The sequence below is a fragment of the Rhodovulum sp. MB263 genome (assembly GCF_002073975.1).
In the GTDB taxonomy this organism is placed as follows: Bacteria; Pseudomonadota; Alphaproteobacteria; order Rhodobacterales; family Rhodobacteraceae; genus Rhodovulum.
The window spans coordinates 57,672-113,013 of the sequence record NZ_CP020384.1 but is presented as its reverse complement, the minus strand read 5'-3'; the positions used below and the strand labels follow the sequence as shown (position 1 = coordinate 113,013).

Below are 55,342 nucleotides of genomic sequence, written 5' to 3'. Positions count from 1 at the left end.
GCCATCGGCGAGGATCTCTCGACCGGCGCCCGGCTGGCGCTGGAGAACGAGCGCCGCTCCTTCGTGGCGGGCGAGGCGCTGTCGCGGCTGGCCGAGGCCGCGGTGACCGACGAGGCGGTCAAGGCCGCCTATAACGCCACCTATGGCGACGCCGATCCGATCAACGAATATCACGCCGCCCATATTCTCGTCGACACCGAGGACGAGGCCCAGGCGATCGAGGCCCAGCTCAAGGACGGCGCCGATTTCGCCGAACTCGCCAAGGAGAAATCCACCGGCCCCTCCGGCCCGAACGGCGGCGATCTGGGCTGGTTCTCGGAAGGCATGATGGTCCAGCCCTTCGAGGAGGCCGTGACCGTGCTCGAACCCGGCGAAGTCTCGGCCCCGGTCCAGACCCAGTTCGGCTGGCATGTGATCAAGCTCTACGAGACCCGGCTGAAGGATGCGCCGCGGCTTGCGGATGTGCGCGGCGAACTGGTGCAGCAGATCCAGCGCGACGCAATGGAAGCGGCGCTTGAGAAATATACCGAGGAGGCCGAGGTCTCCCGCACCGAAATCGAGGTCGACCCCGCGATCCTGAAGGACCAGTCGGTACTCGACCGGTAAGAGCCAAGCGAAGAGGGACAGATGGCCAAGGACAAGAAGAAGAAGGTCGAGACGGAAGAGCCCGGCAAGAAGAAAAAGAAGAAGGCCAGGATCAAGGCGCTCAAGCGCGAGGTCGACCGCATGCGCTCGCAGCTTGTGGCGCTTTCCCAGAAGGTCCCGGCCAAGACCCCGTTGATCTCTCCGCTTGCCCCCGCCGCCGGCTTCCCGGCGCTGCCGGTGATCGAGGGCGCCGAATTCGCGGCGGTGGAAGCGGGCGTGCGCTATCAGGGGCGCCTCGACGTGATGCTGGCCCGGCTTGCCCCCGGCACCGCGATTGCGGGGGTCTTCACCCGCTCGGCCACGCGCTCGGCGCCGGTTCTCGACTGCGAGGCAAAGCTTGCGGCGGCCGCCGACCCCGAAGCGGGTGCGGCGATCCTGGTCAATTCGGGCAATTCCAACGCCTTCACCGGGGCCGCCGGTGCCGAGGCCGTCAAGTCGATTGCGGCCGGCCTGGCCAAGGCTGCGGGCGTGCCCGAGGCGCGGATCTTCACCGCCTCGACCGGCGTCATCGGCGAGCCGCTGCCCCATGAGCGGATCACAGCCGCGCTCGGCGATCTGACCGAACGGCTCTCGCCCCAGGCGATGCCGCTGGCCGCGCGCGCGATCATGACCACCGACACCTTCCCCAAGGGCGCCACGGCGACCATCGAGGTCGAGGGCCAACCGATCCGGATCGCGGGCATCGCCAAGGGCTCGGGCATGATCGCGCCCGACATGGCGACGATGCTGGCCTATGTCTTCACCGATGCGAAGATCGCGCAGCCGCTTCTGCAGCGGATGCTGGGCAAGCTCTCTGACGAGACCTTCAACAGCATCACCGTCGACGGAGACACGTCAACCTCGGACACGCTGATCCTGGCCGCGACCGGCAAGTCGGAGGCCCCCGAGATCACCGATCTGCGCAGCGCCGCCGGACGCGCCTTCCAGGAGGCGCTGAGGGGCGTGATGCTGGATCTGGCGCATCAGGTGGTGAAGGATGGCGAGGGCGCGACCAAGTTCGTCGAGGTCGCGGTGACCGGCGCGGCCAGCCCTGCCGATGCCCGCAAGGTCGCCATGGCCATCGCCAATTCGCCGCTGGTCAAGACCGCCGTCGCGGGCGAGGACCCGAACTGGGGCCGGATCGTGATGGCGATCGGCAAGTCCGGCGCGCAGGCCGAACGCGACCTGATCTCGATCCGCTTCGGCGACATCCTCGTCGCCGAGAAGGGCTGGGCCGCCGAGAGCTATGCCGAAGAGGTCGGCGCGGCCTACATGAAGCGCGAAGAGCTGGTGATCAACGTCGATCTGGGCCTTGGCAAGGGCGCCTCGACGGTCTGGACCTGCGATTTCACCAAGCGCTACATCGAGATCAACGCGGATTACCGGTCGTGAAGATCGTTCTCGTGGCCGCCGTGGCCCTGATCGACGCGGATGGGCGGGTTCTTCTCGCCCAACGCCCCGCAGGCAAGTCGATGGCCGGTCTCTGGGAATTTCCCGGCGGCAAGATCGAGCCGGGCGAAACCCCCGAAGCCGCGCTGAAACGCGAGCTGAAGGAAGAGCTGGGCATCGACACCTGGGAAAGCTGCATGGCGCCGCTGACCTTCGCCAGTCACTCCTATGACGATTTCCACCTGCTGATGCCGCTTTTCGCCTGCCGCAAATGGCAGGGCCAGCCGCAGGCCCGCGAGGGACAGGTGCTGAAATGGTCTCATGCCAAGGATCTGCGCGATTTCCCGATGCCGCCCGCCGACATTCCGCTGATCCCGGTCCTGCAGGACTGGCTCTGATCCCTGCGACCGGCGGTGCGTGACGGCAGAGCCGCCGGTCAGATCGCTTTCTTAACGGCAAACGGAAGCCGCGGACTGGCCGCACCGGACATTCGCGGCCATGCGACCGGGTATCCGGCCACCGATCACACAGGACGAAACGAAAAGAGGCGCCCGCAGCAGCAGGCGCCTCTTTTCATGTTTCCGGTCGGGTCGGACCCGATCAGGCCAGGGTCCGGACGACTTCCTGACGCTCGAAGATCTCGATGACATCGCCGGCACGGATGTCGTCGTAATTCTCGAAGGCCATACCGCATTCCTGGCCCGACTGGACCTCGGCGACTTCGTCCTTGAAGCGCTTGAGCGTCTTCAGCGTGCCTTCGTGGACCACCACGTCGTCGCGCAGCAGACGCACCCCGGCCGACCGGCGGGCGACGCCCTCGGTGACCAGACAGCCCGCCACCTTGCCGACGCCCGAGACCTTGAAGACCTCCTTGATCTGGGCATAGCCGATGAAGTTCTCGCGGATCTCGTTCGACAGAAGGCCCGAGGCCGCCGCCTTCACGTCGTCCACGAGGTCGTAGATCACGCTGTAATAGCGGATCTCGACGCCCTTCTGGTTCGCGGCGCTCCGCGCCGGTGCATTGGCCCGGACGTTGAAGCCGATGATCGGCGCGCCCGATGCCTCGGCAAGGCCAACATCGGTTTCGGTGATGGCCCCGACACCGGCATGCAGAACGCGCACGCGCACCTCGTCGTTGCCGATCTTCTCCATCGCCTGGACGATGGCCTCGGCAGAGCCCTGCACGTCGGCCTTCATCAGGATCGGAAGCTCGGCCACATTGGCATCTTCCTTGGCCTTGGCCAGAAGCTGGTCAAGCGTGGTCGCGGCACCGGCGGCGGCGCGCTTGTCCTTGGCGCTGTGCTCGCGGTATTCGGCGATCTCGCGGGCCTGGGCCTCGGTATCGACCACGTTCAGAACGTCGCCTGCCTCGGGCGTGCCGTTCAGTCCGAGCACCTCGACCGGCACCGACGGACCGGCGGTCTTGACCCGCTCGCCCTTGTCGTTGACCAGCGCGCGGACCTTGCCCCATTGCTCGCCGACGACGAAGATGTCGCCCTGCTTCAGCGTGCCGTTCTGCACCAGAACCGTCGCGACCGGGCCGCGGCCCACATCCAGCTGCGCCTCGATCACGGCGCCCATGGCGGCGCGTTCGGGGTTGGCCTTCAGCTCCAGGATCTCGGCCTGCAGCGCGATGGCCTCGAGCAGCGTGTCGAGCCCCTGGCCGGTCTTGGCCGACACCTCGACATCCTGCACATCGCCCGACATCGCCTCGACGACCACCTCATGCTGAAGCAGTTCCGTGCGGACGCGCTGCGCGTCGGCGGCGGGCTTGTCGCATTTGTTGATCGCCACGATCATCGGAACGCCGGCGGCCTTGGCATGGTTGATGGCCTCTACCGTCTGCGGCATGACCGAGTCGTCGGCCGCGACCACCAGGACCACGATATCCGTCACCTGGGCGCCGCGCGCCCGCATCGAGGTGAAGGCCGCGTGACCGGGCGTGTCGAGGAAGCTCAGCACCGCCCCGCTATCGGTTTTCACCTGATAGGCGCCGATATGCTGGGTGATGCCGCCGGCCTCGCCCGCCACCACCTTGGCGTTGCGGATCGCGTCCAGCAGCGAGGTCTTGCCGTGGTCGACATGGCCCATGATGGTGATGACCGGCGGACGCGGCTTGAGATCTTCGGCCTTGTCCTCGACGGTGTCGATCACCTGTTCGACATCGGCATCGGACACGCGCACGACCTTGTGGCCGAATTCCTCGACGATCAGTTCGGCAGTATCGGCATCGATCGACTGGTTCTGCGTGACCATCATGCCCATCTGCATCAGCGACTTGACCACGTCGGCGGACCGCACCGCCATCCGGTTGGCCAGTTCCTGAACCAGGATGGTCTCTGGCACCTGCACGTCGCGCACGACCTTCTCGTGCTTGTCGGCGCCGCCCATCGCCTTCTGGCGCATCCGTTCCTGCTTGCGCTTCATCGCCGCCAGCGAGCGCTGACGTCCGCCCTCGCCACCGGTTAGCGCCTGGCTCACGGTCAGCTTGCCGGAGCGGCGGTCGCCCTTGCCCGGCGAGGTCTTGCCACGGTTCGGGCGGTCGGCGCCGCCCTCGCGTTCGCGGTCGACCTTGCGCGGAGACGCGGTCTTGGCAGGAGCGCGAGTCTCTTCGGGCCCGGCCGCAGGGATGGACTTTGCGGGCGCGACGGCTGCGCGTTCGGCATCCGCCGCCTTCTTCTTGGCGGCTTCCTCGTCCTCGCGCTTCTTGCGCTCTTCCTCTTCGGCCTTGCGGCGGGCGGCCTCTTCGATCTCGCGCTGCTCGCGCTCCTTCGCCTCGGCTTCCTCGCGGCGGCGCTGGCGCTCTTCCTCGCGCTGACGCTCGTCTTCCGCACGCTGCCGGGCCTCTTCGGCCTCACGCAGCTTGGCGGCCTGCAGCGCCTTCAGCCGACGCTCCATCTCGGCATCGGAAATCCCGGCCGGGCGCCTGGACGGATCGCCTCCGGCATGCCCGCCCCCAGCCCCGCCAGATTTCGCGGCTCCTGGCTTGGGCACGACAACGCGCTTGCGCTTGGTCTCGACGACCACGTTCTTGGTGCGGCCATGCGAAAAGCTCTGCTTCACCTGGCCAGACCGCGAACCACCGCGCAAACCCAAAGTCTTCTTGCCGTCAGTATCGTCCATAAGGTCTTCAACCCTTTCCGGGGGTCCCTCCCCCGTCCTTCTTGCGCACGCCCGAAAGCTTGGCGGCATCCTCTACTACACGTTCGGTGAGTCCGCCAGCCGCAAGCGCGCCATGTATCACATGTTCCCGGCCGAAAGCCAAACCCAATTCCAGGGCCGTCAGACAGCCGATGAATCCATCGTCTTCGCGGGGCGGCCGAAGCTTGGTCTTGCCCCGTTCCGACCCGTCGCTGGCCTGGATCAGGACCGACGCCTGCCCGCTGTCCAGCCAGCCTTTCACCTTCTCGTAGCCCGCCACCGCGCAGCCCGCCTTGCGGGCCAGTGACAGGCTGTCGACCAGCCGGCGCAACAGCCCCGCCTCGACCTGCGCCAGCAGGTCCTCGGGCACCGCCACCGGCCGTTTTGCCGCACGCGAGAACAGGCGCTTCTTCACCGCCATCTCCAACGCGTCGCGGTCGGCCGCGATCCACATGCCGCGGCCCGGCAGCTTGCCCAGCAAATCGGGCACCGCCGCATCGCCGGGACCGACCACGAACCGGATCAGCCCTGCCTTCGGCGTCACCTCACCCGTGGCGATGCACCGCCTCTGCGGCTCGTCGGCCGATCTGCCTGCACCTGCTCGGGCCATGGCCGCTCTCCGGGGCCGGGCCTCAGGCCCCGGCCTCCTCCTCGCCGCCCTCTTCTTCCTCGGGCCCGGCTTCCGGCTCGAGCTCGGAGGGATCGACCCAGCCAAGCAGGACACGCGCCGTCATCACGAGGGTCTGGGCTTCTTCCAGAGAGACGTCGAATTTTTCGAGAATACCCTCGTCCTTGACCCGCTCGCCATTGACCGTGGTCCAGCCACCGGCAAGCTCCCAGTCGGCACAGGTCGCGAAATCTTCCAGCGTCTTCACGCCATCCTCGGCCAGTGCCCCGATCATTTGGGGTGTCAGGCCCTCGAAGTCAACCAGGCTGTCCTCGACGCCAAGCTCGCGCGCATGTTCCAGGGCCTTGCGGTTCGCCTCTTCGATATGGTCGCGGGCCCGGGCCTGCAGCTCGCCGGCGGTATCCTCGTCGACCCCGTCGATCACCAGAAGCTCGTCGATGTCGACATAGGCGACCTCTTCGAGATTGGTGAATCCTTCCGAGACCAGAAGCTGGGCGAAGAACTCGTCGAGATCGAGCGTGTCCATGAACAGCCTGGTGCGTTCCTCGAACTCGGCCTGGCGGCGCTGGCTTTCCTCGGCCTCGGTCATGATGTCGATGTCGAGCGCGGTCAGCTGCGAGGCCAGCCGCACGTTCTGGCCGCGGCGCCCGATCGCGAGCGACAGCTGCTCGTCCGGCACCACCACCTCGATCTTGCCGGCCTCCTCGTCGATCACGACCTTCGAGACCTCGGCCGGCTGCAGCGCGTTCACGAGGAAGGTCGCCTGATCCTCATTCCACGGAATGATGTCGATCTTCTCACCCTGCAATTCGTTCACCACGGCCTGCACGCGCGAGCCGCGCATGCCGACGCAGGCCCCCACCGGGTCGATAGAGCTGTCATAGGAAATGACCGCGATCTTCGCGCGCGAGCCCGGATCGCGGGCCACTGCCTTGATCTCGATGATGCCGTCGTAGATTTCCGGCACTTCCATCTTGAACAGCTCGGCCATGAATTCCGGCGCGGTCCGGCTGAGGAAGATCTGCGGGCCGCGGGTCTCGCGGCGCACATCCTTGATATAACAGCGGATGCGGTCGTTCGGGCGATAGCTTTCGCGGCCGATCTTCTCGTTCCGGCGCAGGATGCCCTCGCCCCGGCCGATATCGACGATGACGTTGCCGTATTCCTCGCGCTTGACCTGACCGTTGATGATCGTGCCGGCGCGGTCCTTGAATTCCTCGTACTGGCGGTCGCGCTCGGCCTCGCGGACCTTCTGCAGGATGACCTGCTTGGCCGATTGCGCGGCGATCCGCCCCAGCTCGACCGGGGGCACCTCATCGACCACCGTGTCTCCGATCTGCGGATCTGTCAGGTATTGTTTCGCCTGCTTGACGGTCAGCTCGGCCTGATAGTTTTCCAGCGCCTCGTCCTCGACCACGGTGCGGACCCGGGTGAAGGTGGCGCGGCCGGTCTTGCGGTCGATCGACACGCGGATGTCCATCTCGGACCCGTAGCGCGACTTGGCGGCCCGGGCGAGCGACTCTTCCATCGCCTGCACGACCAGATCGGGGTCGATCATCTTCTCGCGCGCCACCGCCTCGGCGGTCTGCAACAGTTCGAGCTGGTTGGCAGAGGTAATCGCCATGTCTCAGTCCTCCTGCGGGACGGACCCGTCGTCCGTCTCGATCTCGTCAAAGTCGCTCTCGTCGATGAGGCCCGCATCCTTGCGCGCCTTCAGCATCTCGCGAATCAGCTCTTCGGTCAGCACCAGCTTGGCATCCGAAAGCCAGTCATATTGCAGCCCGATGATCACCGGCGTGCCTTCCGGGCCGTCGATCTCGATCAGAACCTCGCCATCCTCGACGCCCTGCAGCACGCCCTTGAAGCGGCGGCGGCCGTCGATCATCTCGGCGGTCTCGAGCTTGGCCTCGTAGCCTTCCCAGGTGCCGAAATCCTTCAGCCGGGTCAGCGGCCGGTCGATCCCGGGCGAGGAGACTTCCAGCGTATAGGCCTCGTCGACCGGGTCCTCGACATCGAGCAGCGCCGAGATCGCGGTCGAGATCTTCGCGCAGTCATCGACCTCGATCCCGCCATCGGGCCGTTCGGCCATCACCTGCAGGGTCTTGGTCTTGCCGCCCATCAGACGGACGCGCACCAGCTCGAAGCCCATCCCCTCGATGGCAGGGGTGAGGATCTCGGCCAGGCGCCGGTCGATGGCGGTCTTGGCGATGAGTTCGGACATGGGCAGCGTTCCAGAAACAAAAAAGCGGGCCAACGGCCCGCACATACCTATCCGGTGGAGGTTCGGGTTTGGACGCCGAACCACCGTTGTTGATCGGTCATATACGCCCGGATCGCGCGGAAGGCAAGGGATAGTCGCGCGGGCGCCGGCTCAGGACGGCTTGCGCGCAATCAGGAACAATACCGGCACCCGGCCGCCCTCGGGGCGCCAGTCCTCGATGACCCCGAAGCCCGCCGCCGCGATCTCGGCCCGGAGCCCGTCGGCCGTCAGCGGGTTGAAGAGCGGCAGAAGCCCAAGCGCATGTCCGGTCCGGATCGCCCCGCGAAACAGCCACGGCGCCCCGGCCGCGCAGGCGGTGGAGGACACGAACACGCCGCCCGGCTTCAGCATCCGCCGGACCCGGGCCAGCGCGCCCGCCCGGTCGGGCAGAAGATGCAGCACGTTATGCGCCATCACCATGTCGAAGGCGGCAGGGCTGTCGGGCATGTCCGACAGATCGCCGACCCGGAACTCGACATTGCCGATACCCGCCTCGGCCGCCTTCTGCCGCGCGATCCCGATCATCGTCGGGGCACAGTCGATGGCGGTGACATGGCCCGCATGGGGCGCGTGCCGCAGGGCCGTCGTGCCGGTGCCGCAGCCGAATTCGAAGACCTGCGCATCCGGCCCAAGAAAGGCCCGCGTCATCGCAAGCTTCTTCTCATAGGCGTCGGGATCGCGAACCGTCATCCGGGCATAGCGGGGCGCCAGCCGGTCCCAGAAGCGGGCGTTGACATGCATGGCTAGAACCCCAGCGCCACGGCGTGACGCTGGACGGTGCGCATGGTGCGCACCAGCTCGGCACTGATTCCCGGCTCGGACAGGGCATGCCCGGCCATCGGAACCATCTTCAGCTCGGCCCGGTCCCAGCGCTCGGCCAGCCGAAAGGCCGAGACCGGCGGGCAGACCATGTCATAGCGGCCCTGCACGATGGTCGCGGGCACATGCGAGATCCGCGACACATCGTCGATGAGCTGACCGTCGCGCTCGAGAAAACCGCGATTCATGAAATAGTGGTTCTCAAGCCGGGCGAAGGCGCGGGCGTAATCGGCGGGCGCCTCTCCGGCCGGGCCCTCATGCCCGATCGCGGCCAGCGCGTTCTCCCAGGCAGACCAGGCCCGGGCATGGCGGGTCTCGGTCAGCAGATCCCCGGAAAACAGTCGCCGGTGATAGGCCGCGATCATGTCGGACCGCTCGTCGGCCGGGATCGGCGCCGAGAAGCGGGCCCAGAGATCGGGCCAGAACTGCCCGGCACCGCCGCCATAGAACCAGTCGAGCTCGGCCCCGGTCATCAGGAAGACCCCGCGCAGCGCCATGTAGGCGACCCGTTCGGGATGGGTTTCGGCATAGGCCAGCGCCAGCGTCGCGCCCCAGCTTCCGCCGAACAGGACCCAGCGGTCGATGCCCAGCGTCTCGCGGATCTGCTCGATATCGGCGATCAGATGCCAGGTGGTGTTGTTCTCGACACAGGCATGGGGCCGCGACCGGCCGCAGCCGCGCTGGTCGAACAGCACGATCCGGTATTCCGTCGGGTCGAAATAGCGCCGCATCGCCGGGCTGCAGCCGCCGCCCGGCCCGCCATGCAGCACGATCACCGGAATGCCCTGCGGATGCCCGCATTGCTCGACATAGATCCGGTGGCCGTCGCCGACATCCAGCATGCGCTGATCGAACGGGTCGATCGGCGGATAAAGATGCTGCGATGCGCGCTTTTGGCCTGCGGATTTGTCCATGACCCGTCTATATAACTCTCGAAAACCGGCCCCCGAGGGGGGTGCAGACAGAAGACAGGAACGGAGCCCGCGATGCAAGCAGCAGAGACAACCGTCGACCCTTCCGAAGTCGCAAAATTCGAGGCCATGGCCGCCGAATGGTGGGACCCGACCGGCAAATTCAAGCCGCTGCACATGCTGAACCCCTGCCGGCTGGACTACATCACGCGCCAGATTGCAGCGGAATTCGACCGCGACCTGAGCGCCGAGGCGCCCTTCACGGGGCTCAGGCTGCTCGATATCGGCTGCGGCGGCGGGCTGCTGTCCGAGCCCATGGCGCGTCTCGGCGCCGAGGTCGTGGGCGCCGATGCTGCCGAGCGCAACATCCCGGTGGCGCGGATCCATGCCGAACAGTCGGGGCTCGAGATCGATTACCGCCACACCACCGCCGAGGCGCTGGCCGAGGCCGGCGAGCAGTTCGACGTGGTCCTGAACATGGAGGTGGTCGAGCATGTGGCCGATCCGCTGGCCTATCTGACCGCCTGCCGCACACTTCTGAAACCGGGCGGGCTGCATCTGTGCTCGACCATCAACCGCAACCCCAAGGCCTTCGTGATGACCATCCTGGGCGCCGAATACGTGATGCGCTGGCTGCCGAAGGGCACCCATGAATACCAGAAGTTCATCACCCCGGACGAGCTGTGCGGCCTGCTGGAGCAGTCCGGGCTGAAACTGCTGGACCGCAGCGGCTTCGTGTTCAATCCGCTGACCTGGGACTGGTCGATCTCGAGCCGCGACCTGTCGGTAAACTACGTTACCGCCGCCCGCAAACCGGCCTGACGCCTTTTTTTGGGGGGGACCGACCCGGCCCCCCCTAGCCTTCCAGCTTCTGGCGAAGCATACGCAAGACCGTCAGCGCCGCCTTCAGCCGGTCCTCGCCGATATCGGCCACCGCCTCGGCCAGGACCGGTGCAACCGCCTGGATCGCGGCCTCGCGCGCCGCACGTCCCGAGGGGCTGATCGAGACCATCTTGCGCCGCGCATCGTCCCAGTCGGGCCGGATATGCACATGCCCCGCCCATTCCAGCCGGCCCAGCGTGTTGGTCATCGCGCCCCGGGTGACATGGAAGGCGGCCGCGAGCTGCGCCGGGCTGCGCTCTTCGTTCAGCCGCGCCAGATGGTTCAGCACGGAAAAGTGACTGATCTCCATGCCCTTGGGCAGGGCCTTCGAAATCCGGTTCCGTGCCAGCTGATCGGCCATGAAGATCTCGCTGAAGAGCGTCACGACCAGGCTCTCGCTGATCTCGGTCACGGCCCCTCGAAATCCCGGTCGTGGAAGATCGAGGGCACCCGCGCCCGCGCCCGGGCGACCTCCTCGCGGTCAAGCTCGACATAGACGATGCCCGGTGCCTCGCCGCCATCGGCCAGAACCTCGCCCCAGGGCGCCACCGCCAGGCTGTGGCCATGGGTTCGCCGCGGCTGGCCTTCCGAGGCCGGATGCAGCCCGCATTGCGCCGGCGCCAGCACATAGCAGCCGGTCTCGATGGCACGGGCGCGCAGGAGCGGCTCCCAATGGGCAGCCCCCGTCACCGGCGAGAAGGCGGCGGGCACGGTCAGGATCTCGGCGCCCGCCTTGGCCATCGCCCGGAACAGATGCGCAAAGCGCAGGTCATAGCAGATCGCCATGCCGACCGCGCCGAACGGCGTCGGCGCCACGACCGCGCGCGTGCCCGGCCGGTAGCCGTCGGATTCGCGGAAGGTCTCGGTCTCGCTGATCTCGACATCGAACATGTGGATCTTGTCATAGCGGGCGACGATGCCGCCGCCCGGCTCGATCAGGACCGAGCGGTTGGCAAAGCGGCCATCCCCGTCCGTCGTCTTCAACCCGATCGAGCCGATCAGCAGCCAGATCCCGAGCGACGCGGCCTCGTGCCGCAACGCCGCCAGGGTCGGATCCGCGGCCTCTTCCGTCAGCACGTCCCGCTGCCAGTCCCGGCTGGTCGAGAGGCAGTTGGTCACCTCTGGGGTCAGGACGAAGCGGGCATCGCCCGCCGCCGCCTCGCGCACCAGCTCGCGCACCTGGCCGATATTCTCCTCCGGCAGGTCCGAGGAGGTCATCTGGATCAGCGCCGCGCGCATCGCCCTATCCCGCCAGCAGGCGGTCGAGGTCTCCCGCCCGGTCAAGGTCATAAAGATCGTCGCAGCCGCCGACATGGGTCCCGCCGATGAAGATCTGCGGCACGGTATGGCCGCCATCGGCCCGCTCCATCATCTGCTGGCGCAGGCCCGGATCGGCGGTCACGTCGATTTCGGCATAGGACACGCCCTTGCCGTCGAGCAGCCGCTTGGCGGCATGGCAGTAGCCGCAACTGGACGTCGTGTAGATTTCAACCGTTTGCATGAGGGCTCCTGAGGTTTTGGCGAGACTATAGGTTTTCAGTCGGCTTTCGCAACGCGGGCCAGAACCAGCACCCGCACCTCGGCGGCGCCGGAGGCCAGACAGGCCGCGGCCGCGGCACCAAGCGTCGCGCCCGAGGTCATCACGTCGTCGATCAGCAACACCGTCCGGCCATGAAGCCTGCCGCGATGGCGCGGCCCGACCGCGATCGCTCCGGCCTGATTGGCGGCACGGGCCTCGGCTGTCATGCCTTCCTGAGGGCGGGTGGCCCGCAGCCGGACCAGCAGGTCGGGGCAATGCTCGGCCCCGGCGCCCTCGGCCACGCCTTGCGACAGCAGCGCCGACTGGTTGTAGCGCCGCCGCAGAAGCCGCCAGCGATGCAGCGGCACCGGCGCGACCAGCATCCCCGGAACGAGGATCGGCCGCCCGGCGCGCAGCATCCAGCCCGCCGCCGCCCGCGCCAGATCGGTCCGGTCGCCATGCTTGAAGGCCAGCACCAGCCCGCGCGCCCGGCCGCGATACAACAATGCCGCCCGCCCCCGCGCCCAGGGCCGGGGCGCGGACAGGCAGTCATCGCACCAGACCGGCTCCTCCGCCTCCTCGCCGGGCAAAGGCAGCCCGCAGGCGTCGCAGACCAGCCCGGTCACGAAGTCGAGCTCGCCCCAGCAGCGGGCGCAAAGCGCGTGGTCGCGCTCGACCGGCTCGCCGCAGGCCACACAGCGCGGCGGGTAGATGAGTCGCATCGCGCTTTGCAACATCGTCCCGGTCCCCTACATAGCGCCGGGCAACCCGCCGGAGCCCAGATGACCCGACCGCCCGACCTGACCGACCGCCACGCCCTTGCGCTACACCGCGCCCGGGCCCTGAAGGCGGGGCCCGCCCTGTTCCTGCACGAGGCGGCGGCCGACGAGATCAAGGAGAGGCTGATCGAGGTTAACAGAACCTTTACGGCCCCTGCCGTGGTCACGCCTTTCGCCGAAGCCTGGCAGGGGCACCTGCCCGGGGCACGTGTCGTTCCGGCCGAAGAGACGCTCGATCTGGCCCCCGGCGCGCACGATCTCGTGATCCATGCCCTGGCCCTGCACTGGGCCAATGATCCGGTCGGCCAGCTGATCCAGTGCCGCCGTGCGCTGAAGCCCGACGGGTTGTTCCTCGGAGTTCTGTTCGGCGGCAACAGCCTGCAGGAGCTGCGCAGGGCCCTGGCCGAGGCCGAGTCGGCAACGCTGGGCGGGCTTTCGCCCCGGGTGCTGCCGATGGCCGAGATCCGCGATCTGGGCGCCCTTCTGCAACGCGCGGGCCTTGCCCTTCCCGTGGCGGATTGCGTAGAGATGTCAGTTACTTACAAAACCGCCTATCACCTGATGCGCGATCTTCGCGCGATGGGAGAGACCAATGCCCTGGCCGCGCGCCACCGTCGTGCCGCACCGCGCGCTCTGTTCGCAGAAGCCGCCCGGCGCTATGCGGAATTCCATACCATGCCGGATGGCCGCATCCCCGCGACCGTCGAAATGATCTACCTTACCGGGTGGGCGCCTGCCGAAACCCAACCGCAGGCATTGAAACCCGGCTCGGCGCGCATGCGCCTGGCCGATGCGCTGAACCGGACCGCACCCGCCACCGGCGAGCGCAACGGCGGTGGTTCCGATTGACCCGCGTTGGAATCCGTATATTTCCGGGAGGATTCAGAGTTTGAGGCTCGACAGAAGCGATACCGGGACCGAGAAAATGTTCGATTCCAAAGAGGGCGGCTCCAGCTCCGCGACCTCCGGCCTGACAGAGGCCCGGCCCCTGCACGGGCCCGAAGACCACCCGCCGGTTCCCCCCGCGCGGATCGGCGTTCTGCTGGCCAATCTCGGCACCCCGGACGGCTATGATTACTGGTCGATGCGGCGCTACCTGAACGAATTTCTCTCGGACAAGCGGGTGATCGACTATTCGCCCTGGATCTGGCAGCCGCTCCTGCAACTGGTGGTGCTGACCAAGCGTCCCTTCGCCTCGGGCGAGAACTACCAGTCGATCTGGAATCACGAGGCCGACGAAAGCCCGCTGATGACGATCACCAAGGCCCAGACCGCCAAGCTCGAGGCCGAGCTGAAAGCGGCCTATGGCGACCGCGTGGTGGTCGATTACTGCATGCGCTACGGCAATCCCTCGACTCGGGCCAAGGTCCGCTCGATGCTGAAGAAGGGCTGCCAGAAGATCCTGTTCTTCCCGCTTTACCCGCAATATTCCGGCACCACCTCGGCCACAGCCTGCGACAGCTTCTTCAAGGCGCTGATGGACGAGAAATGGCAGCCTGACGTGCGCACCGTCAGCACCTATTTCGACAACCCGCATTACATCTCGGCGCTGGCCGCCTCGGTCGAGCGGGCCTATGCCGAGGCCGAGCACGAACCCGACATCCTGGTCTGTTCCTATCACGGCGTGCCGCAGCGCTATCTGACCGAGGGCGACCCCTATCACTGCCATTGCCTGAAGACGACGCGGCTGCTGAAGGAGCGACTCGGCTGGGATGACAGCCGCATCACCACCACCTTCCAGTCACGCTTCGGCCCCGAGGAATGGCTGCAGCCCTATACCGTTGAGGAAGTGGCGCGGCTGGCAAAATCCGGCAAGAAGCGGATCGCGGTGATCGCGCCTGCCTTCTCGGCCGACTGCATCGAAACGCTTGAAGAGATCAACGAGGAGATCTGCGAGAGCTTCGAAGAGGCGGGCGGCGAGAAATTCACCTATATTCCCTGCCTGAACGATGACGACGCCCATATCCGGGCGCTGAGCGAGATCGTGAAGGTCAATCTGCGCGGCTGGGCCGACTGAGGCCCGCGCGACCCGGCATCCGGGTCAGGACGCGAATGCCCGGCGACCGAACAGGGACGGCGGGCAAGGACAGGAACAACGGAATCGGCAAAGAAAAAAGGCGGTGGCACGCGGCCACCGCCTTTTCCCGTCCTTTCGGACCGATCGATCTCAGTTCGACGCGACAGCGGCGACGAGGATCAGGGCCAGAAGCGGCACGAGCACGCCTTGGGCCGAGGACGAGGTGTCTTGGACGATCACTTCCGGCTCGATCACGGGCTTGGAATAGCCGCCGGCGAAGGCGGTCGAGGCGGTCGCGGCAAAGGCGGCGGCGAGGGCGAGTTTCTTCATCTGTCTCTCCTGTAACAGCAGCGCAGTGGTTTTTCTCTGCGCGGCATCCTACACATGTAATTACTCTTTAAGGGATGGGCCCGGATTTTAGCAATCGGCCGGAACGGCTTGGCCGCAAGACATCGGCGGATGTCGTCAAATTAGCAACACCTGAGTGCCCACCTTGGCGAGACCGAAAAGCTCGGCGATGTCCTCGTTGAAAAGACCGATGCAACCATTCGACGAACGCCGCCCGATCTTGCGGGTGTCATGGGTGCCGTGGATCCGGTAATAGGTCCAGCTCAGATAGAGCGCATGCGTTCCCAGAGGGTTTTCCGGGCCCGGCGGCACGAAGTCCGGCCATTCCGGATTGCGCTGCTTCATCGCCGGGGTCGGCCGCCAGCTGGGGCCCTCGACTTTGCGCACGACGCTGGTGCGCCCGAGCCGGGTCAGGTCCTCGGACAGCGGCACCGAGGTCGGGTACAGCTTGTAGATCGTGCCGTCCTCGGACCAGAAATGCAGCGCCCGCGACTTGATGTCGACCAGGATCGCGCCGTTGTTCAGGCTCGAGAAATAAGGGCGCCAGTCGAGGGCCCTGAAGCTCGAGATGTTGCGGCGCACCATGTCGGTGAGCTCGGGTTCCATCTCGGTGGTATTGGCCAGGGCCGGTCCGGCAGTTACGGCCAGGGCCGTCCCGGCAAGGAAGTTGCGGCGGGTGAGGCCGCGGATCGAACGGGTCGTCATCTTGCGCTCCGCATGTCGCGTCATTTCTGGCAGTCCGGTGCGACCATAAGGTCACGCTCCGGTCTGGGCAATTCAATCCGGCGTCAAGACCGGCGGATCGTCGCGCGAAGCGTTTGAACAGACACCCCTAAGCCGCTAAAGACCGAAGGAACGTCTCTTGGGGTTTTTCTTATGATACGATCGGCTCTGGGCCTTGTGGCCGTTCTCTTAGCGCTCTCTGCCTGCACGACCGGAAACGAGGTCCGGATCGGACCGGATGGAAAGCCTCTGCCGCAGGTCTACCGGATCTCGCGCACCGACCAGGGCAAGATCCAGTACCGGATGCTCGACTCGATCAACGCGCTGCGCCAGGCGCGCGGGATCGCGCCGCTTGAACTCGATTCCCGGCTGAACGCGGCCGCGGCCACCCATTCGCGCGACATGTCGGTGCAGAACCGGCCCTGGCATTTCGGCTCGGACGGGTCCTCGCCGCTCGAACGCGTGGCGCGGGCGGGCTATCCGGGCCAGCTGCGTGGCGAGGACATCTCGGAAACCTACGAGACCGAGCTCGAGACGCTGGCCGCCTGGATGGAGGAATCCGATACCCGGAACATCATCCTCGATCCGCAGGCGACCGATCTGGGCTTCGCCTTCTATCAGGAAATGAACGGCAAGATCTGGTGGACGCTGGTCACCGGCAAGCGCGAGGCAGCCGGGTCCGACGCCTGATCGCGGCGTCCCGAGGCGGGGCGGAGACGGCCCCGCCGCCTTCATCCCGCCGTCCCGGCGCCGCGATCACGGGAAGATGTCGATCACCGTCCCGTCGCGCACCATCGCATAGATGTCTTCCATCTCGCTGTCGCTCACGGCGATGCAGCCCGCCGTCCAGTCATCCTTGCGGCGGCGGTTTTCCTTCGCCCGGCCATGGATGAAGATATCGCCGCCGGGTTTCATGCCCAGCGCCTTCGCGGTCTCGATATCGGCCTCGTTCGGGTAGTCGATCCCGACCGACAGGTGATACCGGCTGTTGGGGTTCCGGCGGTCGATGTGATAGCGCCCCTCGGGCGTCTTGCCGTCTCCCTCGACCTGTTTCGGTCCCGCGGGCGCATATCCCAGCGAAATCGGATAGGCCTTGAGCACCTGATCGTGATGCAGCAGGTACATCATCCGCTGGCCCTTCATCACCACGACACGGGTGACCTCGGGGCCGTCATAGGTCTTGAATTTCGAACTGCAGCCCGCAAGGGCCGCCATGGCGGTCAGCGTCAGAAACGCGCGTCGGTCGATCATGTGGGTCTGCTCGCGCCCTTGGTGTTTTGGCATAGTCTAGCCGATACGTCCGCGCTCAGAAAGCCGGTTCAGCGCGAGAACTGCGCCACCAGCTCGACATGGCCCGACCAGCGGAACTGATCGACCGGCTGCACCCAGTCGATCCGGAATCCGCTGGAACAGAGCCTTTTCGCATCGCGGGCGAAAGTCACCGGATTGCACGACACCATCGCCACACGGGCCAGATCCGACCCGGCGATCTCGGTGCATTGCGCCTCGGCCCCCGCGCGCGGCGGGTCGATCGCCACCGCCTCGAACCGGGACAGCTCGGAGGCCAGAAGCGGGCGGCGGAAGAGGTCGCGGACCTCGGTCGTCACCCGTTTCAGCCCCGGCGTGCCGCGCCAGCCACGGTCGAGCGCGGCCAGCATCGGCGCCGATCCCTCGACCGCATGGACCTCGGCGGTGGCGGCCAGCGGCAGCGCGAAGGTGCCGCAGCCCGCGAACAGATCGGCCACCGACCGCACCTGGCCCAGCGCCGCGCCGACCGCCTGCGTCAAGGCCGCCTGCCCGGCCTCGGTCGCCTGCAGGAAGGCGCCCGCGGGCGGCACCACATGGGCGCGCCCCATCGCCTGCCGCGGCGGCCGCCGCTCGGCCAGCTGCTCGCCGTTCCAACTCAGCCGCGCCAGATCATGGGTCTCGGCAAGCGCCGCCAGATCCATCCGGAGCGCGGTATCGAGCGGCTTTGCATCGGTCACCGCCATGTCGACCCCGTCTTCCGAACGGGTCAGCGCGATCACCAGCGCGCCCTTGCGCGAGGCACCCAGGACGGTCGCGGCCTCGCAGGCAGGGAAAGCCGCCATCAGGTCGGAATGCAGCAGACGACAGTCGGGGATCTCGACCAGCACCTCCGAGGCGCGGGCATGAAAGCCGACCAGCGCGCCCTTCCTGGTCCGCCTCCCGGCCAGCACCGCACGGCGGCGGCTGGCGGGGGGCGAGGTCAGGATCGGCCGCAGCGGCGCCTCGAGCCCCTGCCCGGCCAGCGCCCGGTCGACCACCTGCGTCTTCCAGCCCGCCACGAAGGCGTCCGAGCCGTGCTGCAGCGCGCAGCCGCCGCAGGAGGCGAAATGGCGGCAGGGCGGCCGCACCCGCTCGGCCACCGGCGTCACGATCCGCGGCCGGGCGATGCGGCCATCCTCGGGCACGCCCTCGATCTCTTCGCCGGGCAGAGCCAGTGCCACGGTCAGACCGTCCGCCGTCAGCCCCTCGCCGCGCAGCGACAGCCGTTCCACCAGATGACTCATTCCGCCGCCTCCGTGCCGATGAAGCCCCCCGATTGCCGCGCCCAGAACCGCGCGTAAAGCCCGTCTTTCGCCAGCAACTCGGAATGGCTGCCATCCTCGGCGATGCGGCCGTCCTCCAACACCACGATCCGGTCCATATGGGCGATGGTCGACAGCCGGTGGGCGATGGCGATCACGGTCTTGCCCTCCATCACCCGGTAAAGCGTCTCCTGGATCACCGCCTCGACCTCGGAATCGAGCGCGGAGGTCGCCTCGTCCAGCACCAGGATCGGCGCGTCCTTCAGGATCGCCCGGGCCAGCGCCACCCGCTGCCGCTGGCCGCCCGAAAGCTTGACGCCCCGCTCGCCGACATGGGCGTCATAGCCTCGGCGCCCCTCCGGATCCTTCAGATCGAGGATGAACTCATGCGCCTCGGCCCGTTTCGCCGCCGCGATCATCTCTTCCTCGCCGGCCTCGGGACGGCCATAGAGGATGTTCTCGCGCACCGAACGATGCATCAGGCTGGCATCCTGACCGACCATGCCGATCTGCCGGCGCAGGCTTTCCTGGGTGACGCGGGCAATGTCCTGACCATCGATCAGGATCTGCCCGCCCTCGGAATCGTAGAACCGCAAAAGCAGCTTGACGAGGGTCGTTTTCCCGGCCCCCGAGCGGCCCACAAGTCCGACCTTCTCGCCCGGCCTCAGGGCCAGGTCGATCCCGTCGAGCCCGCCCGTGCCGCGCCCGTAATGATGGGTCAGAGACCGGAACTCGACCCGTCCCTGGCGGAATTCCAGATCGGTCGCGTCGGGGGCGTCGACCAGCGCGATCGGTTGGGCGATGGTCTCCATCCCCTCGGCAACGACACCGAGCGAGCGGAAGAAGCTCGACATCGCCCACATGATCCAGCCGGTCATCGAGTTCAGCCGGAGCGTCAGAGCCGTCGCCGCCGCCACCACGCCGACGCTGGCCTGCCCCTGCATCCAGAGCGCGATGGCCCAGCCGACGACCCCGACGATCAGAAGCCCGTTCAGCACCACCAGCGCCACATCCATGGTGGTGATGATCCGCATCTCGGCCCCGAAGGCCTTGCGCAGCCCTTCGATCGCCTCGCGGGCATAGGTCAGTTCGCGGTCGTGATGGGCAAACATCTTGACCGAATGGATGTTGGTATAGGCATCGACCACCCGCCCGGTCAGGGTGCTTCTTGCATCCGAGGCGGCCTTCGAGGCCACTCCGACATTCTTCATGGTCCAGCGCACCAGCGCCGCGTAAAGCCCCAGCCAGATCAGCAGGGGCAGCATCAGCCGGAGATCGGCCTGACCCAGCAGCACCAGCGCGCCGCCGAAATATGCCAGTGCATAGGCAATCGCATCGAAGATCTGGAACACCGCCTCGCCCGCCGCGGGCGGGGTCTGCATCTGCCTGTTGGCGATGCGGCCGGCAAAATCGTTCTCGAACCAGCCGACCGACTGGCGCAACACATGGGAATGCGCCCGCCAGCGGATCAGCGCGCCGAAATTCGGCATGATCGCGTTGTTCAGCACCGCCGCGTCCAGAGCCTGTATCAGAGGCCGGAGGATCAGGATGAACAGCGCCAGACCGATCAGCGCCGCGCCATGCTCGTGCCAGACCTGCTCGGGCGCGCCCGAAGACAGCATGTCGACCAGCCGCCCCATCACATCGATCAGCCAGATCTCGACGAAGGCGCTCAGCAGCGACAGAACCGCGGCCACCGCGAAGATCTTGCGGAAGGGCCGCATATAGGTCGCCAGGAACGGCCATAGCCGGTTGGGCGGCGTGTCCGTCTGCGCATGGGGCGCATAGGGATCGATCAGGTTTTCGAAATACCGGAACATGGGATCAAGCCTTGCGGAAACTCGCCGCACTCTATCCTCGCCCCCGCTCCCGGGAAACCATGTTCCCGGCCCTAGTCGCCGCGCCCGGCCGAGGCGATCAGCGCGGCGCGATCCAGCCGGAAATCCGACGCGATCCACTCCGCCTCGAGCCGCTTCAGCATCTGTCCCAGCGCGGGGCCGGACACCCGCGGCATCAGATCCGCGGCCGCGACCGGAAAGCGGGCCTGGGCGCCGCGCGCGATCTCGTCCCCGAGCCCCGGCGGCAGTTCCGTTCCCAGCGATGCCGCGCGCAGCAGGACCGCGTCCCGCGCAGCCTCGGACCCGATCCGATAGGCCAGAACCGCCGGCCCCTCGCCCGCCGCAGCCCCCTCGGCGAGCCGCCCGAGCCGCCTGGCCTCGGCCTTGCCAAGCCGCAACCGCCCGGCCACGTCCTCGCCGCCCAGCGCCGCCAGCCGCCGGATCGGATCGGGGCCAAGCCCCAGCCCGGCTTCGAGATGGATCATGACCGGCAGCGCCCGCGGATCGGCGCCCGGAAGGCTTCGCGCCAGAACGCCCGCTGCGGCCATCGCCGCAATGCTGGGCCCGGGATCGGGCGCAGCCAGAAGCTTCTTCAGCTCGGCGCCCAGCCTTTCGCGCGAAAGCGTCTCTATTCCGGCCGAATTCGCAGCACAGGCCGCCAGCCCCTCGGCGTCGAGCCCATTCGACGGATCGCCATACCAGGCATGGAACCGGAAGAAGCGCAGGATCCGCAGATAATCCTCGCGGATGCGGGCATCGGCATCGTCGATGAAGCGCAGCCGCCGCGCCCGCAGATCGGCCATGCCGCCCAGCGGGTCCAGCACCTCGCCCGCAGGCGTGGCGTAAAGCGCGTTCATGGTGAAGTCGCGGCGATGGGCGTCTTCCTCGGGGCTGTCGGCAAAGGCCACCACCGCCCGGCGCCCGAAGGTCTCGACGTCGCGGCGGAAGGTCGTCACCTCATGCGGCACCTGCCCGGCGATAACCGTCACCGTGCCATGCTCGAACCCCGTCGGCACCGCCTTCAGCCCGGCCGCCCTGGCCAGGTCCATCACCGTCCCGGGGCGGGCATCGGTGGCGATGTCGATATCGCTCACGGCCGCACCGAGCAGCGCGTTGCGCACGCAGCCGCCGACGAACAGCGCCCGGTATCCGGCCCCGGTCAGAAGCGCACAGACCGCCTGGGTGTGATCGGCGAAGAAGGCCTCGCCCGAGACCCGGATCACGCCGAGACCCGCTCGGCCAGGGCGCGCAGGATGCGCGCGGTCGCGCCCCAGATGTAATAGGGGCCGTAGGGCACGGTGTAGTAATAGCGCCGCTGGCCGCGCCACATCCGGTACTGGATCGAGAAGCGGGCCGGGTCGCTGACATGCGCGAAAGGCACGTCGAACACCTCGTCGACCTCGCCCGCCTCGGGGATACGCGGGAAATCCTCGGCGATCCGGCCCAGAACCGGGGTCACGGTAAAGCCTGTCACGGTCTCGTGCGGCGGCATCGTGCCAAGGATATCGACGCTTGCCTCGGGCAGGCCGATCTCTTCGCGGGCCTCGCGAAGCGCCGCCCGGGGTGCATCCTCACCCGGCTCGAGCTTGCCGCCGGGGAAGGCGATCTGGCCGGGATGATGCTTGAGCCGGGACGAGCGCTTGGTCAGCACCAGCCGCGACCCGTCCGGTGCGGGCCAGAACGCCACCAGCACCGCTGCCGGGCGCAACACCCGGCCCTCGGGCAGGACGAAACCGGGGTTCAGGTCATGATCCGAGGTCTCGCCTCCCGGCCGGGCCAGCGCCGCGGCGAGCCCGCCAAGCGGATCATTCGGCATCGGGATCCTTCCCGGCCTCGAAACCGAGCGTCGACGGGTCGAGTTCGTAATGCGCACCGCAGAACTGGCAATCGGCGGTGACGATGCCCTCGGGCGTGGTCATGTGGCCGATATCCTTGGCCGAATAGATCGACAGGCTCTGCCGCACCCGGTCCTCGGAACAGGTGCAGCCGAACTGCACCCGCTGCGGGTCGAAGACGCGGGGCCGCTCCTCGTGGAACAGCCGCACCAGCAGGTCGGTCGGATGCACGCGCGGGCCGACCAGCTCGATCTCCTCGACCGTGTCGAGCAGGATATTCGCGCGGCTCCAGTTCTCGGCCTGATCGCCTTCCAGCATGTCCTCGGCCTGCAGCAGCCCCTCGTCGCCGCTGCCGCCCTCGGGGGTCTGCGGGATCGAGGCCCTGGGCATCATCTGCAGCATCACCCCGCCCGCACGCCAGTGCTCGTCCTTGCCCGAGCCGGGCAGCATCGCCCGGCCGAAGCTGAGCGCGAAGCGGGTCGGCAGCTGTTCGGATTGCGCGAAATAGGTCTCTGCGCAGGCCGAAAGCGAGCCCCCGGAAATCGGCGTGATCCCCTGATAAGGCACCATCCCCGCCCCCTGGTCGAGCAGCACGGCGAAATAGCCCTGGCCGATCTGCGAGAACGGATCGGCCCCGGCATCGAGCCGGTCCTGATCGAAACTGGCATAGGCGCGGATCCGCGCCGGGGCGCCGTCTTCGGCGGGCGCGTAGTAATCCGTCGCGATCAGCCGCGCCGGGCCGTCGCCGCGCACCTGCAGGCTGAGCTTCCAGCGCAGCTTGATGGTCTGGCCGATCAGCACGGTCAGCAAGGCGGCCTCGGCCACCAGCGCCTCGATGGCGGGCGGGTAGTCATGTTGCGCCAGCACGCGGTCGAGCACGCCGTCCAGGCGGGCGACCCGTCCGCGAACATCGCTGCGGTCAAGCTGGAATGGCAGGACGGTATCGTCCCAGGCGATCTGCGATCCGATGGACATGGGGTTTCCTTGGGCTCTGGGCCTTGGCATACCCGCCTTATATAGACGCGGCAAGGCAAGCACAAAGAGGCGGCGATGATCCGGAGATACGGCGAGGCGGTGCAAAGGGACCGGCGCTACAGGTTCCGGCCGGGCGCCTACGCGCTGCTAGAACGCGACGGAATGCTGCTGCTGACCCACCAACAGGCGCCGGTTCCCGAATACCAGCTTCCGGGCGGCGGTATCGATCCGGGCGAATCGTCCATGCAGGCGCTGCATCGCGAAGCCTTCGAGGAAACCGGCTGGCGGGTCTCACTGCGGCGCAGGCTGGGCGCGTTCCGCCGTTTCACCTTCATGCCCGAATACGAGATCTGGGCCGAGAAGCTCTGCACGGTCTATCTGGGCCGTCCCGTCCGTCCCCTCGGCCCGCCGGGCGAGCCCGGGCACAGCGCCGTCTGGATGCCGCCCGACCTGGCGCTCCGGCGATTGGGCAATGCCGGCGACCGGGCGATGCTGCAACGCTGGCTCGGACAGGTCCGCTAGCCGAACTCGAACAGGACGGCCGAGACGTCATCGGGAAGGTCCTTTCGCCCTGCAAAGGCCGTCAGCCCCTCGCGGATCGCATCGAGAAAGGCCGGACCGCGGGCCGCGGCATGGGCCCCGATCAGGTGACGCAGCCCGTCATCGCCCAGTTGCGTCCCGTCCGGAGCCGGGCATTCGGTGATTCCGTCCGACACCATCAGCAGCCGGTCGCCGGGCCGCAGGCGAAGCTCGCAGCGCTCGAATGTGGCGCCCGGGATCAGCCCGAGCGGCAGCCCCCCCTCGCCGATGAAATCGAGGCCGCCATCGGGATGACACAGCACCGGATGCGGGTGGCCCGCCTGGACAAAGCGCATCTGTCCGGTATCGAGCGCCACGATGGCCAGCAGAAGCGTGAGGTAATGCTCGGTCTCGATATCCTCGAGGAACAGACGGTTGAGATGCGCGGCGACATCCTCGGGTGGTCGGGCGCGGTACTGCCCGCCAGGCGCAGGTTCCAGCGCGATGTTCTGGTCTGGCGAGCGCGACCCCAGAAGCCCGGCCAGACGCGCGGTCAGCATGGCCGAGCTGATGCCATGGCCCGAGACATCGGCCGAAAACAGCCCGACCTCGCCGGGACCGGCGGGAAAGAATCCGACCAGATCGCCACCGACATGGCCGCAGGGCCGCAACAGCAGCGACACTTCGGAGGCGCCGAACCGGCGGTGGCGTTCGGGAACCAGCGATTGCTGCAGCTTGCGCGCCTCGGCCAGATCGCGGTCGAGCGCGTCATAGAATATGCGCAGCTCGGCCAGCGCATCGCTGAGCTGCCGGTTGTTCTCGCGCAGCTGATGTTCGGCCTTTAGGATGCGTTCGCCCGAGGCGATGCGGGCGCGCAGCTCGCTGGCATTGACCGGCTTGGTAAGGAATTCGTCGGCCCCGACATCGAGCCCGTGGATCATCTCGACGGTTTCGGATTTCGAGGTCAGCAGGATGAAATAGCCGTAGCTCTCGCGCGGCAGCGCCCGGAAGGCCCGGCAGAATTCGGGCCCGTCCATGCCCGGCATCATCCAGTCGCTGATGATCAGGTCGACCGGCCGCTCGCGGCAGATCGCAAGCGCCTCCTCGCCCGAACCGCATTCGACGACCTCATATCCCCAGCGTTCCAGCAAAGCGCGCAGAATGCGCCGCTGCAGGCGGCTGTCATCGACCAGAAGCACCAGCCGGACGAGGCTGGACCCGGTCGGGTCGAGAGGCTGTGACTCTGGTTGGGCGTTCACGGGAGTCCCCGTCCTGATCTGCACATGTTCATAGAGACGCCGACTTAACGCCCCATGAATGCGCGAATTCGACCAATCTGACCGGGTAGTTTCAGGCAGCCGTTAAGCCGTGTTCGTCAGCGTCTTCGCCCGGGGCGGATACGAGAAGCCGATGGAGCAGGTTCGCCGATGGAGCAAGTAAGATGATTAACTGGACCCGCGTTGACGAATTGCGTTGCGAAGTCGGCGAAGAGGCCTTCGCCGAGGTGCTGGAGCTTTTCCTCGAAGAGGTCGACGAGGTGATCGGTCGTCTGGACCCGGGGCGCGCCCCGGCCGATCTCGCGGCCGACCTGCATTTCGTGCGCGGCTCGGCGCTCAATCTCGGCTTCAGGGATTTCTGCAGGCGCTGCCAGGACGTCGAGCATCAGCTCGCGGAACGCGAAGATATCGATCTGGCCCCTTTGCTTGCGGCCTATGCCAGCGCCAAGGCCGAGCTTCTGGCCAAGGCCTGGATCCGGCGCGACGTCGCCTGAGCTTCCGGCCCCGGTCAGATCAGGAAATCGGCCAGCGTCGGATCGTCGGTAATGTCGCGATAGCTCAGGCCCTGAGCATCCATGCGCGCGAAAAGCGCGGCGAAGTTGCGCGCATCGGCGGTTTCGATCCCGATCAGGACAGTGCCGAAATTACGGGCCGATTTCTTGAGATACTCGAAGCGGGCAATATCGTCCTCCGGTCCCAGCAGGTCGAGAAAATCGCGCAATGCGCCCGGCCGCTGCGGCATCCGCAGAATGAAATACTTCTTCAGCCCGGAAAACCGCTGGGCGCGTTCCTTGACCTCGGGCAGCCGCTCGAAATCGAAATTCCCGCCCGAGGTGACGCAGATCACCGACTTGCCCACGATCTCGTCGGCAAGCTGGGGCAACACGTCGACCGACATCGCGCCTGCGGGCTCGAGCACGATCCCCTCGACATTCAGCAATTCGAGGATGGTGGTGCAGATCCGGTCCTCGGGCGCGCAGAGCACCTGGGCCGGATCGATGCCGCGAAGCCGGTCGAAGGTCCGCGCCCCGATCCGCGCCACCGCCGCGCCGTCGACGAAGGTGTCGACCTTCGGCAGCGTCACCGGCGCGCCCTCGGCCAGCGCCGCAGTCAGCGAGGCGCCGCCCACCGGCTCGACAAAGCGGAAGCCGATCTCGGGCGCGGTCTCGCGCAGGAACGACACCACGCCGGCCGCAAGACCGCCGCCGCCCACCGGCAGGATCACCATGTCGGGTGTGTGATAGAGCACCGACATCATCTCGACCGCGACCGAAGCCTGGCCCTCGATCACGTCCTCGTCGTCGAAGGGAGCGAGGAAATGACCGCCCGCCTCGCGGCAATACTCCTGGGCCGAGGCCAGCGTGTCGTCGAAATAATCGCCGGTCAGCCGGATCTCGATATTGTCGCCGCCGAAGACCCTCGTCTTGCCGATCTTCTGCTGGGGTGTCGTCACCGGCATGAAGATCACGCCCCGCACCCCGAAATGGCGGCAGGCAAAGGCCACGCCCTGGGCATGGTTGCCCGCGCTCGCACAGACGAAGACCGGCGCCTCGGGCGCACCCGCCAGCACCTTGCGCATGGCGTTGAAGGCCCCGCGCAGCTTGTAGGAGCGCACCGGGCTGAGATCTTCACGCTTGAGCCAGATATCGGCCTTGTAGCGTTCGGACAGATGCAGGTTGTGCTGCAGCGGTGTGGGCGGGAACAGCGCGCGCATCGCCTTTTCGGCAGCACGCGCCTTTTCGGCGAAATCGGTCATGGCGCAGCATTGGCGCGGATCGGCGCCGGGTGCAAGCGGCGCCGAAGCCCGCAAATCGCGGGTTCCCTTGCCCTGTCGGCGGAAAAGGGCTATCCGCCGCGCGTTGTCCGACAGTCGAAAGGTGGCTCCATGTCCACGCCGAAATCCGCGCCCAAGAAAGTTGTCCTGGCCTATTCGGGGGGGCTCGACACCTCGATCATCCTGAAATGGCTGCAAACCGAATATGGTTGCGAGGTCGTCACCTTCACCGCCGATCTCGGTCAGGGCGAAGAACTGGAGCCCGCCCGCAAGAAGGCCGAGATGATGGGCGCCTCCGAGATCTTCATCGAGGATCTGCGCGAGGAATTCGTCCGCGACTTCGTGTTCCCGATGTTCCGGGCCAACGCGGTCTATGAGGGGCTGTACCTCCTGGGCACCTCGATCGCGCGTCCGCTGATCTCGAAACGGCTGATCGAGATCGCCGAGGCGACCGGCGCCGATGCCGTGGCCCATGGCGCCACCGGCAAGGGCAACGACCAGGTGCGCTTCGAACTGGCCGCCTATGCGCTGAACCCCGATATCAAGGTCATCGCCCCCTGGCGCGAATGGAACCTGACCAGCCGCACCAGGCTGCTGGACTTCGCCGAACAGAACCAGATCCCGATTGCCAAGGACAAGCGCGGCGAGGCCCCCTTCTCGGTCGATGCGAACCTTCTGCACACCTCCTCCGAGGGCAAGGTTCTCGAAAACCCCGCCGAGGACGCGCCCGACTATGTCTATCAGCGCACGGTCAACCCCGAGGACGCGCCGAACGAGCCCGAATACATCGAAGTGACCTTCGAGAAGGGCGACGCGGTCGCGATCAATGGCGAGGCGATGTCGCCTGCCACCGTTCTGACGAAGCTGAACGAGCTGGGCGGCAAGCACGGCATCGGCCGGCTCGATCTGGTCGAGGGCCGCTTCGTCGGCATGAAGTCGCGCGGCATCTACGAGACCCCCGGCGGCACCGTCCTGCTGGAGGCCCATCGCGGCATCGAGCAGATCACGCTCGACCGCGGCGCGGCGCATCTGAAAGACGAGCTGATGCCGAAATATGCCGAGCTGATCTATAACGGCTTCTGGTTCAGCCCCGAACGCGAGATGCTGCAGGCGCTGATCGACAAGAGCCAGGAGCATGTCTCGGGCACCGTCCGGCTGAAGCTTTACAAGGGGTCGGCGCGCACCGTCGGCCGCTGGTCCGAGGCCTCTCTCTACTCCGAGAGCCATGTCACCTTCGAGGACGATGCGGGCGCCTATGACCAGAAGGACGCCGCCGGCTTCATCAAGCTGAACGCGCTGCGGCTGCGGCTGCTGGCGATGCGGAACCGCAAGCTCAAGGGCTGAGCCCCTCGCGGGACCGGCCCAACCGTGCCGGTCCCGCCTTCGTGACCTCACGCGCTTGTGGGTTTCACGGCCGATCTCCGGATGCCTATCCTCCGCCCCGAGACGGAAAAGGACGACAGGCCATGGCGATGTCCCTCAAGGCGATGAAACCGGTTCTGCTGATGCTCGCGCTCGTGCTCGGCTACATGGTCAAGGGCGGCAGGGCACAGGCCACAGAGCCCGAAACCGCGATCTTCGCGGGCGGCTGCTTCTGGTGCGTCGAGGCCGATTTCGAAAGCGTTCCGGGCGTGAGCGGGGTGGTCTCGGGCTATACCGGCGGCACCCTGGAAAACCCCACCTATCGCGATGTCTCGCATGGCGGCACCGGTCATTACGAGGCGGTCCGCATCACCTATGATCCGGAGCGGGTCAGCTATCCCGAACTCCTGTCGCTGTTCTTCCGGTCTGTCGATCCGACCGATCCGGGCGGGCAGTTCTGCGACCGCGGAGACAGCTATCGCACGGCCATTTTCGTCTCTGATCCGGCCGAAAGAGAGGCGGCAGAGGTTGCAAAGGCCGAGGCCCGGAGCGCCCTGTCGCAGGAGATCGTGACCCCGGTCCTAGAGGCCGGGCCGTTCTACGAGGCCGAGGCCTATCACCAGGACTACTACCGGCAGACCGGCCTGATCCTGACCCGGTTTGGACCGAAATCGAAGGCCGAGGCCTACAAGCTTTACCGCAAGGCCTGCGGCCGCGACGCCCGGGTCAAAGCCCTCTGGGGCGACGCGGCAGCCTTTTCAGGGTCCTGACGGCTCAGCCGACCTCGCAGGCGGCCAGCAGGGCCATGTTCAGGATGTCGTTGACCGTCGAGACCGTGGAGCAGATCTGGATCGGCTTCTCGACACCTGCGAGGATCGGACCGATCACCGTGGCCCCTGCCATTTCCTGCATCAGCTTGACCGAAATCGAGGCCGAATGCCGGGCCGGCACCACCAGCACATTGGCAGGCCCCGACAGGCGACAGAACGGATAGCGCGCCATCGCGGTCGGGTTCAGTGCCACATCGACCGTCATCTCGCCGTCGAATTCGAAATCGACACCGCGTTTGGCCAGCACCTCGGAGGCACGATGCATCTTGGTCGCCCGCTCGCTGACCGGATAGCCGAAGGTCGAGAAGCTGAGGAAGGCCACGCGCGGCTCGATGCCGAGGCCACGCGCCACTTCGGCCGCATGGACCGCGATATTGGCCAGATCCTCTTCCTCGGGCCATTCATGCACCAGCGTATCGGCGATGAAGACGATCTTGCCCTTGTGAAGAAGCGCGGTGACGCCGACCGCCCCGTCCTGGGCGCGGGCGTCGAAGACGTGGTTGATCAGCTCCAGCACATGGGCCGATTTCCGCGTCGCGCCGGTCACCAGCGCATCGCCATGGCCATGCGCCAGCATCAGCGCCGAGAACACATGCCGGTCGCGCGCGGCAAGCCGGTTGATGTCATGGGTGTCGAAGCCCTTGCGCTGCAGCCGTTGATAGAGGAACGCGCGATAGGACTCGAGATGGCGGGTATTGGCGGCATTGACCACCTCGATCTCGCGATAGGCATCGCCCAGACCGGCCTGTTCGAGCTTTTCCCTCACCTCGGCCTCGCGGCCGACGACGATGGCCTGGCCATAGCCCGCACGGTGATAGCCGACCGCGGCGCGCAGCACCCTCTCGTCATCGCCCTCGGCAAAGATCATGCGCGCCTGTGCGGCCTTGGCGCGCGCCGCGATCCCCGACAGGATCGAGGCGGTGGGATCCATCCGCGCCTTCAGCCGCTGTTCGTACTCGTCCATGTCGACGATGGGCCGCCGCGCCACGCCGGTATCCATCCCCGCGCGCGCCACCGCCGGCGGAATGGTATAGATCAGACGCGGATCGAAAGGCGTCGGAATGATGTAATCGCGCCCGAAGGTCAGTTTCTTGCCATAGGCCATGGCGACCTCGTCAGGCACATCCTCGCGCGCAAGTGCGGCCAGCGCCTCGGCGCAGGCGATCTTCATCTCGTCATTGATCGCCCGGGCATGGATGTCTAGCGCGCCGCGGAAGAGATAGGGAAAGCCCAGCACGTTGTTGACCTGGTTCGGATAGTCCGACCGGCCGGTCGCGACGATGGCATCGGGCCTGACCTCCTGCGCCTCTTCGGGCGTGATCTCGGGATCGGGATTCGCCATCGCGAAGATGACCGGATTCTCGGCCATCGAGGCCACCATCCCGGGCGTCACCGCGCCCTTTGCGCTGACGCCCAGGAACACGTCGGCGCCCACCATCGCCTCTTCCAGCGTGCGGGCATCGGTATGGGCGGCATGGGCCGATTTCCACTGGTTCATGCCCTCGGTGCGGCCCTGATAGATCACACCCTTGGTATCGCAGGCGATGCAGTTGTCATGCTTCGCCCCCATCGACTTGACCAGTTCCAGGCAGGCGATCCCGGCCGCACCGGCGCCGTTCAGCACGATCCGGCATTCCTCGATCTTCTTGCCCGACAGGTGCAGCGCGTTGATCAGCCCCGCTGCGCAGATCACCGCGGTGCCGTGCTGGTCGTCATGGAAGACCGGAATGTCCATCTCTTCCTTGAGCCGCTGCTCGATGATGAAGCACTCGGGCGCCTTGATGTCCTCGAGGTTGATGCCGCCGAAGGTCGGCCCCATCAGCCGCACCGCCCGGATGATCTCTTCGGGGTCCTCGGTATCCAGCTCGATATCGACCGCGTTCACATCGGCAAAGCGCTTGAACAGGACCGACTTGCCCTCCATCACCGGCTTCGAGGCCAGCGCGCCCAGATTGCCCATGCCGAGGATCGCGGTGCCGTTCGAGATGACGGCGACCATGTTGCCCTTGCATGTGTAGTCATAGGCGGTCTCGGGCGCATCGGCGATGGCCTGAACCGGCACCGCCACGCCCGGGCTGTAGGCCAGGCTGAGGTCGCGCTGGGTGGTCATGGGCTTGGTCGCCACGATCTCGTATTTCCCCGGCACGGGATCGATATGATAACTCAGCGCCTCTTCGGGGGTCGGGCGGGTCGTCTTGCTCAAGGCGCAGATCCTTATCTAACGGCGCGGAAGGCCGAAAACGCGGTCTTTCGCATCCCAGGTCAATCCGGTCACGCGGCTCGTATCCTCAAAGCGTTTGCACAGGCTTCGCTCGTTGAGGTGGCTGGACCAGGTTCGTAACGGAATTAGATGACTGTCCCCGAGGCCGTCAACAAGCACGAATTGGGGAACCCCGGCCCTCTGACCAAAAAGAATATTGCTCGGGCTCAGGTCATTCGCGCGAACGCGCCACGCAAAGATCCGCCGCACGAAATCGTTCAACAACTCCAGATGGTGCTCCTGGAACTCGTTGCGCAGGATCATCTCGCGCAGGCTGGTGCCCAGGTTTCCTTTCCCATCCGTGATCCGTTCCGCGATCATCCCCGGGCCCAGATCGGTCTGCACCAGACCCCGCAGCTCGACGATCGGCAGAGCGCCGGACTGGCCGGCCTGCGCCAGTTTGGCCGCCAGGTAGCATTTGTATTCGCGAAACAGAAAGCGATAGTTGGTCGAGGGCAAAAAGCGGCGCAGCAAGCGTTTGTACCAGGTCATGTTGGTGCCGCCCTCGCGGGGCAGAACCACCTTGACCACGACATCGGGATAGCCGTCGATGAGAAACAGCGCGCGCTTGTTGCCGCGTGCGACTTGCGGTTTGTCCCGCAGGATAAGGGGCTTTCGATTCAATAGCATACCGGTACCAAATTCATCGTCTCGCTGAGACCGCATGTACCTAACGGACTGACAGACCTGTCACAATATGGAACTGGCTCGCTCCTTCCGGGCGATGGCGCGACCAATCGCTCTTTTCCTCGGTTGTGACGTTCTCTAGGGTGCAGCAGGTCAGCCGAGGGAGAGATCGGGTGAGCGATACGCCCAACACCGTGACGCCGATGATGGCGCAATATCTGGAAATCAAGCGCGCCCATCCGGGCGCGCTGCTGTTCTATCGGATGGGCGATTTCTACGAGATGTTCTTCGATGATGCCGTGGCCGCGGCCCAGGCGCTGGACATCGCGCTGACAAAGCGCGGCAAGCATCTGGGCGAAGACATCCCGATGTGCGGCGTGCCCGTCCATGCCGCTGAAAGCTATCTGCTGACGCTGATCCGCAAGGGGTTCCGGGTCGCGGTCTGCGAACAGATGGAAGACCCGGCCGAGGCCAAGAAGCGCGGCTCGAAATCGGTCGTGAAGCGCGACGTGGTCAGGCTGGTCACGCCGGGCACGCTGACCGAGGAAACGCTGCTGGAGGCGCGGCGCCACAACTTCCTTGCCGCCTTCGCCGAGGTCAGGGGCGAGGCCGCGCTGGCCTGGGTCGACATCTCGACCGGCGCCTTTCGCACCATGGGCTGCCCGGGCGTGCGGCTGGGCGCCGAACTCGCACGTCTGGCCCCGCGCGAAGTGCTTCTGAACGAGGCAACAGAACGCGATTGGGCCGAGATAGTCTCTGAATCCGGCGCCTCGGTCACGCCGCTCTCGCGCGCGAGTTTCGACAGCAGCTCGGCCGAAACCCGTCTGACCGGGCTGTTCTCGGTGGGCACGCTCGAGGGCTTCGGCACCTTCTCGCGCGCCGAGCTGTCGGCGATGGGGGCGCTGGTCGACTATCTGGAGATCACCCAGAAGGGCAAGCTGCCGCTCCTGCGCCCGCCGGTGCGCGAGGCGATGGGCGGCACCATGCAGATCGACGCCGCGACCCGGCGCAATCTGGAACTGACCGCCAGCCTGTCCGGCGGCCGCGAGGGCAGCCTGCTGGCGGCCATCGACCGCAGCGTCACCGCCGCAGGCGCGCGGTTGCTGGAACGGCGGATCTCCAGCCCCTCGCGCGATCTGCCGACGATCCATGCCCGGCTCGCGGCGGTCCGGGCGCTGGTCGAGGATGCCGGGCTTTGCGCCGCCCTGCGCGACAGCCTGCGGAAATGCCCCGATATCGACCGGGCGCTGTCGCGGCTGGGGCTCGACCGGGGCGGGCCGCGGGATCTGGCGGCGATCCGCAACGGGCTGACCCAGGCCGCGGACGTGGCCGGGCTTCTGGACGACGGGCTGCCGCAAACGCTAAGCGATGCGCGGGCGGCGCTGACCGGGCATGACACGCTTTGCGATCTGCTCGACCGGGCTCTGGTGGCCGAACCGCCGCTGTTGGTCCGCGATGGCGGTTTCATCGCCACGGGCTTCGATACCGGGCTGGACGAGGCACGCACGCTGCGCGACGAGGGCCGTGGCGTGATCGCGCGGATGCAGGCGGGCTTTGCCGAAGAAACCGGGATTTCCTCACTGAAGATCAAGCACAACAACGTGCTGGGCTATTTCATCGAGGTCACCGCCACCCATGCCGAACGGATGCTGTCGCCGCCGCTGTCGGATACCTTCATCCACCGCCAGACCACGGCCAATGCGCTGCGCTTCACCACGGTCGAGCTGTCGGAACTGGAAACCCGCATCCTGAATGCCGGGAACCGGGCGCTGGAGATCGAAAAACGGCTCTATGACAGCCTGAAAGGCGCCATTCTTGACTGCGCGGGCCCGGTCGGTCAGGCCGCTTCGGCCCTGGCCGAGATCGACCTTGCGACCGGGCTTGCCGATCTGGCCCGGGGCGAGGACTGGTGCGAGCCGCTGGTCGATGACAGCCGCGCCTTTGACGTGGCGGGCGGACGTCACCCGGTGGTGGAACGCGCGCTGAGGCGTCAGGGCGGCGCCCCTTTCATCGCCAATGACTGCGATCTGGCCCAGGCCGAAAGCGGCGCCGCGATCTGGCTTCTGACCGGGCCCAACATGTCGGGCAAATCGACCTTCCTGCGGCAGAATGCGCTGATCGCGCTGCTGGCACAGGCGGGCAGCTTCGTGCCCGCCGCCTCGGCCCATATCGGATTGGTGTCGCAGCTTTTCAGCCGGGTCGGCGCCGCGGACGATCTGGCGCGCGGACGCTCGACCTTCATGGTCGAGATGGTCGAGACCGCCGCGATCCTCAATCAGGCCGACGACCGGGCGCTGGTGATCCTCGACGAGATCGGACGCGGCACCGCCACCTATGACGGGCTGTCCATCGCCTGGGCGACGCTCGAGCATCTGCATGACGCGAACCGCTGCCGCGCGCTCTTTGCCACCCATTACCACGAGATGACGGCGCTGACGCAAAAGCTCTCGGGCGTCGAGAACGCCACAGTTGCGGTGAAGGAATGGGAAGGCGACGTGATCTTCCTGCACGAGGTGCGCAAGGGCGCGGCGGACCGGTCCTACGGGGTGCAGGTGGCGCGGCTGGCGGGCCTGCCCGACAGCGTCGTCGAGCGCGCCCGGGTGGTGCTTGACGCGCTGGAACGGGGCGAACGCGAGGGCGGGCGGACGCCCTCTGCGCTGATCGACGATCTGCCGCTGTTCTCGGCCGCGGCGATCCCGCAACCGCCGAAGCCCGCGCCCGCAGGTCCCTCGCCTCTGGCAAACCGGCTGTCGGCGATCCATCCCGACGAGTTGAGCCCGCGCGAGGCGCTGGACCTGATCTACGAGCTGAAAGCGCTGGCCGGGCCGGAATAGAGCCTTTTGCAAACAAGAACGCCCGACCGGTGGGTCGGGCGTTTCCCGTGAAACGGTCCGCTCTCAGGAGGCGGGTGTCGAGGACACACCGACCTGTGCCGGACGCAGCAACCTGTCATGCAGCATGAAGCCGACGGCCATCACCTGGATGATGTCGCCGGCCTTGGTCTCGGGGACCGGAGCCTCGAACATCGCCTGATGCAGCTGCGGATCGAATTTGTCGCCCGCCTCGGGGGCCACCCGTTCGATGCCATGCTTGGCAAAGACGTTCAGAAGCTCGCGCAGGGTCAGCTCGACCCCTTCGAGCAGCGCCGCATTCGCCTCGCGTTGTTCGTCGGTGACGACCTCGAGCGCGCGGGAAAGGTTGTCATAGACCGGCAGCATGTCGCGGGCGAGTTTCGAGCCGCCGTAATTCTCGGCCTCGCGGCGGTCGCGGTCGGCCCGTTTGCGCGCATTCTCGGCATCGGCCAGCGCCCGCATGAACCGGTCGCGGAGCTCGTCCCGTTCGGCCTTCAAAGCCTCGATTTCCTCGGCAGTGAGCTCGGGGGGGTCGATTTCGGCTGCGGTCTCGGTCTCTACGTCGTCGAGTTCGGTCTTTTCAGGTTCTGCCATCTTTCATCCCTTGCCGCGGTCGGCGATCAGCTTGCCCACCAGCTGGGCGGTGTAATCCACGATCGGTACGATCCGTCCGTAGTTCAGCCGGGTCGGCCCGATCACCCCCACGGCGCCAATGATCTTCCGGTCAGCGTTCATATATGGAGAGACCACCAAAGAGGAACCCGAAAGTGAAAAAAGCTTGTTCTCGGAGCCGATGAAGATGCGCACGCCCTCGCCCTCCTCGGCCAGCTCGAGAAACTCGGCGATGTCGCGCTTGCGTTCCAGATCGTCGAACAGGCTCCGGATCCGGTCGAGATCGGCGGCCTCTGCCGGATCGGACAGAAGATTGGCCCGGCCGCGCACGATCAACCGCGCCTGATCATGGCCATCGTTCTCCCACACCGCGAGCCCGGCCTCGACCATGACCCGGGCCAGATCGTCAAGCTCCTGCCGGCGCCGCGCGATCTCGACCTTCATCGTGTCGCGCAACTCGCTCAGCGTCCGTCCTTCGGCCAGCGCGTTGAGGAAATTGGCAGCCTCGCGCATAGAGGAGGGCGTCTGCCCCGGCGATGGCTGGAAAAGTCGGTTCTCGACATGACCGTCGGCAAAGACCAGAACCGTCAGCGCCCGGTCAGCGCCGAGGCTCACGAATTCGATATGCCTGATCGGCGCCTCGTGCTTGGGCGCGAGAACCAGGCTGGCGCCATGGGTCGCCCCTGACAGCGCGGCCCCCACCCGGTCGAGAAGCGCACCCACATCGGAGGTGTTCGCCCCGAGCGTCGCGTCGATCTTCTCGCGATCCTCCTCCCTGAGGTCGCGGACCTCCAGAAGCCCGTCGACGAACATCCTGAGCCCGAGCTGCGTCGGGACCCGCCCGGCCGAGACATGCGGACTGTTCAGCAGACCGAGAAACTCGAGATCCTGCATCACGTTGCGGATGGTGGCGGCGCTGACCTTCTCGCTCATCGTCCGGGTCAGCGTGCGCGACCCCACCGGGTCGCCGGATTCGAGATAGCCCTCGACCACGCGGCGAAACACCTCGCGCGAGCGATCGTTCATCTCTTCGAGAATGCCTTGGGTGCTCACCTGCCGCGCCTCCGTCGAAGCGGTGCCATTAAAGGGAAGATCCCGATCTCGTCAATCGGGCCCGTCAACAGGACCATCAATCGGGGTTGCATCGGCGTCCGGCTCATGGGAGCAAAGCTTCAAAACCAATAAAAGGACAGTCCGATGCGCCCATCCCGTCGTGATGTAAGCGAACTTCGCCCGGTTTCAATCGAGACCGGCGTGACCAAGCATGCCGAAGGCTCGTGCCTGATCCGCATGGGCGATACCCATGTGCTTTGCACCGCGACGCTGGAAGAGCGGGTGCCGCCCTTCCTGAAGAATTCGGGCCTCGGCTGGGTCACCGCCGAATACGGGATGCTGCCGCGGGCCACGACCACGCGGATGCGCCGCGAGGCGGCCCAGGGCAAGCAGGGCGGCCGTACCGTAGAGATCCAGCGCCTGATCGGCCGCAGCCTGCGCGCGGGCGTCGACCGCGTGGCGCTTGGCGAACGCCAGATCACCATCGACTGCGACGTGATCCAGGCCGATGGTGGCACCCGCTGCGCCTCGATCACCGGCGGCTGGGTCGCGCTGCGGCTGGCCGTGAACAAGCTGATGAAGACCGGCGAGGTGATCTCGGACCCGCTGATCGATCCGGTCGCGGCCGTCTCCTGCGGGATCTATGCCGGCCAGCCGGTACTGGATCTGGACTATCCCGAAGACAGCGAGGCCGGCGTCGACGGCAATTTCGTGATGACCGGCTCCGGCAAGCTGATCGAGGTGCAGATGTCGGCCGAGGGCTCGACCTATACCCGCGCGCAGATGAATGCGCTGCTCGATCTGGCCGAAAAGGGTGTGGCCGAGCTTGTCGCCGCCCAGAAAGCCGCGATCGGAGGCTGAACCAATGCGCCGGTTTGACGGAAAGACGCTGCTGGTGGCGACCCATAACAGCGGCAAGCTCGAAGAGATCGCGGACCTGCTGAAGCCTTTCGGCATTTCCGTCACCGGCGCGGCCGAACATGACCTGCCTGAACCGGACGAGACCGAGGATACATTCGTCGGCAATGCCCGGATCAAGGCCCATGCCGCGGCGAAGGCCACCGGGCTTCCTGCCCTGGCCGACGATAGCGGGCTTGCGGTCGACGCGCTCGGGGGCGCGCCGGGCGTCTATACCGCCGATTGGGCCGAGACAGGCTCTGGACGCGACTTCCCGATGGCGATGGAAAAGGTCTGGACCAGGCTCGAGGAGGCGAATGCCCCCGAGCCCCGGAGCGCGCAATTCTGCTGTACCTTCGTGCTGGCCTGGCCCGATGGTCATGACGAGGTGTTCGAGGGCCGCATGCCCGGGCGCATCGTCTGGCCGATGCGCGGCGATCAGGGCCATGGCTTCGACCCGATCTTTCAGCCCGACGGCCATGACATCACCTTCGGCGAAATGGACCGCTGGGAAAAGAACCGGATCAGCCACCGCGCCCGCGCCTTCGAGAAACTGGTGAGCCTGTTTGACCGCTGAAGACTGGCAGGAGGGCGGGTTCGGGCTGTACGTCCACTGGCCGTTCTGCCTGTCGAAATGCCCCTATTGCGACTTCAACAGCCATGTTTCGGCCGAGATAGACACGAAACGCTGGCAGAACGCCTATATTTCGGAAATCAGCCGCCTCGGCGCCGAAACCGGCCCGCGTGTCCTGAACACCGTCTTTTTCGGCGGCGGCACGCCCAGCCTGATGCCGCCCGAGCTGGTCGGCGCCATTCTCGAGACCGCCCGGTCGGTCTGGACGCCCGCAAATGACATCGAGGTGACGCTCGAGGCCAATCCGACCTCGGTCGAGGCCGGACGTTTCACGGGATTTGCCGAAGCCGGCGTCAACCGGGTCTCGCTTGGCGTCCAGGCGCTGAACGATGCCGATCTCAGGCGGCTCGGGCGCACGCACAGCGTGGCCGAGGCCCGCGCCGCCTTCGACATCGCCCGGACCCGCTTTCCGCGGGTCAGCTTCGATCTGATCTATGCCCGGCAAGCCCAAAGCCTCGCGGCCTGGCGCGCGGAACTCGACGAGGCTCTGGCGATGGCGGTCGATCACCTTTCGCTTTACCAGCTCACCGTCGAGGCCGGCACCGCCTTTGGCGACCGGCTGGCACGCGGCGGGCTGAAAGGGTTGCCCGACGAGGATCTCGGCGCAGATCTCTACGAATTGACGCAAGAGAGATGCGACGCCGCCGGACTGCCCGCCTATGAGGTCTCGAACCATGCCCGGCCCGGCGCCGAGTCGCGACATAACCTGATCTATTGGCAGGCCGGCGATTATGCCGGGATCGGACCGGGGGCACATGGCCGCCTGACGCTTTCCGGTCGGCGCCAGGCCACCGAAACTCCGCTCGCCCCCACCGCCTGGCTCGAACGCGTCGAACGCACTGGCACCGGCGAGCTGTCCCGAGCCGCGGTTTTGCCTGCAGATCAGGCTGCGGAATATCTGATGATGGGCCTGCGTCTTGCCCGCGGTCTGTCACTGTCGCGGCAGGAAAGAATGGCAGGCGCGCCACTAAATTTCAATAAAATCAAGGAATTGTCTGAACTCGGCCTGATCGTGGTCGATCACGGTTTCCTGCGGGCCACATCGGCGGGCCGAGCAGTGCTGAATGCGGTGATCCGCGCACTGCTACCCGATTGAGTCTCAGTCCAGGCTGCCCGACGGCCCGCTCAAAGCGGCACAAAGCCTGTCGAGTTCTTCAAGCGACGCATACGACAGGACAAGATCACCCGATCCGTCGGCGCGGTGTTCGATCGAGACGCCCACCCCCAGATTGGCCGCCAGGTCCTGCTCGAGGGCGCGGGTATCGGCGTCCTTGGCCAGCGGCGGCGGCGGACGGCGCGTTTTCGGCGCAGAGCCTGACTTGGCCAGCTTCTCGGTCGCACGCACCGACAGTTGGCCCTTGATGACCTGCCGCGCCAGCTTCGCCGGATCTTCGGTTGTGATCAACGCCCGGGCATGGCCCGCGCTCAGCCGCCCTTCACGCAGATAGCCCTGCACCTCGTCCGGCAATTGCAGCAGACGCAGCAGATTGGCGATATGGCTGCGACTTTTACCCAGCGCTTCGGCGACCTTATCTTGTGTGTGGCCGAAGCGATCCATCAACTGGCGGTAGCCCATCGCCTCTTCCAGCGCGTTCAGATCGGCGCGCTGGATGTTCTCGATAATCGCGATTTCCAGAACTTCGGTATCGTCCAGCTCACGGACGATCACCGGAACCTCATGCTGCTGAGCCAGTTGCGAGGCGCGCCAGCGACGTTCGCCAGCGACGATCTCGAAATGCCCATCGCTACGCTTGCTGGGCCGGACAATCAGAGGCTGGATCACGCCCTTCTCGCGGATCGAGTCTGAAAGCTCCTTCAGCGCCTCTTCCGAAAATTGTCGCCGCGGCTGATCGGGATTGGGCTCAAGCAGATCCAGCGCAATCATCAAATCGGCCTTGCTGCGCGGCGCCTCGCCCCGCTCGGCTTCCGGTTCGATACGCACATCGGCCATAAGCGCCGACAGACCACGCCCCAGGCCGCGTTTTTCAGGTTGCTTCATCTTTCGTCCCCCAGTGCCTTAGTGCCTCAGGCGCCCACCGGCACTTTCGGCTCGAGCATTTCCTGCGCAAGTGCGCGATAGGCTTCGGCCCCGCGTGAATTCGGGTCATAATCGAGCACAGGCATCGCATAGGACGGCGCCTCGCTGACCCGGACGTTGCGCGGGATGACCGTTCGGAACACCAGATCGCCCAGATAGGCCCGCGCATCGTTTTCGACGGCTTGCGAGAGGTTGTTGCGCCGGTCAGCCATGGTCAGCACCACCCCCTCGATCCTGAGATTCGAATTGGCGGTCTGACGCAATTCCCGGATGGTGAGCATCAGTTGCGACAGACCTTCCAGCGCGAAAAACTCGCTTTGCAGCGGCACAAGAACCGAATGCGCGGCCACCATCGCATTGATGGTCAGCAAACTCAGCGCTGGCGGGCAATCGATCAGCACGAAATCGAAGCAATAAGCATCCATTGCCGGCTGGCGAAGCGCATCATGCAGCAAAAAGCTGCGTTTCTCATTGGCGACCATCTCGATATCGGCCGAACTGAGATCTGTGGTCGAGGGCGCGATATACAGGTTCCCCTTGGGCGACTTGACCACAATATCGGCCAGCGGCGCGTCATCCAGGATCAGATCATATGTCGTCTTGACCCGCGCTTCGGGCGCAATGCCAAGCCCCGTCGAGGCATTTCCCTGAGGATCGATATCGACAATCAGAACCGTCTTGCCAAGCTCGGCCAGGGCAGCGCCGAGGTTGATCGCGGTTGTAGTCTTGCCGACGCCGCCCTTCTGGTTTGCCACGGCGATGATTTTCGGGCCTTTCGGGCGCGTGGGGTCAGACACGGGCGATGCCTCCGAGTTTCAGAACAACGGCCTGCGGGTCAGTCTTGCTGGGATGGTTTTGAACCTCGAACCGCCAGGATGCAAGCGCCCGCTTCACTTCATCGGCGTAACGGGCGCCTTTCGGGAATAATGCGACCCCACCCGGGGCAAGATGCCGCTCTGCAAAACCCAAAAGCCGGTCAAGGGGCGCCAAGGCACGGGCCGAAAGCACATCCGCCCCTTGCGGATCCGCGGTCTCGAGGCGCTCATCGATCACCTCAACCCGGTCCAGGCCGATTTCCCGGGCTACGGTCCGCAGGAATGTCGCCTTTCGTTGGTCGCTTTCAATCAGCGTGACCCGAAGATCCGGCGCCCGCTCGTCGGCGAGAATTGCGATCACAAGTCCCGGAAAGCCGCCACCGCTTCCCAGATCAACCCAGTGCCGCGGCTCCCCCGGGGCAAGATCGAAAAGCTGGGCGGAATCCGCAAAATGCCGGGTTTCGAGCTCCTCCAGTGTGGCGCGCGATATCAGATTTATCACAGGGGTCCATTTGCGCAAAAGGGATGCATAGCTGGCCAGACGTTCCGATGTTTCACGTGAAACATCGGTCAAATCTCCTATTGAAATTGTCATGCCGACCGCCGCTCCATCTGGCGCAGGCGTGCGAGAACCAGAGTTGCCGCAGCCGGGGTCATGCCGTCGATGCGTGCCGCCTGCCCCAGCGTTTCCGGGCGCACCCGGGAGAGCTTTCCTTTCAGCTCCGACGACAGCCCGTCGAGTCCTTCATAATCGAAGTCGTGCGGAATGAGCTGTGCCTCGTCCCGTCGCATCGCCTCTACATCTTGTGTCTGGCGGGCAATATAATTGACATATAACGCGTCTCGCGCCAATTGAACCCGGGTTTCGCTGTCAATCTCAGCAAGCTCCGGTGCAAGCGGGATCAGGTCTTCGAACGTGACATCAGGGAAGGCGAGAAGATCGATACCAGATCGGCGAGTACCATCAGCGTTCACTTTGATCCCGACTGCGGCCACCTGTTTCGGCGTCACTGAAAGCGCCTCGAGCCGCGCACGGCCAGTTGACAGACGCTCCATCTTCGCCTCGAAAGAGGTCCGGCGCCGCTCTCCAACGCAGCCTATATCGATCCCGACCGGCGTCAGGCGTTGGTCGGCGTTATCCGCCCGAAGGGACAGACGAAATTCGGCGCGTGAGGTGAACATGCGATAGGGTTCGCTGACACCGCGCGTGACCAGATCGTCGATCATTACACCGATATAGCTGCTGGTCCGGCTGAAGATCGCGGGCCTCTGCCCCGCCACGGCCCGTGCCGCATTCAGACCTGCGACCAGACCCTGCGCAGCCGCCTCTTCATATCCCGTTGTGCCGTTGATCTGTCCGGCCAGGTACAGTCCAGGCACATCGCGCAGCTCGAGAGTCGGCCGCAGCGCGCGCGGATCGACATAGTCGTATTCGATAGCATAGCCCGGTTGCAGGATAGTCGCGTTTTCCAGCCCCTTGATAGACCGGACATAGGCGTGCTGCACCTCTTCAGGAAGCGAGGTTGAAATGCCGTTAGGATAGACGGTCGTATCGTCGAGACCTTCCGGCTCGAGAAATATCTGGTGCGACTCCTTTTCCGCAAATCGGACGATCTTGTCCTCGATGGACGGGCAATAGCGGGGCCCCACCCCTTCTATATGACCGCCGTACATCGCGGAACGGGACAGATTTTCCCGAATGATATCATGGGTTTGCGAATTCGTATGGGTAATACCGCAGGCAACCTGACGCGCCTCGACCTTGGTCGAGAGGAAGGAGAACAACACCGGTTCGTCATCACCCGGCTGGTGGTCGAGGCGATCCCAGTCGATCGTCCTTCCGTCGAGTCGCGGCGGCGTGCCGGTCTTGAGCCGCCCCAGCGGCAGCCCGAATTCGTCGATCCGCTCGGCGAGACGTACAGATGGGAGGTCACCGATGCGGCCTCCGGGGCGCTGACGGTCCCCGATATGGATGACACCGCGCAGGAAAGTGCCCGTGGTGAGAACCACGGCCCCGGCGGACACTTCGCTTCCATCAGCCAGAACGACCCCCGCAATGCGGCCATCGCACTGAAGAAAATCAGCGGCCTCACCTTCGACTATCTCGAGAACCGGCACAGCGCCGAGAGCCGTTTGAACCGCCTGGCGATAGAGCTTTCGGTCGGCCTGTGCCCGCGGCCCCTGTACGGCGGGGCCCTTGCGGCGGTTCAACAGACGAAACTGGATACCAGCCTGATCGGCAGCCCGGCCCATTACCCCGTCCATTGCATCGACCTCGCGTACGAGATGGCCCTTACCGAGGCCACCAATCGCCGGGTTGCAGGACATGACGCCGATTCCGTCCCGTCGCAGCGTGACCAAGGCTGTCCGCGCGCCAAGACGCGCCGCGGCATGGGCCGCCTCGGCACCGGCATGGCCACCACCGACCACGAGAACGTCAAAAGCGCGATGTTTCACGTGAAACACTCCTCACTTTCCAAGACAGAAGCGCGAAAAAATCTCGTCGAGAAGAGATTCGACATCTATACGGCCCAGCAAGGTTTCCAGAGCCCGCGCGGCACGGCGCAAATCCTCCGCAGCCAGTTCTGCCGTTTCCATGCCGAGAGATAGCTGATTCTGTGCCTCGGCGATAGCACCGCCGGCCCGTCGCATTGCCTCGGCATGACGTTCTCTCGTAGCCGTGACAGTCCGCGAGGCGCGCCCTTCCAGCGTCCTGGATATCCTGGCCACCAGCTCGGCGACGCCCTCTCCGGTACGACCCGATACCCCTTGCCCGGCACCGTCGCCAAGGTCCGACTTGCCCCGCAGGACGATATCTTCGGGTCCGGGCGCCAGTCCCTGAGTCTTGCCGGTATCGTCGAGAAGAAAAACACGCAAATCAGCGGCTTCGGCGCGGGCAACGGCGCGGGCGATACCGATCGTCTCGATCTCATCCGTGCTGTCCCGCAGACCGGCGGTATCGAGAAAGGTCACGGGAAGACCGTCAAGATCCATCCGGACCTCGATCACATCCCGGGTCGTGCCCGCATGTTCCGACGTTATCGCCGCCTCGCGCCCGGCAAGGTGATTCAGAAGCGTGGATTTGCCAGCATTCGGCGGGCCGACGATGGCAACTTCGAATCCGTCGCGGATACGCTCCGCCACCGATACGCCATCGATCTCTGCCTGCAGGGATGCCGCAACCTCGGCAAGCAACCCCGTCACTTCCGGGGTCACGTCGACCGGCACATCTTCGTCGGCAAAATCGATGGTCGCTTCCAGAAGCGCAGCCGCCCTGACCAGGGCCTCGCGCCAGCGATCGACCTTCTCCCCGAGCGCCCCTGACAGGACTCGCAAAGCTTGACGCCGTTGCGCTTCGGTTTCCGCCTCGAGAAGATCGCCCAACCCTTCGACCTGCGCGAGATCGAGCACGCCGTTTTCCAGCGCGCGGCGCGTGAATTCGCCGGGCTCGGCCAGCCTCAGGCCATCGATGCGCCCCAGGGCCGAGAGCAGCGCCGAGACGGTTGCCGGGCTACCATGACATTGAAATTCAACGACATCTTCGCCAGTAAAACTGGCACCCTTGGCAAAGCACAGAACCAGGGCCTCATCGAGCGGCACGCCATCGGCATCCGCGAGACGCCGCAGACCCGCCTGCCGTGGTGCAGGCAAAGACCCCGCCAGCGCGCGCGCGGCGGAACAGGCCCGAGGGCCGGAAATGCGGATAACGGCGACGCCCGCTTTTCCGCGCGCCGTCGCCTGAGCGAAGATCGTGTCCAGGGATCACCTCCGGGCGTTGCCGCCTCAGGTGTTCATCGAATCGAAGAATTCGGAATTTGTCTTGGTCTGCTTGAGCTTCGAGATCAGGAACTCGATGGCGTCGGTGGTGCCCATCGGGTTCAGGATCCGGCGCAGAACGAAGGTCTTCTGCAGGTCCGACTTGTCGACAAGAAGATCCTCTTTCCGGGTGCCGGATTTGAGGATGTCCATGGCCGGGAAAACGCGCTTGTCGGCGACCTTGCGGTCGAGCACGATCTCGGAATTGCCCGTGCCCTTGAATTCCTCGAAGATCACCTCGTCCATCCGCGAACCTGTATCGATCAGCGCGGTCGCGATGATGGTCAGCGACCCGCCCTCCTCGATATTCCGGGCGGCACCGAAGAACCGTTTCGGCCGCTGCAGCGCGTTGGCGTCGACACCACCGGTCAGCACCTTCCCCGAAGACGGCACCACAGTATTGTAGGCGCGACCAAGTCTGGTGATCGAATCGAGCAGGATAACAACATCTCGCTTATGCTCGACCAGGCGCTTGGCTTTCTCGATGACCATTTCGGCCACGGCCACGTGACGCGTCGCCGGTTCGTCGAAGGTCGAGGAAATGACCTCGCCCTTCACGGACCGCTGCATGTCCGTGACTTCCTCGGGACGTTCGTCGATCAGAAGGACGATCAGATAGGTCTCGGGGTGGTTGGTCTCGATGGAATTGGCGATGTTCTGCAACAGGACCGTCTTACCGGTCCGCGGAGGCGCCACGATCAGCGCACGCTGCCCCTTCCCGATCGGCGCAACCAGATCGATGATCCGGGCCGAACGGTCGCGGATCGTCGGATCCTCGATTTCCATCTTCAGCCGCTCGTCCGGATAAAGCGGCGTCAGGTTGTCGAAGTTGATCTTGTGCCGGGCCTGTTCGGGGTCCTGGAAGTTGATCTTCGTGACCTTGGTGATCGCGAAATAGCGCTCGTTCTCGCGCGGCGCCTGCATCACGCCCTCGACCGTGTCGCCCGTGCGCAGCGCATGCTGGCGGATCATCTCGGTCGAGACGTAGATGTCGTCCGGACCGGGCAGATAGTTGGCCTCGGGCGAGCGCAGGAAGCCGAACCCGTCCTGCAGAACCTCGAGAACGCCGTCACCCGAGATTTCCCAGCCGTCCTCGGCGCGCTCCTTGAGGATCGAGAACATCATCTCGCCCTTGCGCATCGCCGACGCGTTCTCGATCTCGAGCTCTTCGGCCATGGAGAGAAGGGCCTTGGGGCTCTGGGCCTTGAGATCGGCGAGGTTCAGGCATTCTTGGATCATGGCAAAGCTTTGCGGAAGACGGCGCTGACGGAGTGCGCACACGTTATACGGGAAGCCTCGGATCGGACGACCCGAGTTAAGCCTGCTCCTTAGTCCTGTGCGGCCCGTGAGTCAACTCGCCACCCACGGACCCGCAAGCCGGATCAGAATTTCATCACCACCGAGAAGACGATGACCAGCATCAGGAGGGTCGGCAACTCGTTCATCATGCGGAAGGTGCGACCGGTCCGGGTGTTGCGCCCGGCCACGAAATCCTTGCGCCGCGCGCCCAGCCACATGTGAAACCAGGTCATCGCGATCACGCAGGCGCCCTTGGTATAGGGCCAGATCGTATCCCAGTAGACGATGTTCGGGGTCAGAACCAGAGCCAGACCGAAGACCCAGACGGCGATGATCGAAGGGTTCATGATGTAGCGGTAGAGCTTCATCTCCATGACCTGGAACAACGCATCGGTCTCGTGCCCCGGGGTCACCTTCTCGGTGTGATAGACGAAGATCCGGGGCAGATAGAACAGACCCGCCATCCAGGTCAGCACCGCAATGATGTGCAGTGATTTGGTCCAAGGATACATGTTGGCCAGAAATTCCGACATCGCCGTGCCTCGCTACGCTTGGTCGCCTACCGCGCCTCTTCTAGAGCAATAGGAAAAGAAAAGAAAAGATGATGATTTTGTAGGGCCTGTGGAGGATGTGGATTACTGCATATTCCACGATCTCATCCACAGCAGGAACGCTTGTGGAAGAAAGTGACGATAACTCGTCAGGATTTCATGGGGCGACACGCAGGTAGTTGTACTGCAATTGTTTTTTACCTCTCTGGCCTGCTCACGAGTTGTGGATAACTTCTGAATAATCTGTCTGCGACGATTCGTTCACAGCCAGTGATGAAGACAGTCCACGGTGGATTTGAGGACCCGGATTCTTGACATTTCCACGTATGAACGGCACCCGGGGATGAAAGAGGCTTCTTATCCTGAAACCGTGCAACCGTCTCACCTGGGTTTATCCACAGGGTTGCCCCGAATGCGTGATCCGATGTCCGACCGTGTGATCCTTGCTTCCGGCTCTGCCATCCGCCGCCAACTTCTGACCCGGGCCGGGCTCGTTTTCGAGGCGATGCCCGCGCGCGTCGATGAGGAGGCGATCCGCGCCGCGATGGAGGCCGAGGGCGCCGGACCGGACGACATCGCCGAGGAGCTTGCGGCCTTCAAGGCCAAGCGGGTGGCCGAAAAGCAGCCGGGTGCGCTGGTGATCGGCTGCGATCAGGTGCTGGCCCATCGCGGCAAGGTGCTGGCCAAGGCGGAATCCCGCGAGGACGCACGCGATCAGCTTCGCACGCTGCGCGGCGGCAAGCATCAGCTTCTGTCGGCGGTGGTGGTCTATGACGACATGCGCCCGCTCTGGCGCCATGTCGGCAAGGTCTCGCTGACGATGCGGCCGTTTTCCGATCTCTACCTGGACGAGTATCTTGACCGCAACTGGCTCGCCGTGCGCGATGCGGTTGGAGGCTACAAGCTTGAAGAGGAAGGCGTGCGCCTGTTTTCGGCCGTCGAGGGCGACTATTTCGATGTTCTCGGTCTGCCCCTGCTGCCGCTGCTGACCTTCCTGACGACCCGAGGAGTTTTGATGGCATGAGTGACAGAATCCCGCTGGCCGGCGTCATCGGCTCTCCTATTGCCCATTCCAAGTCACCGCTGCTGCACCGCCACTGGCTGGAGCGCTACGGCTTGCGCGGTTTCTACGTGCCGATGGATGTGGCCCATGCCGATCTGAAACAGGTGCTCGAGGCGCTGCCGCGGATGGGATTCGTCGGCGTGAACGTCACGATCCCGCATAAGGAAGCCATTCTTAGCCTGGCCGATTCCGTGTCGGATCGCGCGGCGCTGATCGGCTCGGCCAATACCCTGATCTTCCTGGCCGACGGCAAGGTCTATGCCGACAATACCGACGGGATCGGGTTTATCGAGAACCTGCGCCAGGGCGCGCCGGGCTGGGATCCGACATCGGGGCCGGCGGCCGTCCTGGGGGCCGGTGGCGCCGCCCGCGCCGTGGTCGCGGCGCTGTCCGAGCAGGGCGTGCGCGAGATCCGGGTGTCCAACCGCACCCGCTCGCGGGCCGAGGCGCTGCGGGCCGAGTTCGGCCCCAAGATCGTGATCCATGACTGGGTGCAGGCGGGGGCGATGATCGACGGTGCCGCGACCGTGGTGAACACCACGTCGCTGGGCATGGTCGGCAAGGCCGAGTTCAAGGTGCCGCTTGATGCGCTTTCGTCCGACGCTGTGGTCTGTGATTTGGTCTATGTGCCGCTCGAGACCCCTTTCCTGCGCGAGGCGCGGGCACGGGGCTGTGTCGCGGTCGACGGGCTGGGGATGCTGCTGCATCAGGCCGCGCCCGGGTTCGAGCGCTGGTTTGGCCGTCGGCCCGAGGTCGACGACGCCGCCCGCGCGGTGCTGCTCGGACAATGAACCGGCCGCGTCTTCTGGGGCTGACCGGCTCCATCGGCATGGGCAAGTCGACCACCGCCGCGCTGTTCCGCGAGAAGGGCGTGCCGGTCTGGGATGCCGATGCCGTCGTCCATGGCCTGTATGCCGAGGGCGGCGCCGCGGTGAAGCCCATCGGCGATCTCTGCCCCGAGGCCATCCGTCACGGCGCCGTCGACCGCGACGCGCTGAAGGCCTGGATCGCGCGCGAGCCCGAGGCCCTGATGCGGATCGAGGCCGTAGTGCATCCGCTGGTCGCGGCCGACCGGCAGGCCTTCATCGCGCGGCACCGCGAGGCGAGGCTGCTGGTGTTGGACATCCCGCTTCTGTTCGAGACCGGGGCCGAGAAATGGCTCGACGCGGTTCTGGTGGTGACCGCGCCGCCCGGGGTTCAGCGCGCCCGGGTGCTGGAGCGTCCGGGCATGACCGGGGCGCAGCTGGACGCGATCCTGGCCCGGCAGATGCCCGATGCCGAGAAACGCGCCCGCGCCGATCATGTGATCGAGACGCTGACGCTCGACCAGGCCCGGGCCGGGGTCGCGGCGCTGATCGACAAGCTGGGGACCGCAAATGCGTGAGATCGTACTCGATACCGAAACCACGGGCTTCGAGCCCGAGACCGGCGATCGGATCGTCGAGATCGGTGCCGTCGTGCTGTGGAACCATCTGCCGACCGGCGAGACGTTCCATGTCTATATCAACCCCGGTCGCGAGATGCCCGACGAAGCCTTCGGCGTGCACGGGATCGGCCCGGACATTCTGGCCAACCCGCGACCGGCAAAGCCCGGCGAGGTCACGCTGCGCGACAAGCCGCCCTTTTCCGAGGTCGGGCAGAAATTCCTGGATTTCGTGCAGGATTCGAAGCTGGTGATCCATAACGCCAGCTTTGACATGAAATTCCTGAATGCCGAACTGGGCTGGCTCGGCCTGCCCAAGCTGCCGATGAGCCAGGCACTCGACACGCTGGCCATTGCGCGCAAGAAGTTTCCGGGCTCCCCCGCGACGCTGGACGCGCTCTGCCGCCGCTTCGGCATCGACAACACCATGCGCGACAAGCACGGCGCCCTGCTCGATTCCGAGATCCTGGCCGAGGTCTATCTGGAACTGATCGGTGGCCGGCAGCCCGATTTCATGCTGGCGACCCGCTCCCGGGCGTCGCGCGGCGGCTCCGAGACCGAAACCGAGGCCTGGCGCCCGCGTCCGCGTCCGGCGCCCCTGCCCTCGCGTCTGACCGAGGAGGAAGCCGCCGCCCATCGTGCCTTTGTCGAGACGATGGGCGACGGCGCGCTATGGAAAAGCTTCGACTGAACGGTCTCAGGCGGTGCCGCTCGGGGTGTCTTGCTTCTGAAGATCGGCGGCGCGGCGCGCGATTTCCTGACGATACAGCGCGACGAAATCGACCGGCTCGAGGTTGAGCGAGGGGAAACCGCCGTCACGGGTCACGTCCGAGACGATCCGGCGCACATAGGGGAACAGCATCCGCGGGCATTCGATCAGCAGGAAGGGATGCAGCTGGTCCTCGGGCACGTTCTCGATATGGAACAGGCCGGCATAATCGAGTTCCATCAGGAAGAGCTGGCTCTGGTCGGCCTTGTTCTTCGAGGAAACGGTGAACTTGGTGATGATCTCGTATTGATGCTCGGCCGGGCGCTTGCGGGCGTCGAGCGCGACCTGCACCGTCACGTCAGGGGTGACCTCGCCCGAGGCGCCCTTCTGGACCAGAATATTCTCGAATGACATGTCCCGGATATACTGGCCCAGGATCTGCATTCTAACTTGCGGCGGCTGCGCGGCTGCGCCGTTGCCCTCGGTCTCGCTCATGACATGCTCCTGCGAAAGGTTGCGTTGGGTCTTCGCTTAGCAGGTCGCCCCCGGCCGCTCAATGCTGTCGCTGAATGCGGTCCTTCGCTGCCCCTCAGTGTCGGGTCCAGCCAGAGGGCGGCAATGTGCCGTCCTGTCCGTCCTGCTCGTCGCGGGGCGTGAGATCCTCGAAATCGCCGTCGATGATGTCGTCGCGTGCCGGACGCGACTGCCGGGCCGCGCCGCCAGAGGGACCGCGAGAGGCGCCGGCAGAGGCGGTGAAGCCGGTCGAATGCACGACCACGCGTTTCGACAGCCAGCGATAGGCCGCCGCGCGCACCGGCGGGATCAGCAGCAACAGCCCCATGGTGTCGGTGAAGAAGCCCGGCGTCAGCAGCATTGCCCCGGCAAAGAGGATCATCGCGCCATGGGCCAGCGGCTCGGTCGGGTCGCGCAATTCGTTGAACGAGCTGCGCACCTGCGACAGCGCCAGCGCGCCCTGTTGCCGCATCAGCCAGGTGCCCGCAGCGGCCGTCGCCAGCACGATGCCAAGCGTCGGCCAGAGCCCGATCAGCCCGCCCACCTGGATGAACAGAGCGATCTCGATCAGCGGGATCGAGAGGAAAAGCAGAAAAAGCCCCATTGCATTACCTCATTTGCGCTTCGGCTGGCCCGGTGGACTTGATTGAAGGCGTGCCTTACATATGTCCGGTGACGCTTCGATACAAACGCTTCCCGCGACCCGCGAGGTTTTCATGAGCTCTGCCATCATTCAACTCCTGGTTCTTGCCGGGATCGCCGTGTTTCTGATCCTGCGGCTGCGGTCCGTTCTCGGAACCCGGGAAGGGTTCGAGAAACCTCCGGTGCAGATGCCCGATCCGGCGGCGCGCCGGGCCGAGAACCGTCCCTCCTTCGAGGTGATCGAGGGCGGTCCCGATACCGACATCACCGATCATGTCGATGATGGCAGCCCGGCCGCCAAGGCTCTGGCCGCGATGAAGCTGGCCGAGCCGGGCTTTTCGGTCAGCGAGTTCCTGCATGGCGCCCGCGGTGCCTATGAAATGATCCTGATGTCCTTCGAGCATGGCACGCTCGATGAGGTCGCGGGCTTCCTCGCCCCCGACGTGCGCGAGAGCTTTGCCGAGGTGATCCGGCTTCGCGAAGAACAGGGCCTGTCGGTCGATGCCAGCTTCATCGGTGTGCGCGAACTGGTGCTGAAGGATGCGACCTATGACCGCGACAGCGGCGAGGCCGAGCTGACCGTCCGTTTCGTGGGCGAGCTGACCTCGGTGGTGCGCAACCAGAACGGCGAAGTGGTCGAGGGCAGCCCGAGCGAGATCAAGCGTCAGCGCGATGTCTGGACCTTCGCGCGGGTGATGGGCTCGGACGATCCCAACTGGCAGCTCGTCGCCACCGACGCGTGACGCGTCGCGATCGTCCGGATCTTCAATCCGGTTTCTGGAAGGACGGCCTGTGCCGTCCTTCTTTCGTTTGCGGGGAGATGGACCCCTGCCGGTCAGGCGCGCGGGGCGCCGGGGACCCGCTTCGGCTCAGTCCTTCGAGCGTTCCACATAGGTGTTGTCGGCGGTGTTGATGACGATCCGCGTGCCGACATCGATATGGGGCGGCACCATGACGCGCACGCCGATATTGGTGATCGCGGGCTTGTAGCTCGACGAGGCGGTCTGCCCCTTCACCACCGGCTCGGTCTCGGTCACCTCGACCACCATCTTCTGCGGCAGTTCGATCGAGATCGGGTTGCCCTCGAAGGTCTGCAGGAAGACCCGCATGCCGGGTTCGAGATAGGCGGCGGCATCGCCCACCACGTCGGGCTGGGCCGCGACCTGGTCGAAGCTCTCGGGGTTCATGAAGTGGAACCCTTCGGCATCGTCATAGAGAAAGTCGTATTCGCGCTCGTCGATATTGGCCTTTTCCACCTGTTCGGTGGTCTTCCAGCGCTCGGTGGTCTTCACCCCGTCCGAGATCCGGCGCATGTCGACCGAGGTGGTCGGCGTGCCCTTGCCGGGATGGAAGTTTTCGGCCTTGAGAACGACATAGAGCTGGCCATCCTTTTCGACGACGTTGCCCTTGCGGAGCGAGGAGGCGATGACTTTCACTGGGGGCTTCCTTGTGGAGTGTCGTGGTGCGGTATATCCGCCGGATCGGACAACGCCCCTAGCTGAACTTGGCGCAAAATTCCAGAAGAAAGAAAGGCCGCGCGGATGACCGATACCCCCTGGTGGACCCCCGGGCGCCATGCCGATCGCCGCCCCGCCCTGCTGGCGCGGGGCCGGATTCAGGCCGCGATCCGGGGTTGGTTCGCGGCCCGGGGCTTCGTCGAGGTCGACCCGCCGGCGCTGGTGACAAGCCCCGGGAACGAGACCCATCTGCATGCCTTCGCGACCGAGGCCATCGGCAATGACGGCGCGGCGCGGCGGATGTATCTGCATACCTCGCCCGAATTCGCGATGAAAAAGCTGCTGGCCGCGGGCGAGCCCCGGATCGCGGCCTTTTGCCATGTCTGGCGCAACCGCGAGCTCGGGCCGCGTCACAGCCCGGAATTCACCATGCTCGAATGGTATCGCGCGGGCGAGGACTATGCCGTACTGATGGCGGATACCGCGCGGATGCTGCAACTGGCCTGCGAGGCGGCGGGCACCCGGAAGCTCAGCCATGCCGGGCAGGACTGCGACCCTTTCGCCCCGGTCGAGAGGCTCTCGGTGGCGCAGGCCTTCGAAAGGCATGCCGGGATCGACCTGCTGTCCACGCTTGGGCCCGGAGGCGCTTGTGACCGCGCGGCGCTGGCGGTTCAGGCCGAGGCGGCCGGGATCGGTTTCGCGGCCGATGACGGCTGGTCCGACATCTTCAGCCGGGTGCTGGTCGAACGGGTCGAGCCGCATCTGGGCCGGGGCCGGATCACCGTTCTCGACCGGTATCCGGCCGCTGAAGCCGCGCTGGCAAGGGTATGCGCCGACGATCCGCGCGAAGCCGAACGCTTCGAGGTCTATGCCTGCGGGGTCGAGCTGGCCAACGGTTTCGGAGAGCTCACCGACCCTGCCGAGCAGCGCCGCCGCTTCGAGGCCGAGATGGACGAGAAGGAACGCCTGTATGGCGAGCGCTACCCGCTGGACGAGGAGTTCCTCGCGGCGCTGGCCTTCATGCCGCCGGCCTCGGGCATCGCGCTCGGTTTCGACCGGCTGGCCATGCTGGCCACCGCCGCGCCGCGGATCGAGGATGTGCTTTGGGTGCCGGTTTCCTGAGCGGCCTCCTGAGCCCGGGTTCCGCCTTTGCCCGGACGGCCGGGCATATTTGTTCCGAAAAATGAGACAAAAGCCCGCTTCCCGAAACGTTCTTGCGTTTTCGACGGGGCGCATGTTCAAGTTTTCGTGATTTATTCCGTTTTGAGGGGCGGTCGTGAAGATCGGTTGTCATGGACTGGCACTCTCCGCTGCGCTGGTCCTGTCAGTCTCGGCCTGTGCCAACAGGCCCGATGCGATTGCGCCCGTCGCGATGCCTGCGGGCATGTATGACAGGATGAGCTGCGCCAGGGCGCGCTGGGGACCTCATGAACGTCAATGCCGAGATACAGGAGCTGTCGCGCCGGCAATCGGGCGCGGCAACGGCCGATGCGGTCGGCGTGTTTCTGATACTGGTGCTGATGTCGACGGTTGCGGGCGGCGACAAGTCGGGCAAGCTGGCCGCGGCCAAGGGCAGGAAGCTGGCGCTGGAGGCCCGGCTCGAAGGCTGCGGCTGAGGGCCGAAGGCCTCTGTTTCCAGCGGTTCCGATGCGCGGGTCGGTCTGAAATCGCTCTATCCGCTCTGGGAGTGCCGCGCATTTGGGGCTATCACGGCCCTGCCCCCGACGCGCGCCCGGGGCGTGTCCGCCCCCGGAGGAACTGGCCCCGGGACCGGCCGGAGCGAAGGCGGCGCGACGCCGACCGCGAGGACAGGACCGCCGGTGGAACAGGAAGACGCGAGATCGACCGGTGGCCGTGACGGCACGCCGTCGCGCGCGGGCCGGATGCGCGGCCTTGGCGCGGCGGTCTGTCTTGCTCTGGCCCTGGGCGGTGGTGCCTCGGCTCGGGCCGCGCCATCGGTCGAGCTGCTCGATTTCGACGATCTCAAGGGCTGGAAGACCGACAATCATGCCGAGGCCCTGGCCGCCTTCCGCGAGACCTGCCCAGACCTGCCGGATCCGCCCTGGACCGCGCTTTGCGCCCTGTCCGAGCGGCAGTCGAACGCCCGCAGCTTCTTCGAGCTGTTCTTCCGTCCGGTCTTGATCGGTGGCGAGCGCCCGGCGCTGTTCACAGGCTATTTCGAACCGGTGCTGAAGGCCGCCCGCGCCCCCGATGCCCGGTTCCGCTATCCGATCTACCGCCTGCCGCCCGATCTGCCGCCCGACCGGCCCTGGTTCTCGCGTCGCGAGATCGCCGAGAACGGGCATCTCGACGGGCTGGGGCTTGAAATCGCCTGGCTCGAAGACCCGGTCGACGTGTTCTTCCTTCAGGTCCAGGGCTCGGGGCGGCTGAGCCTGCCCGACGGGACCCTGCTGCGCGTCGGCTATGGCGGCAGGAACGGCCATGATTACCGCTCGATCGGCAAGGAACTGGTGCGGCGCGGAATCTATCAGGCCCATCAGGTTTCGGCCCGGGTGATCCGGTCCTGGGTCCGGCGCCATCCCGAGGCGGGGGCCGAGCTTCTGCTGCACAACCCCTCCTTTGTCTTCTTCCGCGAGCTTGACAGGCTGCCGCCGGGCAAGGGGCCGCTCGGGGCGATGAACCGTCCGGTCACGCCGATGCGCAGCCTCGCGGTCGATCCGTCCCTCGTGCCGCTGGGGGCGCCGGTCTGGATCGAGAAGGGCGGGCGGCATCCGCTGCACCGGCTGATGGTGGCGCAGGATACCGGCTCGGCGATCAAGGGGCCGCAGAGGGCCGATATCTTCTATGGCACCGGGGCCGGGGCCGGGCGGCTTGCGGGCGAGGTGCGCGACCCGGGCCGCATGATCGTGCTGCTGCCGATCGATCTGGCGCTTGCGCTGGTGCCGGGGGGCTGAGCGATGCGCCGCCGCCGCCTCAGCCGCGAGGATCGCGCCCTCTGGGACGAGGTCGCGCGCCGGGTTCGCCCGATGCGCGACGCGCCCCCCGATGCCCTGTCCGAGCCCCCGCCCGAAAAGACCTTGCCCGAAAAGATCCCGCCTGCCCCGGTTCCGGCCGCGCCTCT

58 protein-coding genes (2 of these 58 only partly in view) are annotated in these 55,342 nt (G+C 65.9%); 24 read left to right on the top strand and 34 right to left on the bottom strand.

What is annotated here, in order from left to right:
• The 3 genes from B5V46_RS00620 to mutT all read left to right on the top strand — a co-directional run.
• A protein-coding gene (locus B5V46_RS00620) for a peptidylprolyl isomerase (protein ID WP_080614793.1) crosses the window boundary here: on the top strand, positions 1-606 show its 3' portion. 240 nt of this gene lie to the left of the window's left edge; only the last 606 of its 846 coding nucleotides appear in the window; its start codon lies off the left edge, out of view; it ends in the stop codon at positions 604-606.
• A gap of 120 nt (positions 607-726) precedes the next feature.
• Complete coding sequence (argJ, locus tag B5V46_RS00615) at positions 727-2,016, top strand: bifunctional glutamate N-acetyltransferase/amino-acid acetyltransferase ArgJ (RefSeq protein WP_231119325.1); 1,290 nt, start codon at positions 727-729, stop codon at positions 2,014-2,016.
• Positions 2,013-2,411 (top strand): 8-oxo-dGTP diphosphatase MutT, encoded by a 399-nt coding sequence (gene mutT, locus B5V46_RS00610; RefSeq protein WP_080614791.1) that lies wholly within the window; start codon positions 2,013-2,015, stop codon positions 2,409-2,411. The genes argJ and mutT overlap by 4 nt, the downstream gene beginning before the upstream one ends.
• Before the next feature lie 202 nt (positions 2,412-2,613).
• Here mutT and infB read toward each other — a convergent pair whose 3' ends face one another.
• The 6 genes from infB to pip form a co-directional block, all read right to left on the bottom strand.
• Positions 2,614-5,136: a translation initiation factor IF-2 gene (gene infB, locus B5V46_RS00605; protein ID WP_080614790.1), complete on the bottom strand. Its 2,523-nt coding sequence runs from the start codon at positions 5,134-5,136 to the stop codon at positions 2,614-2,616.
• A 7-nt stretch (positions 5,137-5,143) separates the two neighbouring features.
• Entirely contained in the window at positions 5,144-5,764 is a 621-nt protein-coding gene (locus tag B5V46_RS00600; RefSeq protein ID WP_080614789.1) for an RNA-binding protein, read from the bottom strand.
• Positions 5,765-5,786: 22 nt separating this feature from the next.
• Positions 5,787-7,406 (bottom strand): transcription termination factor NusA, encoded by a 1,620-nt coding sequence (nusA, locus tag B5V46_RS00595; RefSeq protein ID WP_080614788.1) that lies wholly within the window; start codon positions 7,404-7,406, stop codon positions 5,787-5,789.
• Between the two features lie 3 nt (positions 7,407-7,409).
• Complete coding sequence (rimP, locus tag B5V46_RS00590; RefSeq protein ID WP_196774301.1) at positions 7,410-8,003, bottom strand: ribosome maturation factor RimP; 594 nt, start codon at positions 8,001-8,003, stop codon at positions 7,410-7,412.
• Between the two features lie 150 nt (positions 8,004-8,153).
• Entirely contained in the window at positions 8,154-8,783 is a 630-nt protein-coding gene (locus B5V46_RS00585) for a class I SAM-dependent methyltransferase (protein ID WP_080614786.1), read from the bottom strand.
• 2 nt (positions 8,784-8,785) lie between these two features.
• Positions 8,786-9,775: a prolyl aminopeptidase gene (gene pip, locus B5V46_RS00580; RefSeq protein ID WP_080614785.1), complete on the bottom strand. Its 990-nt coding sequence runs from the start codon at positions 9,773-9,775 to the stop codon at positions 8,786-8,788.
• Between the two features lie 72 nt (positions 9,776-9,847).
• Here pip and ubiG point away from each other — a divergent pair, with 72 nt between their 5' ends.
• A complete protein-coding gene (gene ubiG, locus B5V46_RS00575; RefSeq protein WP_080614784.1) occupies positions 9,848-10,594 on the top strand; it encodes a bifunctional 2-polyprenyl-6-hydroxyphenol methylase/3-demethylubiquinol 3-O-methyltransferase UbiG in 747 nt (248 codons plus the stop codon).
• Positions 10,595-10,628: 34 nt separating this feature from the next.
• Here the strand turns inward: ubiG and B5V46_RS00570 are convergent, their stop codons facing one another.
• The 4 genes from B5V46_RS00570 to B5V46_RS00555 are packed head-to-tail and all read right to left on the bottom strand — an operon-like array spanning position 10,629 to position 12,895.
• Positions 10,629-11,015, bottom strand: coding sequence for a MarR family winged helix-turn-helix transcriptional regulator (locus B5V46_RS00570; protein WP_369822849.1), 387 nt, complete (start codon positions 11,013-11,015; stop codon positions 10,629-10,631).
• A 47-nt stretch (positions 11,016-11,062) separates the two neighbouring features.
• Positions 11,063-11,893, bottom strand: coding sequence for a carbon-nitrogen hydrolase family protein (locus B5V46_RS00565; protein ID WP_080614782.1), 831 nt, complete (start codon positions 11,891-11,893; stop codon positions 11,063-11,065).
• 4 nt (positions 11,894-11,897) lie between these two features.
• The gene (gene grxC / locus B5V46_RS00560) at positions 11,898-12,155 is read right to left on the bottom strand and encodes a glutaredoxin 3 (RefSeq protein ID WP_080614781.1); all 258 of its coding nucleotides are present in this window, start codon (positions 12,153-12,155) and stop codon (positions 11,898-11,900) included.
• Positions 12,156-12,190: 35 nt separating this feature from the next.
• Complete coding sequence (locus B5V46_RS00555; protein ID WP_231119182.1) at positions 12,191-12,895, bottom strand: double zinc ribbon domain-containing protein; 705 nt, start codon at positions 12,893-12,895, stop codon at positions 12,191-12,193.
• A 60-nt stretch (positions 12,896-12,955) separates the two neighbouring features.
• On the opposite strand from B5V46_RS00555, the gene B5V46_RS00550 reads away from it, so the two are divergent.
• Positions 12,956-13,801 (top strand): methyltransferase domain-containing protein, encoded by an 846-nt coding sequence (locus tag B5V46_RS00550; protein WP_080614779.1) that lies wholly within the window; start codon positions 12,956-12,958, stop codon positions 13,799-13,801.
• Between the two features lie 76 nt (positions 13,802-13,877).
• Positions 13,878-14,969: a ferrochelatase gene (hemH, locus tag B5V46_RS00545; protein WP_196774300.1), complete on the top strand. Its 1,092-nt coding sequence runs from the start codon at positions 13,878-13,880 to the stop codon at positions 14,967-14,969.
• A 150-nt stretch (positions 14,970-15,119) separates the two neighbouring features.
• Here the strand turns inward: hemH and B5V46_RS00540 are convergent, their stop codons facing one another.
• The gene (locus tag B5V46_RS00540) at positions 15,120-15,299 is read right to left on the bottom strand and encodes a hypothetical protein (protein ID WP_080614778.1); all 180 of its coding nucleotides are present in this window, start codon (positions 15,297-15,299) and stop codon (positions 15,120-15,122) included.
• Positions 15,300-15,434: 135 nt separating this feature from the next.
• The gene (locus B5V46_RS00535; RefSeq protein WP_080617888.1) at positions 15,435-16,022 is read right to left on the bottom strand and encodes a L,D-transpeptidase; all 588 of its coding nucleotides are present in this window, start codon (positions 16,020-16,022) and stop codon (positions 15,435-15,437) included.
• A 171-nt stretch (positions 16,023-16,193) separates the two neighbouring features.
• On the opposite strand from B5V46_RS00535, the gene B5V46_RS00530 reads away from it, so the two are divergent.
• A complete protein-coding gene (locus tag B5V46_RS00530) occupies positions 16,194-16,730 on the top strand; it encodes a CAP domain-containing protein (RefSeq protein WP_080614777.1) in 537 nt (178 codons plus the stop codon).
• A gap of 66 nt (positions 16,731-16,796) precedes the next feature.
• Here B5V46_RS00530 and B5V46_RS00525 read toward each other — a convergent pair whose 3' ends face one another.
• The 6 genes from B5V46_RS00525 to B5V46_RS00500 form a co-directional block, all read right to left on the bottom strand.
• Complete coding sequence (locus B5V46_RS00525) at positions 16,797-17,291, bottom strand: murein L,D-transpeptidase family protein (RefSeq protein ID WP_155773873.1); 495 nt, start codon at positions 17,289-17,291, stop codon at positions 16,797-16,799.
• A gap of 68 nt (positions 17,292-17,359) precedes the next feature.
• Entirely contained in the window at positions 17,360-18,571 is a 1,212-nt protein-coding gene (locus B5V46_RS00520) for a class I SAM-dependent RNA methyltransferase (protein WP_080614776.1), read from the bottom strand.
• Entirely contained in the window at positions 18,568-20,409 is a 1,842-nt protein-coding gene (locus tag B5V46_RS00515) for an ABC transporter ATP-binding protein (RefSeq protein WP_080614775.1), read from the bottom strand. Before B5V46_RS00515 ends, B5V46_RS00520 begins: the two co-directional genes overlap by 4 nt.
• 71 nt (positions 20,410-20,480) lie before the next feature.
• The gene (locus tag B5V46_RS00510; RefSeq protein ID WP_080617886.1) at positions 20,481-21,647 is read right to left on the bottom strand and encodes a CCA tRNA nucleotidyltransferase; all 1,167 of its coding nucleotides are present in this window, start codon (positions 21,645-21,647) and stop codon (positions 20,481-20,483) included.
• A complete protein-coding gene (locus B5V46_RS00505; RefSeq protein WP_080614774.1) occupies positions 21,647-22,243 on the bottom strand; it encodes a CoA pyrophosphatase in 597 nt (198 codons plus the stop codon). Before B5V46_RS00505 ends, B5V46_RS00510 begins: the two co-directional genes overlap by 1 nt.
• The gene (locus tag B5V46_RS00500) at positions 22,233-23,237 is read right to left on the bottom strand and encodes an Hsp33 family molecular chaperone HslO (RefSeq protein WP_080614773.1); all 1,005 of its coding nucleotides are present in this window, start codon (positions 23,235-23,237) and stop codon (positions 22,233-22,235) included. The genes B5V46_RS00505 and B5V46_RS00500 overlap by 11 nt, the downstream gene beginning before the upstream one ends.
• Before the next feature lie 75 nt (positions 23,238-23,312).
• On the opposite strand from B5V46_RS00500, the gene B5V46_RS00495 reads away from it, so the two are divergent.
• Positions 23,313-23,759: an NUDIX hydrolase gene (locus B5V46_RS00495; RefSeq protein WP_080614772.1), complete on the top strand. Its 447-nt coding sequence runs from the start codon at positions 23,313-23,315 to the stop codon at positions 23,757-23,759.
• Here B5V46_RS00495 and B5V46_RS00490 read toward each other — a convergent pair.
• Complete coding sequence (locus B5V46_RS00490; RefSeq protein WP_231119181.1) at positions 23,756-25,015, bottom strand: PP2C family protein-serine/threonine phosphatase; 1,260 nt, start codon at positions 25,013-25,015, stop codon at positions 23,756-23,758. The genes B5V46_RS00495 and B5V46_RS00490 overlap by 4 nt on opposite strands.
• Before the next feature lie 182 nt (positions 25,016-25,197).
• On the opposite strand from B5V46_RS00490, the gene B5V46_RS00485 reads away from it, so the two are divergent.
• Positions 25,198-25,527 (top strand): Hpt domain-containing protein, encoded by a 330-nt coding sequence (locus B5V46_RS00485; protein WP_080614771.1) that lies wholly within the window; start codon positions 25,198-25,200, stop codon positions 25,525-25,527.
• Positions 25,528-25,541: 14 nt separating this feature from the next.
• On the opposite strand, the gene ilvA is transcribed toward B5V46_RS00485, so the two are convergent.
• Positions 25,542-26,789, bottom strand: a complete 1,248-nt coding sequence (gene ilvA / locus B5V46_RS00480; RefSeq protein WP_080617884.1) for a threonine ammonia-lyase IlvA — start codon at positions 26,787-26,789, stop codon at positions 25,542-25,544.
• A gap of 129 nt (positions 26,790-26,918) precedes the next feature.
• Between ilvA and B5V46_RS00475 the strand changes: the two genes are divergently transcribed.
• A complete protein-coding gene (locus tag B5V46_RS00475; RefSeq protein WP_080614770.1) occupies positions 26,919-28,151 on the top strand; it encodes an argininosuccinate synthase in 1,233 nt (410 codons plus the stop codon).
• Positions 28,152-28,312: 161 nt separating this feature from the next.
• The gene (gene msrA / locus B5V46_RS00470) at positions 28,313-28,939 is read left to right on the top strand and encodes a peptide-methionine (S)-S-oxide reductase MsrA (protein ID WP_369822848.1); all 627 of its coding nucleotides are present in this window, start codon (positions 28,313-28,315) and stop codon (positions 28,937-28,939) included.
• A gap of 4 nt (positions 28,940-28,943) precedes the next feature.
• Here msrA and B5V46_RS00465 read toward each other — a convergent pair whose 3' ends face one another.
• A complete protein-coding gene (locus tag B5V46_RS00465; protein ID WP_080614768.1) occupies positions 28,944-31,202 on the bottom strand; it encodes an NADP-dependent malic enzyme in 2,259 nt (752 codons plus the stop codon).
• Positions 31,203-31,217: 15 nt separating this feature from the next.
• Complete coding sequence (locus B5V46_RS00460; protein WP_196774299.1) at positions 31,218-31,889, bottom strand: YrbL family protein; 672 nt, start codon at positions 31,887-31,889, stop codon at positions 31,218-31,220.
• A gap of 200 nt (positions 31,890-32,089) precedes the next feature.
• On the opposite strand from B5V46_RS00460, the gene mutS reads away from it, so the two are divergent.
• Positions 32,090-34,720 (top strand): DNA mismatch repair protein MutS, encoded by a 2,631-nt coding sequence (gene mutS, locus B5V46_RS00455; RefSeq protein ID WP_080617883.1) that lies wholly within the window; start codon positions 32,090-32,092, stop codon positions 34,718-34,720.
• 63 nt (positions 34,721-34,783) lie between these two features.
• Here the strand turns inward: mutS and B5V46_RS00450 are convergent, their stop codons facing one another.
• Both B5V46_RS00450 and hrcA read right to left on the bottom strand, forming a co-directional pair.
• Positions 34,784-35,332 (bottom strand): nucleotide exchange factor GrpE, encoded by a 549-nt coding sequence (locus B5V46_RS00450; protein WP_080614766.1) that lies wholly within the window; start codon positions 35,330-35,332, stop codon positions 34,784-34,786.
• A gap of 3 nt (positions 35,333-35,335) precedes the next feature.
• Positions 35,336-36,376, bottom strand: coding sequence for a heat-inducible transcriptional repressor HrcA (gene hrcA, locus B5V46_RS00445; protein WP_231119324.1), 1,041 nt, complete (start codon positions 36,374-36,376; stop codon positions 35,336-35,338).
• A gap of 171 nt (positions 36,377-36,547) precedes the next feature.
• On the opposite strand from hrcA, the gene rph reads away from it, so the two are divergent.
• The 3 genes from rph to hemW are packed head-to-tail and all read left to right on the top strand — an operon-like array spanning position 36,548 to position 39,030.
• Positions 36,548-37,264 (top strand): ribonuclease PH, encoded by a 717-nt coding sequence (rph, locus tag B5V46_RS00440; protein ID WP_080614765.1) that lies wholly within the window; start codon positions 36,548-36,550, stop codon positions 37,262-37,264.
• Positions 37,265-37,268: 4 nt separating this feature from the next.
• Entirely contained in the window at positions 37,269-37,877 is a 609-nt protein-coding gene (gene rdgB, locus B5V46_RS00435) for an RdgB/HAM1 family non-canonical purine NTP pyrophosphatase (RefSeq protein WP_080614764.1), read from the top strand.
• A complete protein-coding gene (gene hemW, locus B5V46_RS00430; protein WP_080614763.1) occupies positions 37,867-39,030 on the top strand; it encodes a radical SAM family heme chaperone HemW in 1,164 nt (387 codons plus the stop codon). The genes rdgB and hemW overlap by 11 nt, the downstream gene beginning before the upstream one ends.
• Before the next feature lie 3 nt (positions 39,031-39,033).
• Here hemW and B5V46_RS00425 read toward each other — a convergent pair whose 3' ends face one another.
• The 7 genes from B5V46_RS00425 to B5V46_RS00395 form a co-directional block, all read right to left on the bottom strand.
• Positions 39,034-39,933 carry a ParB/RepB/Spo0J family partition protein gene (locus B5V46_RS00425; protein WP_080614762.1) on the bottom strand — a complete coding sequence of 300 codons (900 nt, stop codon included), beginning with the start codon at positions 39,931-39,933 and terminating at the stop codon, positions 39,034-39,036.
• Positions 39,934-39,959: 26 nt separating this feature from the next.
• Positions 39,960-40,769, bottom strand: coding sequence for a ParA family protein (locus B5V46_RS00420; protein WP_080614761.1), 810 nt, complete (start codon positions 40,767-40,769; stop codon positions 39,960-39,962).
• A complete protein-coding gene (gene rsmG / locus B5V46_RS00415; RefSeq protein ID WP_080614760.1) occupies positions 40,762-41,382 on the bottom strand; it encodes a 16S rRNA (guanine(527)-N(7))-methyltransferase RsmG in 621 nt (206 codons plus the stop codon). Before rsmG ends, B5V46_RS00420 begins: the two co-directional genes overlap by 8 nt.
• Entirely contained in the window at positions 41,379-43,253 is a 1,875-nt protein-coding gene (mnmG, locus tag B5V46_RS00410) for a tRNA uridine-5-carboxymethylaminomethyl(34) synthesis enzyme MnmG (protein ID WP_080614759.1), read from the bottom strand. Before mnmG ends, rsmG begins: the two co-directional genes overlap by 4 nt.
• Positions 43,254-43,256: 3 nt before the next feature.
• On the bottom strand, positions 43,257-44,546 hold the full coding sequence (gene mnmE / locus B5V46_RS00405) for a tRNA uridine-5-carboxymethylaminomethyl(34) synthesis GTPase MnmE (protein ID WP_080614758.1): 1,290 nt from the start codon (positions 44,544-44,546) through the stop codon (positions 43,257-43,259).
• A gap of 24 nt (positions 44,547-44,570) precedes the next feature.
• A complete protein-coding gene (gene rho / locus B5V46_RS00400; RefSeq protein ID WP_196774381.1) occupies positions 44,571-45,839 on the bottom strand; it encodes a transcription termination factor Rho in 1,269 nt (422 codons plus the stop codon).
• A 146-nt stretch (positions 45,840-45,985) separates the two neighbouring features.
• On the bottom strand, positions 45,986-46,435 hold the full coding sequence (locus B5V46_RS00395; protein ID WP_080614756.1) for a CopD family protein: 450 nt from the start codon (positions 46,433-46,435) through the stop codon (positions 45,986-45,988).
• Positions 46,436-46,877: 442 nt separating this feature from the next.
• Between B5V46_RS00395 and B5V46_RS00390 the strand changes: the two genes are divergently transcribed.
• Genes B5V46_RS00390 through dnaQ form a run of 4 tightly spaced genes read left to right on the top strand, consistent with a single transcriptional unit; the run spans position 46,878 to position 49,630 of the window.
• The gene (locus B5V46_RS00390) at positions 46,878-47,477 is read left to right on the top strand and encodes a nucleoside triphosphate pyrophosphatase (protein ID WP_080617881.1); all 600 of its coding nucleotides are present in this window, start codon (positions 46,878-46,880) and stop codon (positions 47,475-47,477) included.
• Positions 47,474-48,307, top strand: a complete 834-nt coding sequence (locus B5V46_RS00385) for a shikimate dehydrogenase (protein ID WP_080614755.1) — start codon at positions 47,474-47,476, stop codon at positions 48,305-48,307. Before B5V46_RS00390 ends, B5V46_RS00385 begins: the two co-directional genes overlap by 4 nt.
• Positions 48,304-48,900 carry a dephospho-CoA kinase gene (gene coaE / locus B5V46_RS00380; RefSeq protein WP_080614754.1) on the top strand — a complete coding sequence of 199 codons (597 nt, stop codon included), beginning with the start codon at positions 48,304-48,306 and terminating at the stop codon, positions 48,898-48,900. The genes B5V46_RS00385 and coaE overlap by 4 nt, the downstream gene beginning before the upstream one ends.
• Positions 48,893-49,630 (top strand): DNA polymerase III subunit epsilon, encoded by a 738-nt coding sequence (gene dnaQ / locus B5V46_RS00375; protein WP_080614753.1) that lies wholly within the window; start codon positions 48,893-48,895, stop codon positions 49,628-49,630. The genes coaE and dnaQ overlap by 8 nt, the downstream gene beginning before the upstream one ends.
• 6 nt (positions 49,631-49,636) lie before the next feature.
• Here dnaQ and secB read toward each other — a convergent pair whose 3' ends face one another.
• Together secB and B5V46_RS00365 are read right to left on the bottom strand one after the other, a co-directional pair.
• The gene (gene secB / locus B5V46_RS00370) at positions 49,637-50,143 is read right to left on the bottom strand and encodes a protein-export chaperone SecB (protein ID WP_080614752.1); all 507 of its coding nucleotides are present in this window, start codon (positions 50,141-50,143) and stop codon (positions 49,637-49,639) included.
• Between the two features lie 94 nt (positions 50,144-50,237).
• Complete coding sequence (locus B5V46_RS00365; protein WP_080614751.1) at positions 50,238-50,765, bottom strand: FxsA family protein; 528 nt, start codon at positions 50,763-50,765, stop codon at positions 50,238-50,240.
• A gap of 112 nt (positions 50,766-50,877) precedes the next feature.
• Between B5V46_RS00365 and B5V46_RS00360 the strand changes: the two genes are divergently transcribed.
• Positions 50,878-51,546 carry a Tim44/TimA family putative adaptor protein gene (locus tag B5V46_RS00360; protein WP_080617880.1) on the top strand — a complete coding sequence of 223 codons (669 nt, stop codon included), beginning with the start codon at positions 50,878-50,880 and terminating at the stop codon, positions 51,544-51,546.
• Positions 51,547-51,672: 126 nt separating this feature from the next.
• Here the strand turns inward: B5V46_RS00360 and efp are convergent, their stop codons facing one another.
• The gene (gene efp, locus B5V46_RS00355; RefSeq protein ID WP_155773871.1) at positions 51,673-52,239 is read right to left on the bottom strand and encodes an elongation factor P; all 567 of its coding nucleotides are present in this window, start codon (positions 52,237-52,239) and stop codon (positions 51,673-51,675) included.
• A gap of 105 nt (positions 52,240-52,344) precedes the next feature.
• On the opposite strand from efp, the gene epmA reads away from it, so the two are divergent.
• The 4 genes from epmA to B5V46_RS00335 all read left to right on the top strand — a co-directional run.
• Entirely contained in the window at positions 52,345-53,382 is a 1,038-nt protein-coding gene (gene epmA, locus B5V46_RS00350; RefSeq protein ID WP_080614750.1) for an EF-P lysine aminoacylase EpmA, read from the top strand.
• 305 nt (positions 53,383-53,687) lie between these two features.
• Positions 53,688-53,876, top strand: a complete 189-nt coding sequence (locus B5V46_RS00345) for a hypothetical protein (protein ID WP_080614749.1) — start codon at positions 53,688-53,690, stop codon at positions 53,874-53,876.
• Positions 53,877-54,143: 267 nt separating this feature from the next.
• Complete coding sequence (locus B5V46_RS00340) at positions 54,144-55,175, top strand: murein transglycosylase A (protein ID WP_080614748.1); 1,032 nt, start codon at positions 54,144-54,146, stop codon at positions 55,173-55,175.
• Positions 55,176-55,178: 3 nt separating this feature from the next.
• Positions 55,179-55,342, top strand: the beginning of a protein-coding gene (locus B5V46_RS00335) for a Smr/MutS family protein (protein ID WP_080614747.1). The gene runs 433 nt beyond the window's last position; only the first 164 of its 597 coding nucleotides appear in the window; its start codon is at positions 55,179-55,181; the stop codon falls past the right edge of the window.

Coding starts and splice junctions, on each gene's coding strand:
- argJ (WP_231119325.1), top strand. CDS start 727: ATGCGCTCGCAGCTTGTGGCGCTTTCCCAGAAGGTCCCGGCCAAGACC.
- infB (WP_080614790.1), bottom strand. CDS start 5,136: ATGGACGATACTGACGGCAAGAAGACTTTGGGTTTGCGCGGTGGTTCG.
- B5V46_RS00600 (WP_080614789.1), bottom strand. CDS start 5,764: ATGGCCCGAGCAGGTGCAGGCAGATCGGCCGACGAGCCGCAGAGGCGG.
- nusA (WP_080614788.1), bottom strand. CDS start 7,406: ATGGCGATTACCTCTGCCAACCAGCTCGAACTGTTGCAGACCGCCGAG.
- rimP (WP_196774301.1), bottom strand. CDS start 8,003: ATGTCCGAACTCATCGCCAAGACCGCCATCGACCGGCGCCTGGCCGAG.
- B5V46_RS00585 (WP_080614786.1), bottom strand. CDS start 8,783: ATGCATGTCAACGCCCGCTTCTGGGACCGGCTGGCGCCCCGCTATGCC.
- pip (WP_080614785.1), bottom strand. CDS start 9,775: ATGGACAAATCCGCAGGCCAAAAGCGCGCATCGCAGCATCTTTATCCG.
- ubiG (WP_080614784.1), top strand. CDS start 9,848: ATGCAAGCAGCAGAGACAACCGTCGACCCTTCCGAAGTCGCAAAATTC.
- B5V46_RS00570 (WP_369822849.1), bottom strand. CDS start 11,015: ATGGCCGATCAGCTGGCACGGAACCGGATTTCGAAGGCCCTGCCCAAG.
- B5V46_RS00565 (WP_080614782.1), bottom strand. CDS start 11,893: ATGCGCGCGGCGCTGATCCAGATGACCTCCTCGGACCTGCCGGAGGAG.
- grxC (WP_080614781.1), bottom strand. CDS start 12,155: ATGCAAACGGTTGAAATCTACACGACGTCCAGTTGCGGCTACTGCCAT.
- B5V46_RS00555 (WP_231119182.1), bottom strand. CDS start 12,895: ATGCGACTCATCTACCCGCCGCGCTGTGTGGCCTGCGGCGAGCCGGTC.
- B5V46_RS00550 (WP_080614779.1), top strand. CDS start 12,956: ATGACCCGACCGCCCGACCTGACCGACCGCCACGCCCTTGCGCTACAC.
- hemH (WP_196774300.1), top strand. CDS start 13,878: ATGTTCGATTCCAAAGAGGGCGGCTCCAGCTCCGCGACCTCCGGCCTG.
- B5V46_RS00540 (WP_080614778.1), bottom strand. CDS start 15,299: ATGAAGAAACTCGCCCTCGCCGCCGCCTTTGCCGCGACCGCCTCGACC.
- B5V46_RS00535 (WP_080617888.1), bottom strand. CDS start 16,022: ATGACGACCCGTTCGATCCGCGGCCTCACCCGCCGCAACTTCCTTGCC.
- B5V46_RS00530 (WP_080614777.1), top strand. CDS start 16,194: ATGATACGATCGGCTCTGGGCCTTGTGGCCGTTCTCTTAGCGCTCTCT.
- B5V46_RS00525 (WP_155773873.1), bottom strand. CDS start 17,291: ATGATCGACCGACGCGCGTTTCTGACGCTGACCGCCATGGCGGCCCTT.
- B5V46_RS00520 (WP_080614776.1), bottom strand. CDS start 18,571: ATGAGTCATCTGGTGGAACGGCTGTCGCTGCGCGGCGAGGGGCTGACG.
- B5V46_RS00515 (WP_080614775.1), bottom strand. CDS start 20,409: ATGTTCCGGTATTTCGAAAACCTGATCGATCCCTATGCGCCCCATGCG.
- B5V46_RS00505 (WP_080614774.1), bottom strand. CDS start 22,243: ATGCCGAATGATCCGCTTGGCGGGCTCGCCGCGGCGCTGGCCCGGCCG.
- B5V46_RS00500 (WP_080614773.1), bottom strand. CDS start 23,237: ATGTCCATCGGATCGCAGATCGCCTGGGACGATACCGTCCTGCCATTC.
- B5V46_RS00495 (WP_080614772.1), top strand. CDS start 23,313: ATGATCCGGAGATACGGCGAGGCGGTGCAAAGGGACCGGCGCTACAGG.
- B5V46_RS00485 (WP_080614771.1), top strand. CDS start 25,198: ATGATTAACTGGACCCGCGTTGACGAATTGCGTTGCGAAGTCGGCGAA.
- ilvA (WP_080617884.1), bottom strand. CDS start 26,789: ATGACCGATTTCGCCGAAAAGGCGCGTGCTGCCGAAAAGGCGATGCGC.
- B5V46_RS00475 (WP_080614770.1), top strand. CDS start 26,919: ATGTCCACGCCGAAATCCGCGCCCAAGAAAGTTGTCCTGGCCTATTCG.
- msrA (WP_369822848.1), top strand. CDS start 28,313: ATGCTCGCGCTCGTGCTCGGCTACATGGTCAAGGGCGGCAGGGCACAG.
- B5V46_RS00460 (WP_196774299.1), bottom strand. CDS start 31,889: ATGCTATTGAATCGAAAGCCCCTTATCCTGCGGGACAAACCGCAAGTC.
- mutS (WP_080617883.1), top strand. CDS start 32,090: ATGATGGCGCAATATCTGGAAATCAAGCGCGCCCATCCGGGCGCGCTG.
- B5V46_RS00450 (WP_080614766.1), bottom strand. CDS start 35,332: ATGGCAGAACCTGAAAAGACCGAACTCGACGACGTAGAGACCGAGACC.
- hrcA (WP_231119324.1), bottom strand. CDS start 36,376: ATGAACGATCGCTCGCGCGAGGTGTTTCGCCGCGTGGTCGAGGGCTAT.
- rph (WP_080614765.1), top strand. CDS start 36,548: ATGCGCCCATCCCGTCGTGATGTAAGCGAACTTCGCCCGGTTTCAATC.
- rdgB (WP_080614764.1), top strand. CDS start 37,269: ATGCGCCGGTTTGACGGAAAGACGCTGCTGGTGGCGACCCATAACAGC.
- B5V46_RS00425 (WP_080614762.1), bottom strand. CDS start 39,933: ATGAAGCAACCTGAAAAACGCGGCCTGGGGCGTGGTCTGTCGGCGCTT.
- rsmG (WP_080614760.1), bottom strand. CDS start 41,382: ATGACAATTTCAATAGGAGATTTGACCGATGTTTCACGTGAAACATCG.
- B5V46_RS00395 (WP_080614756.1), bottom strand. CDS start 46,435: ATGTCGGAATTTCTGGCCAACATGTATCCTTGGACCAAATCACTGCAC.
- B5V46_RS00390 (WP_080617881.1), top strand. CDS start 46,878: ATGTCCGACCGTGTGATCCTTGCTTCCGGCTCTGCCATCCGCCGCCAA.
- B5V46_RS00385 (WP_080614755.1), top strand. CDS start 47,474: ATGAGTGACAGAATCCCGCTGGCCGGCGTCATCGGCTCTCCTATTGCC.
- coaE (WP_080614754.1), top strand. CDS start 48,304: ATGAACCGGCCGCGTCTTCTGGGGCTGACCGGCTCCATCGGCATGGGC.
- dnaQ (WP_080614753.1), top strand. CDS start 48,893: ATGCGTGAGATCGTACTCGATACCGAAACCACGGGCTTCGAGCCCGAG.
- secB (WP_080614752.1), bottom strand. CDS start 50,143: ATGAGCGAGACCGAGGGCAACGGCGCAGCCGCGCAGCCGCCGCAAGTT.
- B5V46_RS00365 (WP_080614751.1), bottom strand. CDS start 50,765: ATGGGGCTTTTTCTGCTTTTCCTCTCGATCCCGCTGATCGAGATCGCT.
- B5V46_RS00360 (WP_080617880.1), top strand. CDS start 50,878: ATGAGCTCTGCCATCATTCAACTCCTGGTTCTTGCCGGGATCGCCGTG.
- epmA (WP_080614750.1), top strand. CDS start 52,345: ATGACCGATACCCCCTGGTGGACCCCCGGGCGCCATGCCGATCGCCGC.
- B5V46_RS00345 (WP_080614749.1), top strand. CDS start 53,688: ATGAACGTCAATGCCGAGATACAGGAGCTGTCGCGCCGGCAATCGGGC.
- B5V46_RS00340 (WP_080614748.1), top strand. CDS start 54,144: ATGCGCGGCCTTGGCGCGGCGGTCTGTCTTGCTCTGGCCCTGGGCGGT.